Below are 55068 nucleotides of genomic sequence, written 5' to 3' on the forward strand. Positions count from 1 at the left end.
ATCGGCCACCGTCGAGTGCACCGCGCGCTCCAACGGGTCTCCGGCCAACTGCCAGGTGATCTCGGAAGAGCCCGCCGGCATGGGCTTCGGTCGCGCCGCTGTTCGCGTGGTTCAGCGTGGACAACTGTCCCCGCGGACCGTCGACGGCGCCGCGCAGGACGCGACCTTCCGCGTGCGGGTTCCGTTCAACCTCGGTTGAGCCAAAAAGCGATCAAGACGAAACGCCTCGGAGAGCGATCTCCGGGGCGTTTTCTTTTGGTCGGGAGTGGACGGAAATCTCCTGACGAAATCGCACGAAGTCGCTTGATCGCATCGGTCAGGCCCGGTAGAGAACGCGCCTCGCGATGAGCGGGCCGCCTTAGCTCAGTTGGTTAGAGCGCCGGTTTGTGGAACCGGAGGTCCTCAGTTCAAGCCTGAGAGGCGGTACCATTGCAAAGCGCGGTCAGGCTTGAAGCCGGCCGGTGCAGCAACCATCTCCTGACCATCGGCGCATTGGCCGATCCCCAACATCGTCAGGAGAGCGCGAATGAAGATGCGCAAGCTGGGCCCGAACGGACCCGAGGTTTCGGCCATCGGCCTGGGCTGTATGGGCATGAGCGCCTTTTATGGCGCCGCGGACGAAGCCCAGTCGGTGTCTGTCATTCATCGCGCTCTCGATCTGGGGATCACCCTTTTCGACACGGCCGAAATGTATGGGCCGCACACGAATGAGGTTCTGGTCGGTCAAGCCCTCAAGGGGCGTCGGGACCAGGCCTTCATCGCGACCAAGTTCGGCATCAACTACAACGAGGATCGCAGCCGCCTGATGACGGATGGCAGCCCAGCGAACGTCAGGCGCGCCATTGAAGGCAGCCTTCGGCGTCTGGGCGTCGATCACGTCGATCTCTACTATCTGCACCGCGTGGACCCGAACACGCCGATCGAAGAGACCGTCGGCGCGATGGCCGAGTTGGTCAGAGAGGGCAAGGTTCGTTTCCTGGGTCTCTCGGAGGCGGCGCCGGACACATTGCGCAAGGCCCACGCGACCCATCCGATCACGGCCCTCCAAACGGAATATTCGCTGTGGAGCCGTGAACCGGAGGACGAACTGTTCGCCGTGACCCGCGACCTGGGCATCGGCTTCGTGCCCTACAGCCCGCTGGGACGCGGTTTCCTGTCCGGAGACATCAAGTCTGTCGATGATCTGGACGCCGATGACTTCCGACGCAGCAATCCCCGCTTCATGGGCGAGAACTTCCAGAAGAACCTGGATCTGGTCGAGGCGGTCAAGGCCATCGCGGCCGATAGGGGTGTAACCGCCGCCCAACTGGCCCTGGCCTGGGTGTTGGCGCAGGGCGAAGATCTGGTCCCCATTCCCGGCACGCGCCGCATCGCGACGTTGGAGCAGAATGCGGGCGCCGTTGACCTCGTGCTGTCGCCGGAAGACCTGGCCCGCATCGACGCCGTCTTCCCCAAGGGCGCGGCCAGCGGGCATCGCTATGCCGAGGCGGCGCGGGCGGCCCTGAATCGTTGAGCGCCAGGCATCGGAAATGAAAAGGCCCGGTCGGATCGCTCCGGCCGGGCCTTTCGTCTGTCTGGAGACGAGACCTACTGAATGCGGGTCCAGGTCTGGGTCTTGCATAGCGGAGCGACGATGCAGCCGCGCAGGCGCAGGGTATTGTCGTTGGTCATGGTGATGGTGCCGCGATAGGTGCCGCCGTCGGCCGGATTATAGACCGAGCCATTGCGCCATTCCGTCGGCCCACCGGTGAAACCCGTCAACATGGGCAGGTTGCGCAGGGTGCGGTTCCGCTGAGCGGCGTCACGGTTGCGCTCATCGCGGGCGTTGCCGTCGGTGCGGATGTGATCAGACGTCACCAGCGTGCCGCAGAGGGCCTGACCGCACCGCGCGATGCGAACCTGCCCGCCATTGGTCGGGGTCTGCCACAAGCCCGTGGGGTCGCCGGCCAGGGCGGGCGTGGCGAGCGCGCCGGTCAGCGCGGCGGCGGCCATCAAAATCTTGATCTTCATCGTGTTTCCTTTGTTGCCCTGTCTTCGATCGATCGGCGTCGATCATTGAGCCGCAGGTTGATCCTGCTTTCGGTTCAAAACAAGGCTGAAAACGACGGGGATAACCAATGAAAACCGGACCTTAGGTCAAGTTAGGCTGAAGATGCGGCGAGTTCGCGCGCGGTCTCCGAAAAGGTCAGTCGATCATCGCCAGCCATTCGTCCTCGGTCAGCACCCGGACACTGTGCTTTTCGGCGTCCTTCAGCTTGGACCCTGCGCCTGGACCGGCGACGAGGTAGTCGGTCTTTTTGGATACAGAGCCTGAAACCTTGGCCCCCAGGCTTTCGGCGCGAGCCTTGGCCTCGTCGCGGGTGAAGCGCTCCAGCGCGCCGGTGAAGACCACGGTCTTGCCCGCCACGGCGGTGTCGGACTGGGGCCGTTCGGCGTCGACGATCTGGGTCAGTTCGTCCTCGAGGGCGGTGACGACCTCAAGATTGTGAGGCTCGTGAAAGAAATGGGCCAGGGCCTCGGCGGCGACGGGCCCGACGCCGGTGACGCCGGCGATTTGGTTCAGCATTTCGGAGGGGCCTTCCTGGCGGGCTACGCGGGCCAGTTCGACCAGGCCCGACCAGTCGTCGGTCAGTGTCGCCAACGCGCGTCGGGCCGGGGCGGCCATGCCGGGAAAGGCCTGGGCGATCTTCATGTCCAGGGTGGCTTCTGGCCAGGGATCGGCGGAGGGCGGCGTCGCCTCGGCCATCAGGGCCAGGACGCGCGGCGAGATGGCGTGGGCCCCGGCCAGCGCGCGCCAGGCCGGGGATGGAATGCCCGATGCGGCCTGAAGACAGGCGGCCTTCAGCGCCGACCAGCTTTCGAACGCGCGGGCCAGAACGATGGAGGTCTGTTCGCCGATGTCGCGCACGCCCATGCCGAACAAAAACCGGTCCAGCGAGATCACGCGCCGGGCCTCGATGCCGGCGACCAGGTTGCGGATGCTGGTCTCACCGTATCCGTCGTCCCGCTCCAGCTCGGCCAGCCGATCCGCGTCGCGCGCCAGGCGGAAGATGTCGGCGGGCTCCTTGATCCAGCCGCGCGCATGGAAGGCGACCAACTGCTTTTCGCCCAGCCCCTCGATGTCGAAGGCGCGGCGGCCGACGAAATGCTTCAACCGCTCCACGATCTGGGCGTCGCAGATCAGCCCGCCGGTGCAGCGCCGCTTGACCTCGTCTCCCTCCCGCACCGCTTCCGAACCGCAGACCGGGCAGTGATCGGGGAAGACATAGGGAACGGCGTCGGCCGGTCGCTGATCCAATTGGACGCCGAGAATCTGAGGGATCACGTCGCCGGCGCGTTGCAGGCGCACCGTGTCGCCAATGCGGACATCCAGACGCTGGATTTCATCCTCGTTGTGCAGGGTGGCGTTGCGCACGACCACGCCGCCCACGGTCACCGGGTGCAGCCGAGCGACGGGGGTCAGAGAGCCTGTGCGGCCCACCTGGATGTCTATGCCCTCCAGCACCGTGGTCGCCTGCTGGGCCGGGAACTTGTGGGCGATGGCCCAGCGGGGGCTGCGGGCGACGAAGCCCAGGCGGCGCTGCCAGTCCAGCCGGTCGACCTTGTACACCACGCCGTCGATGTCATAGCCCAGGGCGGCCCGGTCGCGCTCCAACTCCCGATAGACGGCGATCAGCCCCTCGGCGCCCTCGACCCGGCGCGAGCGGTCGTTGACGGGAAAGCCCCAGGCCCTGAGCTTTTGCAGGGCCTCCCACTGGGTCGCGGCGAAGTCGCTGGAGTGTTCGCCCCAGGCGTAGGCGAAAAAGGTCAGGGGGCGTTTGGCGGTGATCCGCGCATCCTTCTGTCGCAGCGATCCGGCCGCGAAGTTGCGGGGATTGGCGTAGGTGCGCCGTCCCTCGGCCTCGGCCGCCGCATTGAAGGCGTCGAAGGCGGCGTTGGGGGCGTAAACCTCGCCGCGCACCTCGATCCTGTCGGGCCAGCCGTCGCCGTCCAGGGTCTGGCGCACCGCCGCAATGGTCTTCAGATTGGCGGTGACGTCCTCGCCGGTGCGGCCGTCGCCGCGCGTGGCGCCGACGCTGAGCTTGCCGTCGACATAGAGCAGGTTGGCGGACAGGCCGTCGATCTTGGGTTCCGCCACGAAGGCGATGGGTTCGTCGGCCGGCAGTTTCAGGAAGCGGGCGATCCGGGCCACGAAATCGCGCACCTCGCCCTCGTCGAAGGCGTTGTCCAGCGACAGCATGGGTACGCCATGGCGCACCTCGGCGAACTGGCTGGAGGCGGCGGCGCCCACCTTGTTCGACGGCGAATCCGCGCGGATCAGATCGGGAAAGGCGGCCTCGATGGCGGCGTTGCGGGCGCGCAGGGCGTCATAGTCCGCATCGGAAATCTCGGGCGCAGCCTCGGCGTAGAGGGCGTCGTGACGCGCCATTTCCGCGGCCAGCCAGGCCAGTTCGTCCGCCGCCGCATCGGGCGTCAGGTCTTCAGGGGCGGGGAGCGAAGGATTCGTCGGGGCCATTCGTGTGCCTTATCATCTGTCGGCGGTCGCGTGCATCGTCGTGACTGCGAACGAACGGCTGACGCGGGGTTCGGCTGCCGCTAGGGTCGCGCGGCCTTCACGGAGTTCGCATGATCCGCCCGACCGCCTATTCCCTTCTATTGGCCGCTCTGCTGATCGGCGGCTGCACCCCGGTTCCGCCGGCAACCGTCGCCAGCGCGCCGCCGGCGCCCGTCGTCAACAGTCCCTTGCTGGAGGATGTGCGTATCCTGTCCGGCGACGACATGCAGGGGCGCGATACGGGCTCGGCGGGCGGAGAGCGGGCGCGGGCCTATATCGTGTCGCGGCTGGAGGCGATGGGGGTTCAGCCCGCATCCTTCGGTCGGCTTCAACCCTTCGAGGCGCCGGGCCGTACGCGCGAGGGCGTGAAGCGGTTCAGCGGCGTCAACATCGTCGGCCTGATCCCCGGAACGCGCGTGGCGGATCGCTATATCGTGGTGACGGCTCACTACGATCATGTCGGCATGAACGACGGCCAGATCTATCGCGGCGCGGACGACAATGCGTCGGGCGTGGCGACGATGCTGGAGTTGGCGCGGCGGCTGAAGGCCGATCCGCCGGAGCACAGCGTGCTGATCGTGGCCCTGGACGGAGAGGAGCGGGGGCTTCTGGGCGCGCGGGAGTTCGTTAAGGCGCCGCCCGTGCCGCTGTCGTCCGTCAGCCTGAACCTGAACTTCGACATGACGGCGCGTGCGGAGACCGATGGACATCTGTGGGTCACGGGCGGCTATCAGCACCCCGATCTGCGCCGCATACTGGAGCCGACCCCGGCGCAAGGGGCGGTGTCCTTCGCCTTCGGCAAGGACACGCCGCAGGACACGGGCGAGAACAACTGGGTCGAGGCGTCGGATCACGCCGCCTTCCACGCGGCGGGCGTGCCGTTCCTCTACATGGGCGTCGACTATCATCCCGATTACCACCGGCCCAGCGACACCTTCGAGCGGATCGATCCGGCGGTCTTCACCAATGCGACCGAACTGGCCATCGCGGGCTTTCACGCCCTGGACAAGGCGCTGGACCGATGAGGCGTCTGCTCGCAACTGTTGCTGTGCTGGCTCTGGTCGCTGTCGGCGCCTGTGAACGCCGCGAGGACCATCCTCGGCCGCAGGGCGGCGGGGACCCCGCCGTGTTTCGTCACGACCTCAGCGGCGATATGTCGGGCGAGTACCGGCCAACTGAAGCCGCTGGATCCGCCGTCGCCTCGCTGTTCATCGGCCAAGAGACGGCGTTCGCGGCCTGGGAGGCTGGGGATCGCAGCGCGCCGCCCCTGATCTTGATGCTGAACGGGCCTCAGGGCGAAATGCGGGTTCTGCCGGAGACCTATCGCATAACGGATGCCGCCGTGCGGATGACCGGCGTGACGCCACAGGGACAGGTCGAGATTGAAGCGCGCATTGATCAGGGCGCGCTGGCGACCGCACGCCGAAACCTGGGCGATCGGACCGTAGTCATTTCAGGAACCGTGCAGGCTGGCGGCCGACGATCACCTGTCGCTCTGACGGCCTGGAACGGCGACTGACTAAAGCAGGATGCCGACGATCAGATAAACGCCGCCCGCGATCAGCGCCCAGAGCAGGATGCTGAACCCCGCCAGTATCGCTACCGTCAAACGGCCCGACAAACGGGGTCCGACGGACTGGACGCGGGCGTGTCGCTGGCCCATCCAGGGCCTTTGATCGCCAGGGGCGGGTGACGGTTGCATTCGCAACCTATGGTGGTTTGACGCAAAGCCGTCAATGCATCTTGCTTCGTTCGCGGTGCCTTGAGTTGCATCAGGATCAACTCAAGGTGATGATCCGCTGAAGGAGGCCGTTCCGATGTCGAGTGTGGAGGCGATATCCGCGCCGCTGGCGGATGGCGGCACCGGAGCACCGGCGTTCCGATGGCGCAGCGCCAGCGTTGTTCGCATGCTGGATGTCGTTCTGGCGGGGGGCGCGCTGCTCCTCTTATCGCCCCCTGATGGTATCGACCGCCTTGGCGATCTGGACGCAATGCGGCGGTCCCGTGCTGTTCCGGCAGCAAAGGATCGGGCAGGGCGGGCGTTCGTTCGACTGTCTGAAGTTCCGCACTATGGCGCCAGATGCGGAGGCGCGGCTTCCTGGCCTGATTGACGCGGAATGGCGGGCGTCGCGCAAATTCCGCCACGACGTGCGCGTGACACGCCTAGGCGGATTCTTGCGACGCTCCAGCATCGACGAACTGCCCCAGTTGATGAACGTGCTGAGAGGCGAGATGTCGTTGGTCGGGCCACGGCCGATCGTGATGGACGAGGCGATGCTGTATGGGCGGCGGCTGGCCGACTACTGCGCGGCGCGCCCCGGATTGACGGGGCTTTGGCAGGTGTCCGGCCGCAACGACGTGCCCTACCGTCGCCGCGTGGCGATGGATGTCTGGCTGGTCCGGAACCTGACGCTTGGCGTCTATCTCGCCATCCTCGCGCGCACCGTCCCCGCCGTGTTGAGCCGACGCGGCGTCTATTAGGGCAGGCGTTCCTCGAAGCCGTCGTCGGTCCCAATGATGGCCAGATCGGCCAAATCCAGGAACAGGCCGTGTTCGACGACCCCGGTGATCAGCTTCAGGTCGTCGGCCAGCCGCACCGCATCGTTGATCGCCTTGCACGCCGCATCATAGATCAGATTGCCGCCATCGGTGCGGACCAGGCCGCGATCCGCCTGACGCACCCGGGCGGGCTGGTTGATGTCGTGGTCGATCAGGACGTCGGCGATGCGGTTTGCCGTGGTCTTGTGACCGAAGGCCACGACCTCGATCGGCAGGGGAAAGGCGCCCAGGACCGGCACCACCTTGGCCGCGTCGGCGATGACGATGCAGCGGCTGGATGCCTCCCACACCAGTTTCTCGCGCAGCAGGGCCGCGCCGCCGCCCTTGATCAAGGCCAGGCCCGGCCCCACCTCGTCGGCGCCGTCCACGGTCAGGTCGATGCGCGGCGTGTCCTCCAGCGTGGACAGCGTCAGGCCCAGTTCACGCGCCAGGTCGGCGGTCTTTTCCGAGGTCGGCACGCAGCGCAGACCGGACAGGTTGCGCGCCGCCAGCGCCTTGACGAACCAGGCGGCGGTGGAGCCGGTGCCCAGGCCCACGATCATCCCCGCCTCGACATGGGCGGCGGCCGCTTCGCCGGCGTTCTTCTTCTGGATGTCGCTCATTTGGACGGATCGCTCTTGGACTGGGCGGCCTTGGCCGCCGCCTTCTTGGCTTTGGCTGTCTCGCGGAACGCGGCGGCGGCGTCGGTCTTGATGGTTTGGCGCGCGCGGCCGAAGGCCAGGGCGTCGGCCGGCACGTCCTCGGTCACGACCGATCCCGAGGCGATCAGGGCGCCGTCGCCAATGTGGACCGGCGCCACCAGGCTGGAATTCGAGCCCACGAAGGCTCCGGCGCCGATCTCAGTTCGGGCTTTGTTGAAGCCGTCGTAGTTGCAGAAGATCGTCCCGGCGCCGATGTTCGCGCCCGCGCCCACGGTCCCGTCGCCCAGATACGATAGGTGGTTGGCCTTGGCGCCCTTGGCCATGCTTACGTTCTTCACCTCGACGAAATTGCCGATCTTGACCCCTTCGGCCAGATCGGCGCCCGGGCGCAGGCGGGCGTAGGGTCCGATCTCGGCGCCTGAACCGACGCGGGCGCCCTCGATATGGCTGAAGCTGCGGATGCGCGCGCCGCCATCGACCACGGCGCCGGGGCCGAACACCACAAAGGGTTCGATCACAGTTCCGCCGTCCACCTGAGTGTCCCAGGCGAAGTGGACGGTGTCGGGCGCGCTCATGGTGACGCCGGCGGCCAGGAAGGTCTCGCGCTGAACCTGTTGAAACAGGGCCTCGGCCTGGGACAGTTCGGCCTGGGAGTTTACGCCCATCACCGCGTCCTCGGCGGCGAAGACGGCGCGGGTCGGATGGCCGCCCTTGCGCGCCAGCTCGACCACATCGGTCAGATAGTATTCGCCCTTTGCGTTGTCGTTCGTCACATGCGCCAGCAACGAGAAGAGCAGGGCGGCCGGCGCGGCCATGACGCCGGAGTTGCAGGCGGTGACGGCTAGCACCTCGGCGGACGCCTCCTTGGCCTCGGTGATGGCGAGCAGAGCGTCGCCATCCAGGATCAGCCGGCCATAGGCGCCGGGATCGCGCGCCTCGAACCCGATGACAGTTACGCCCTCGGCATTGAACACAGGCTCGATGTCGCGGGCCTTCAGCAGCGGTACGTCGCCGTAGGTGACCACCACCTCGCCGTCGAACCCGTCCAAGGCCTGTTCGGCGGCGCGAACGGCGTGGCCGGTGCCAAGCGGCGGGTCCTGAACAGCGATGGCGGCTTCGCCCAGCCGTTTGACGACATGGGCGCGGACTTCCGGCGAGTGATTCCCGACCACGACCACGATCCGCTCGCAGCCCAATCCCTCGGCCGCGTCGATGGCGTGGTCCAGCATGGCGCGGTGAGCGACGGGATGCAGCACCTTGGGCAGGGGCGACTTCATGCGCGTTCCCTGGCCGGCGGCGAGAATGATGGCGGCGCGAGCGCGTGTCTGGCTGGTCATGAATCGTCCCGAAGGCTAGTCGTCTCGCGATCTAGCCCATTCGGCGGGCCAGCGGGAGATGTGGATGACCGATCGCGACCTGGAAGGCTGGACCATCGCCTTCGATCTGGATGGGACGCTGGTCGATTCTGCGCCGGATCTGATCGGGACCCTGAATCGGCTGCTGGTCGAAGAAGGTCTGCCGCCGGTGGCGATGGAGTCGGCCTCCACCCTGATCGGCTCGGGCGCGCGGGCGCTGCTGGTGCACGGGTTCGAAGCGGCGGGGGCGCCGGTCGAGCGCGCGCAATCGCAGGAGCTGTTCGAGCGCTTCCTGGTCGATTACGCCGCCCATATCGCGGACGGCTCCCAGCCGTTCGAAGGGGTGGTCGAGACGCTGGAGAGGCTGACGGCGCGTGGCGCCCTTCTGGTCGTGGCGACCAACAAGCGTTCGGACCTGTCCGAACTGCTTCTTCAAAAGTTGGACCTCGCCCCGCATTTCGCGGCCATCGTCGGCCCGGATCGGGTCAGCGCGCGCAAACCGTCGGGCGCCCACCTGAAGGAAGCGGTGGCGCTGGCCGGAGGCGATCCCGAGCGAGCGATCATGGTCGGCGACGCCGCGCCCGACGCAGGCGCGGCCAGGGACGCGGGTATGCCCTGCATATTGGTCACCTTCGGCTTCACGCCGGTTCCGGTAGAGACCCTTGGGGCGGACGTGCTGATCGACGATTTCGAGGATGTGGAAGAGGCCGTCGACGGCCTGTTGTCCGACTTCTACGTCTCGAAAGCGCTGAAATTCTGAACGCAGCCGTCAGCAAATCTCTCGAAGAATGATCGCCGACGCGGTTGCGGATCGCCCTGGCGATGGACAGATTGGCGCACCCCGTCGAAAGTGCCCCTCATGTTCGCTCGCTTCCTGAAAATCCCGCTCTGGCAGCGCACCGCCGCCGGTTTCATCCTGGGCATCGTCGCCGGGCTGATCCTGAGGGAGCGGGCCGAGGTCTGGTTGCAGCCGATCGGCGATGTCTATCTGAACTTGATCCGCATGGTGGTGGCGCCCCTGGTGCTGTTCACCATCGCCAGCTCCATCGCCAAGTTGGGCGAGGGGGCCGGCGCCGTCCGGCTGGGCGTACGCACCATCGTCTGGTTCGCCATCACCTCGCTGCTGGCCGTACTGGTCGGTTTCGCCTTCGGGCACATCATCAATCCGGGCGTCGGCCTGTCGAACCTGCCGCTGGGCGAGGTCAAGGAGCGCGTGATCCCCACGCCGCTTGAGGTGCTGATCGGCGTGGTGCCGACCAATCCGTTCGCCGCCCTGGCCGAGGGCAAGGTGCTGCAGATCATCTTCTTCTCGGCCCTGGTCGGCATGGCGTTGGTGGCGCTGGGAGACCGGGCGCAGGGCGCGCGGCGGCTGGTGGACGAGGGCGCGGCCATCATCTTCCGCATCACGCGCTGGGTGATCCAACTGACGCCCATCGGCGTGTTCGGCCTGATCGGCTCGGTGGTCGGCGGCTATGGCTGGGAGGCTCTGCTGCCGCTGTTGAAGTTTATCGCCGCCATCTACGCCGCCTGCCTGTTCCACATCCTGATCGTCTATTCGGGCCTCCTGAAGGTCCATGGGCTGAAGGTGACCAGCTTCTTCCGCGGCGCCTTTGCGGCCCAGCAGACGGCCTTTGCGACATCGTCGTCGCTGGGCACTCTGCCGATTACCTTGCGCCAGACGGTCGAACGTCTGGGCGTGCCTCAAGCCTACGCCGCCTTCGCCGTGCCGCTGGGCGCCAATGTGAAGATGGACGGTTGCGGCGCGATCTATCCGGCCATCGCCTCGATCTTCATCGCCCAGTATTTCAAGATCGACCTGACCCTGACCCAATATGTGCTGATCGGTCTGACGGCGGTGCTGGGGTCTTTAGGCACGGCGGGGGTGCCGGGAACCTCCATCGTCATGCTGACCCTGACCCTGTCGACCGCCGGCCTGCCGCTGGAAGGCATCGGCTATATCGTCGCCATCGACAGGGTCATCGACATGATGCGCACCGCGACGAACGTCACGGGCCAGATGCTGGTGCCGGTGCTGGTGGCCAAGGAAGAGGGCATACTGAACCAGGACATCTATGACGGTCACGTAGCCTGGCTGCCTGGCGACCCGGAAGCCGAGACGCCGGAAACCGTTCGCGCCGCTGGAATCTGAAACGGACGCTTGCGCGCGGCGGGCGACCGGGCTATGTCGCCGCCTCCGCAAGGCATGGATGCGTAGCTCAGCGGGAGAGCACCTCGTTCACACCGAGGGGGTCACAGGTTCAATCCCTGTCGCATCCACCATCTTCCCGACATGACCGAGCCTCCAGCCTGAGAGGCTGTTCACCACGGTGAACTCGCCGTCAGGCCGCGCGTTTCACGACCATGAACCTGATCATCCTGTTCTTCGGCGCGGTGATTCTGGCCGGCGCCTTGTTCGCTGTTTCCAGCGTGTTCGAAGGGCGACGGCGCATAAATTTCATCGATAATGACGCGGACGTCGAACCGGACGAACCGACTGGCCCCGCCAAAGATCTTTGACGGGGATCGGCTGCTAGATCATCCAGCCGGTCGGCCAATCGCCTGTCGCCTCGCGGTAAGCCAAGGCTAGCGCGCCATAAAGGCCTGCGGAAGCGCCGGCTGAGGGGGCGGCTATGTAGTCGTCCATAACAAGTTCGCGCACGCTGGCGTCGTAGCCGCCCAGTTGCTGGACCAGCGCGCGTCTGACCCTATCGTAGAGGTGCGGCTGCATAACGCCACCGCCGATAATGATGCGTTGGGGCCTGATCACATAGGTCAGGTTGGCGCACAGGCTTGCCACATAGTGGGCCGCCATCAGCCAGGCGGGATGGTCTATCGGCAAGGTTTCCGCAGGCGCCCCCCACCGCATCCGCATGGCCGGTCCGCTGGCCAAGCCCTCCAGACAGTCGCCGTGGAAGGGGCAGGCGCCGGCGAAGGCGGTGTCGCCGGCTGCGCGCGGCGTTCGGATATGCCCCGCCTCGGGATGGTTCGCCCCGCCGTGCGGCCGCCCGTCGATGATTACGCCCACCCCGACGCCCGTGCCTACGGTGACGTAGCAGAAACTGTCCAGCCCGCGTCCGCTGCCGAACAACCTTTCGCCGATGGCCGAGCCGTTGACGTCGGTGGTCAGGACCGTGGGCGTGTTCGCCGCGCGCCGCAGATGGCTCAGGAGGTTGGCGCCGCTCCAGCCTGGCTTCGGCGTTGTGGTGATCGCACCATAGTCGGGCGCATCCAGGCGGAGCGACAGCGGCCCGAAACTGCAGACGCCCAAGGCGGCCAGGTGGCCGTGGACCGCCGCCGCTCTGGCGAAGAAGGCGTCGACAGCGGCCAGGGTTTCGCTAGGAGTCGTCGTCGCAATGCGGACCTGCTCCAAAATTCGGCCATCGCCATCGGCGACGCCGCACACGAACTTGGTGCCGCCCGCCTCGACCCCGCCGAGCAATAGAGTTTGCGTCATCGGCTTTGCTTCGACCTGGGCGCCAGGTGTGAAAGTGGGCCAATACGGCGATATTCGCCCGCCGCCGCTGCGCGTATCAGGTGCGACCAAGGCTCGCGCTGGAGAACAGGTTCGGCGCCGCGGCGTTGTTGAATCATGACCCCGCTCGCTCGCCTTCTTATTATACTCGATTCCCTTACCAAGTTCGTGACGCGGCAGGAACGCCTGCTCTGACGTCAATCCGGCGACGGATGGATTTGGCGCATTGCGTCCACCGCGTGCTGTCGTCACCTTGTAGGCGACGCGATTTACGAAAGGATGCCTGATGGCCCGCAAGCCCAACTATAATTTCGAGCGCCAGGAGCGCGAGAAGGCTGCGGCGGCCAAGGCGGCGGAAAAGGCGGCGGCCAAGGCCGAGCGGCGGAACGAAGCTGCGGCCAAGAAAGCGCAGCCGGCCGACGATTAAGTCTCGACGCAAAAGCCATTCGTGTTTTCGTTGTTTGAGGGCGCTGAAAGCCCTATTCTTGCACGATGACACGCTGGACCCCCGAAAGCTGGAGAACCAAGACCGCCCTGCACATGCCGGCGGACTATCCCGATCCCAAGGCTCTTGCCGTGGTTGAGGACGAACTGCGCGCCCTGCCGCCGCTCGTCTTCGCCGGCGAAGCGCGCCGCCTGACGTCGAAACTGGCGCAGGTGGAGCAGGGGGACGCCTTCCTGCTTCAGGGCGGCGACTGCGCCGAGAGCTTCAAGGAGTTCTCGACCGACAACATCCGCGACACCTTCCGCCTGATCCTGCAGATGGCGGTGGTGCTGACCTTCGCCGGGCGCAAGCCGGTGGTGAAGGTCGGCCGCATCGCTGGTCAGTTCGCCAAGCCGCGCTCGTCGCCGCTGGAGGCAATCGACGGCGTCGAACTGCCCAGCTATCGCGGCGACATCATCAACGGCATGGGGTTCACGCCCGAAGAGCGCGCGCCCGATCCGCAGCGCCTGATCCGGGCCTATAACCAATCGGCGTCGACGCTGAACCTGCTGCGCGCCTTCGCGGGCGGCGGCTATGCCGATCTGTACAACATCCATCGCTGGACGCTGGGCTTCGCTGGGGACAATGCGGCAGGCGCCCAGTACCGCGAACTGGCCGATAAGATCACGGAAGCCCTGGCCTTCATGGAGGCGGTCGGCGTCACGCCCGAGACCCATCCCGACCTGAGCCGAGTCGAGGTCTTCACCAGCCACGAAGCCCTGCTGCTGAACGTCGAGAGCGCCCTTACGCGGCTGGACGGCGGTTCGGGCGACTGGTTCGACACCTCCGCCCATATGCTGTGGATCGGCGAACGCACCCGTCAGCTGGACGGCGCCCACGTCGAGTTCATGAAGGGGATCAAGAACCCCATCGGCGTGAAGTGCGGGCCGACCATGACGGCCGACGACCTGCTGCCGCTGATCGACGCGCTGAACCCGGACAATATCTCGGGCCGTCTGACGCTGATCGGACGCTTCGGTCACGAAAAGGTGGGCGAGCGTCTGCCCAAGCTGATGCGCGAAGTGAAGGCGTCGGGCCGCAAGGTGATCTGGTCCATCGACCCGATGCACGGCAATACGCTGAAGGCCGGCAACGGCTACAAGACGCGGCCCTTTGATCGCATCCTGGGCGAGGTGCGCACCTTCATCGACGTAGCGGAGGCCGAGGGCGTCCACCCCGGCGGCGTACACCTGGAGATGACGGGCCAGAACGTCACCGAATGCTTGGGCGGCGCCCAGGCGGTGACGGAGGACGATCTGTCCAACCGCTATCACACCCATTGCGATCCGCGTCTGAATGCCGATCAGGCATTGGAACTGGCCTTCCTGGTCGCGGAACGGCTGAAGTCGGGTCGTGTCAGCCGATCCGAGGCCGCCTGACCGAATGAAGCAGAGCGGGCGGCCGTCGCGATGGTCGCCCTTGCTCCACGTGGGTTTTGATGGCGCGCCCCGGCGATGTATTCCGCTTGTCGGGCAGGGAATGGCGCCGCAGATACGACCGGATGCGGTCACGGCGCGGACATGGAGCCGCTGTCTGTTCGACCGGCAACGACAAAGGGCTTTTCGGGTCGCTCCCGGAGAGTGACGGACATGGATACGCCTGCCCACCAAGACGAGAAACCCGGCCGTGTCGCCTATCAGGGCGCGCCGGGCGCCTTCAGTCACGAGGCGTGTCTGGCCCTGCGTCCGTGGGATGAGGCGGTGGCGTTCGAGACCTTCGAAGGCGCCCTTCAGGCCATGACGTCCGGCGACTGCGGCTGCGCCCTGATTCCTGTCGAGAACTCGACCATCGGCATGGTGGAGCCCGCAGCGACCCTGGTGCGCGCCTTGGGAATAGAGCCGGTCGCGGAGGTGTGGCGGCCGATCCGTCATGCGCTGATGGGACTGCCCGGCGCCCGCCTGTCCGACATCCGCACAGTCGAGAGCCACCCCATCGCCCTGGCCCAGTGCGAGCAGACGCTGAAGACAATGCACATGGCGGTGATTGAACATTTCGACACCGCCGGCGCCGCGCGCGATGTGGCCGAGGCCGGAGATCCGACCCGCGCCGCCATCGCGGCTGCTGGGGCCGCAGAGGTGTATGGTCTGTCGATCCTGCGCAACGATTTGCAGGATTCGAGCGATAATCGCACGCGCTTCGTCCTTCTGAGCGCTTCCGAGGGTTGACGGCGCACGGTCTTTGCGTGTCTTAAGCCTGCACGGATCGCAAAACGATCCGCTTAACCGGAACCGGACCATGTCCCGCCAGCGCGCCCTCTCTGTTTCGTTCGACCGTTCGCGCGCGGTGTCCGGCCTCTATTTCGGCTACGGCTTTTACGGCTTTCGATACGCCGGCTGAGGCGTCGGGCGCACTCCGTCCCTGACTGCTTCACCGGCGACCGCTCTGGATCAGAGCGGCTGTTCGCCCCTGCACATATCGAAATTCAGAATGCCGAAAGCCCTATCCCATGCCCAATTCCAACATTCAGCAAGTCTGGCCTGACATGGCCGACCTGACCCCCGAACAGCAGGCCCTGGCCGCCCTGCGCGCCGAGATCGACCGGATCGACGACCAGATCCTGGCGCTGTTCGAACAGCGTCTGGCCGTCGCCGCCACCGTGGGCCGCGCCAAGGACGCCCCGACCGGCCCCCACACCAAACTGCGCCCCGACCGCGAGCAGACGGTGCTGGCGCGTATGCTGTCAAAATGTCAGCCCGAGAACGCCGAGGCGGTCGAGCACCTGTGGCGCGAGATCGTGGGCTGGGGCCTGGCGCGCCAGGGGCGACTGCAGGTCCAGGTCTGGGCCCCGATCGAGCCGACGCGGGCGTTCGACGGCGCCCGCCTGCGGTTCGGCGCGGCGGCCGACATCAAGATGGTGCGCGATCCGCAAAAGGCGCTGGCCTTCGCAGCCGAGGGCCATGGGGTCGCCGTCCTGGCCATCAACACCGAAGACGCCTGGTGGATGGGCCTGCGTCGCGAATGGTCGATGCTCAGCGTCTTCGACGGGTACGGCGGAGAGACGCCGACTTCGCTGGCGGTCGGCAAGATCGATCCGCCGGCCCTGCCCAAGGGCCGTCGCGTCATCGTGACGGCGGGCGGGGACGCGGGCGACGGCGGGGGCGCCCGGCGCTGGGGCCTGAATACGCACCATGGCTGGACCATCGCCCTGACCGACGCTGAACTGGCGCCGGGAGACGCGGAAGGGTGCGTCGGCGCGATCGGCTGATATGTCGAAAAGGGCCGCATCCGGCGATGGATGCGGCCCGCTTCGTTTTTCAGACCGCCATATTGTCGATCAGTCGGGTCTTGCCGATCCAGGCGGCGGTCAGGATGCGCGCAGGGGCATCCACCACATCGTTGCGGAAGGCGCCGAGATCCTCGGCGCGGCGGATGGCGACATAGTCCACTCGCTCGAAACCGGCCTTTAGGATTGCGGCGTAGGCTTCACGCTCGATCCCGGGCAGAGGACGGCCGGAGGCGGCCTCCGCAGCAGCCTGGAACAGTATGCCGTTCAACTGCCGCGCCGAGGCCAGTTCGGGCTCGGACAGATAGGCGTTGCGCGACGACAGGGCCAAGCCCCAGCCGTCCCGTTCGGTCGGCGCGCCGACGATCTCGACCGGCAGATCCAGGTCGCGCACGAAGCGACGAATGACCATCAGCTGCTGATAATCCTTCTCGCCGAAAACGGCGACGTCCGGCTGGACCTGGTTGAACAGCTTGGTCACGACCAAGGCGACGCCGCCGAACATCTGCGGCCGGAAATCGCCCTCCAGGCCCAGGGCGGGACCGGCCATGGCGATACTGGTGGCGAAGCCTTCAGGATACATCTCCGCCGCCGCAGGCGCGAACATCAGGTGGCAGCCGGCGCCGGCCAGCAGACGTGCGTCCTCATCCTGTTGGCGGGGATATTTGTCCAGGTCCTCGTGGGCGGCGAACTGGGTCGGATTGACGAAGTTGGAGGCGACCACGCGATCGGCGCGCTGGGCCGCTTCTCGCACAAGGGTCAGGTGACCTTCGTGCAGGGCGCCCATGGTCGGAACCATGCCGACGCTGAGGCCTTGTCGTTTCCAGTCCCGAACGGTCGCGCGCAGGTCGGCCACGGTGCGGACGACGGGCAGGGGAGGAGCGTCCATCATGATGAAGCGATTAACCTTTCCGCTTAAGCCTGTTGATGCACCAGACCTCAAAGACTGGGCGCTAGGGTCGTGCTTATGACGCCCGCAGAAGCGACCCGTCCAGTTCTGATCGCCTCGGCGCTGATTGCGGTCGTGGTCGGCGCCGCCTCTCTGTCGGGGTGCGGCGCCGCGAACAGCGATCCCCATAGGTTCGGAGCCCTGGCGGATCAGGTCGCGGCGGTCGATGTGCCGCTGACGCCAGGCGGCGACCGGCTCGCTCCTCGGGCGCAATCGGCCGAGGCGGCTGGCCTGCGGCCGGTCAAGTTCAGCGCCATGAAGGTCGCGGTGATGGACCCCCACGCCATGTGGGACGCCCGCGACGATCAGGCCGGCGTTCGCCGCGTGGCCGATGACGCCAGCCTGCGCGACGCCGTGATTCGGGTGGTTCAGCCGGCGGTTCAGACCGCAACGGCTATTCCAATTCGTGAAGCCGGCGCAGCGAAGCCGCCCTCCTTGATGCATGACGCCGGCTTGCGCCGTCCGACGCCGATGGGCCGCACCATTCAACTGGGCGCCTATTCCAGCCCTGACGCGGCGCGCCAGGCCTGGGAGCGATTGAAGGCGTCCGCCGATTTCGCCGGCCTGGCGCCGGCGTTCGAGTCCGTGGAAGTTCAGGGTCGGACCTTGACGCGGTTGAAGGTCGGCCCGGTTCCGACCGAGGCCGCCGCTTCGGTTTGCCGCGCCGCCGCCGTCGCCGACGCCTGGTGCGCACGCAACAGCTGAACCCGCCTTCTTCGCCATCCACAGGTCTGCGTTAAGGTTCCGTTGACGTTTGGCGCGCGGCGGCCGACTCTAGGTCGAACTGGACCGCGCCTGAGTCGCGCCGGTCGGCACAGAGGATTCCCTCGAATGACGCAGCCGCATGTGATCGTTCTCGGCAACGAAAAGGGCGGGGCCGGCAAGTCCACCCTGGCCATCCACATCGTCGCGGGCCTGCTGCATGCGGGGCGGACGGTGGCGATCATCGACCTGGACCTGCGCCAGCGGTCGATGCAACGCTTCTTCCACAATCGCCTGGCCTGGCTGGCGGCGAACGAACAGGCCTTGCCGCAGCCCTTTATCCCGGACATGGGCGACGGCAAGGCCCTGGCCAAGACCGATGTCGCCGAACAGATCGCTGTCTTCGAACGCGCCTTCGACGAGGCTGTGGCCCAAGGCGTGGACTGCATCCTGATCGACACCCCGGGCGGGGATACGGCGGTGTCCAGCGCCGCCCACGCCCGCGCCGATCAGATCGTGACGCCAATGAACGACAGCTTCGTCGATTTCGATCTGCTGGGCGAGGTTGATCCGGTGTCGCTGGAGTTGCTGAAGCCGTCCATCTATTCGGAAAGCGTCTGGGAGGCGCGCAAGCAGCGGGCCATCTCTCAGGGGCGGCACGCGACCATCGACTGGCTGGTGGTGACCAATCGCCTGGCCGTCGCAGAGGCCCGCAACCGCAAGCGTCTGGAAGAGCGGATGACCAAACTGGCCAAACGGGTCGGTTTCCGCGTCGGGCCGGGCCTGCGCGACCGGGTCATCTATCGTGAACTGTTTCCCTTCGGCCTGACCGTGGCGGATCTGTCCAACGACATCCGGCCCGTGGCGGTGTCGCTGGCGCACGTCGCGGCGCGCCAGGAGCTTCGCAACCTGATGATGGCCATGGGGCTGGAGCAGGTGATCGCCCCTTTGGACGTGGCGGCCTGACGGTTTGACGACCCGATGGGTTTGATCGGGCTCGCCCTGGCGGCCATCGCCGTCTGGGCCCTGGTTCGGCTGGGTCGCCAGACCGAGCGGCGCGGCCGGGCGCATTGGCGCGTCACGGCTACCCTTTTGGGATCGGTCCTGCTGGCGGGCGGCGCTCTGGCCGCGTTTCGCGGCGCATGGCTGGCCGCGGCGGCGCTGGCCGGGGCTGGCCTCTATCTGGCTTGGTCGTCGCGAATACGATCCGTCGTTCGCTCCGAGCCGATTAGCGACGCCGACGCCCGCGCCGTGCTGGGCGTGCGAGCAGGGGCGAACGAGGCCGAAATCCGGGCTGCGTGGAAGCGCGCCATGGCCCGCGCCCATCCGGACCAGGGCGGCACCGAGGGGCTGGCGACGCGCGTCAACGCCGCGCGTGATCGCCTGCTGAAGCGGCGGGGGTCTTCCTAGCCGACACCAGACTCATTCGAAACAGTAGTTGTTGCGTATCAGTTTCATCTGGCCTAGATCATCTGAACCAACTTTCGGATGGAGCCGGAAATGAAGATCGCAACCCTCGCCGCCGTGTCCGCGCTGGCCCTGCTGGCCGCGTGCAACAAGCCGGGCGAAGCGCCTGCCGCCGCCCCGAACGCGTCGGCCGAAGCGCCGGTGTCGGTGAAGGCGCCGGCCGGCGTCTATGTGCTGGACCCGACCCATGCCACGCTGCAGTGGTCGCTGCTGCACAATACGATCTCGCACTACACCGCGCGGTTTGACAAATTCGAGGCCAGACTGACGCTCGACCCGGCGAACCTGGAAAACTCCAAGATCACCGCGACCATCGACCCCGCCTCGGTCAATGCGGCCTATCCCGCCGACTACAAGGCGTCGCACGCGGGTTCGGCCTATTCCGGCTGGAACGACGACATGGCGAACAATCCTACCTGGCTGAACGCCAAGGCCTTCCCCGCCATCACCTTCGTCTCGACGTCGGTGAAAAAGACGGGCGCACGTACGGCCCAGGTGACGGGCGACCTGACCTTCCTGGGTCAAACCCATCCGGTGACGTTGGACGCGACCTTCAACGGCGAGATCGACCGTCATCCGTTCGCCAACGTGCCCGCCGTCGGCTTCGCCGCCGAAGGGCGGTTCAAGCGCTCCGCGTTCGGCATGGCGGTTGGTCCCATCGGCGACGAGGTGACTATCCGCTTCGACGGCGAATTCATCCAGGAAGTCGCTCCGGCCGCGCCTGCGTCCTGAGACCCAGAGCGAGAGAGCGGCGATTTCGGTCGCCGCTCTTTTTACGTCGCACTCAAGTCCAAGTGTCCATGTCACAAGCCCGCACCCGCTATTCATCCGTCGCCATCGCCCTGCACTGGGCCATCGCGCTTCTGATCCTGTCGATGATCCCTATGGGTTTGTGGATGACATCGGCGATCGACAACACCGACAGTCAGGCCTTGGCCTATCGGGTATTTCAGATTCACAAGTCGATCGGCTTTCTGATCCTGGCGCTGACAGTGGTGCGGATCGTCTGGCGGCTGACGCATCGGCCGCCCGCCTTGCCCAGGACGATGAAGCGGTGGGAGGCCTTTGCGGCGGGCGCGACCCATGTGGCCTTCTACGCCCTGTTGCTGGCTCTGCCTCTGACAGGCTGGCTTTATGTGTCCGCAGGCTGGGCGGTGTCGCAGGATCGCGCGTTGGAGGTGGCGACCAGTTGGTTCGGCCTGTTCCCCATTCCGCACCTGCCAGGTGTGGCCGAACTGTCGATCCAGATGCGGCGGGCGCTGGCCTTTCAGGCTATGGGCGCCCATTCGCTGATGGCCTGGGGCGCGGTTGTGCTGATCGTGCTGCACGTCGGCGCCGCCCTGAAGCATCAGTTCGTCGATAGGGACGGCGTGCTGGGTCATATGGTTCCCGGTCTGAAGTCCGGTCATGCCGATGAATCTGTCGCTCCTCCACCGGCGCCAGTCTGGGCCGAGCGCGCGGCAGGCGTCGCCCTGGTTCTGGCCGTCGCCGTCGCTGGGGCCATCGCAGCCCGGCCCTATGCCTTGACGGAAAGCCAACTGGCCGAGATCGCGCCGGCGCCTGTCGTCGTCTCAACTCAGCCGAAGCCCGAGGCCCCCGTCACGCCAGGCACGGCGGCCGCATGGACCATCGACGCGGCCGTCTCCAGCATCCGCTTCACCGGAACGCACGCCGGGAAACGATTCGAAGGTCGATTCGACAAATGGGATGGCCAGGTGTGGTTCGACCCGGCCGATCTGGCGGGATCGAAGGCCGTTGTGCTTGTCCAAACCGCGTCCGCGCGGACGGGCGATCCAACGCAGGAAGGCTCTTTGCAGGGCGCGGAATGGTTCGATCCAGCGCAATATCCGGTCGCCCGTTTCGAGGCGACGCGCTTCCGATCCCTGGGCGGCGACCGCTATGAGGCGGCGGGCGACCTGCGCATCAAGACCACCACCATCCCCGTGGTTCTGCCGTTCCGGTTCAGCGAATCCGGCGGCGTGGCCAAGGTGGAAGGCGCGCTGGAGCTGGATCGGACGGCGCTCGATCTCGGCATGGCCTCGGACGCTGCGGCGGATTGGGTGTCCAAAATGGTCGGGGTTCGGATCGAGGTCTCTGCGCGTCGCGCGTCGTGAACCGGCGCTTGCCCTGACGGAAACGAGGGCTTACGGCTCCGCGCCTTGATGAACGATTCAGGGAGCGGTCGATGACCCTCGCACTTCTGTTTCCGGGCCAGGGCAGCCAGGCGGTCGGCATGGGCGCGCAACTGGCCGACGCCTTCGCCTCCGCTCGCGATGTCTTCGCCGAGGTGGACGAGGCCCTGGGCCAGAAGCTGTCGGTGCTGATGCGCGAAGGGCCAGAGGATCAGCTGACCCTGACCGAGAACGCCCAACCGGCCCTGATGGCCGTGTCGGTCGCCGCCATCCGCGCCCTGAAGGCCGAGTTCGGTTTCGACGTTTCGACGGCGGCCTATGTCGCCGGTCACTCGCTGGGCGAATACTCGGCGCTGGCGGCGGCGGGGGCGATCTCGCTGTCGGACACGGCGCGGCTCTTGAAGCTGCGCGGTCAGGCCATGCAGCGCGCCGTGCCGGTGGGGCAGGGGGCGATGGCCTCTCTGATCGGCCCAAAGACCGATCTGGCGCTGGCGGAGGCCGCTGCGGCGGCGGGTGCGGAACTGGGCGTCTGCGTGGTCGCCAACGATAATAACGCGGGCAACATCGTCATCTCCGGCGAGAAGGCGGCGGTCGACCGCGCCATCGAAAAGGCCAAGGAACTGGGCGCGCGGGCGATCCCGCTGAACGTCTCGGCGCCCTTCCACTGCCCGCTGATGCAGCCCGCCGCCGACGAGATGGCTCAGGCCCTGGCTTCGGCAACGATCCTGGCGCCCGTCGTGCCTGTGGTCGCCAATGTTCTGGCGCGCCCGGAAAGCGACCCCGAAGTCATCCGTCGCCTGCTGGTCGAGCAAGTCACCGGCCGCGTGCGTTGGCGCGAGAGCATGGAGTGGATGGCGACGTCGGATTCTCAAGGAGGGGGCGGCGTGACGCGCTTCGTCGAGATCGGCTCGGGCAAGGTTCTGACCGGCATGGCCAAGCGGATCGCGCCGGACGCTGAAGGCTTGGCGCTGAACAGCCCGGAATATCTGGAAGCCTTCGCCAAGGGCGTCTGACCATACCCAATGCCGTCATCCTCGGGCTTGACCCGAGGATCGGACCATCCGCACTTCGGCGCTAGTAGCGAGCGCTGACATAGATATCGGCGTCGCACGGCGCCTGATCCTCCGGTCAAGCCCGAGGATGACGGAAGAAGGAGAGGACGAATGTTCAATCTTGCAGGCAAGACCGCGCTGGTGACCGGCGCGACGGGCGGAATCGGAGGGGCGGTGGCGCGGGCGCTGCACGCCCAGGGCGCGACCGTGGTGCTGTCGGGCACGCGTGAGGCGGTTCTGGCCGATCTGGCCAAGGAACTGGGCGAACGCGCTCACTTCGCCACCGCCAACCTGTCGGACCCGGAATCAGTCGACAATCTGGTCGCTGCGGCGGAAACGGCGGCGGGCGCGCCGCTCGACATCCTGGTGGCCAACGCGGGCATCACCAAGGACGGCCTGCTGATGCGGATGAAGGACGAGGATTTCCAGTCGGTCATCCAGATCAATCTGGAAAGCTATTTCCGCCTGACCCGCGCGGCGGTGAAGGGGATGATGAAGCGCCGCTCGGGCCGAATCATCGGCGTGACATCGGTGGTCGGCGTGACCGGCAATCCGGGCCAGACCAACTATTCGGCGTCCAAGGCCGGCATGATCGGCTTTTCCAAGTCGCTGGCCCAGGAGGTCGGCTCGCGAGGGATCACGGTCAACTGCATCGCGCCGGGCTTCATCGCCTCGCCGATGACCGATGTGCTGAACGATCAGCAGCGCGAAGCCATCCTGACCAAGATTCCCGCCGGGCGCCTGGGCACGGGCGACGAGATCGCCGCCGCCGCCGTTTATCTGTCGTCGAACGAAGCCGCCTATGTCACGGGCCAGACCCTGCATGTGAACGGCGGCATGGCGATGATTTAAGGCTCGTCGCCGTCATCACGACGCGCAACAGACTATTTCCAGCCCGAAAGCCTGTGCTAAAGGGCTTGATGCAACGGCGGTTCGGGCTTTCGGGCTTGCGTCGCCTTCGCTGCCGTGAGACGGCGATTTCTGAGCTACCCCCGCCTCTACGGCGATTTCAAACAGGCAGAGAGACACTGATGTCCGACACCCTCGAGCGCGTTCGCAAGATCGTCATCGACCACCTGGACGCCGATCCGGACAAGGTCACGGAAAAGGCCAGCTTCATCGACGACCTGGGCGCCGACTCGCTCGATAACGTCGAGCTGGTGATGGCCTTCGAAGAAGAATTCGACATCGAGATCCCGGATGACGCCGCCGAGCACATCCAAACGGTCGGCGATGCGGTCAAGTTCATCGACGAAAAGTCGGCGGGCTGATCCCAGCCTCCGACGGGAAGCCGAAAGGCTGACGGTTCAAAGGGCCGCCCGGCGCTCCTAGCGGAGACGCCCGGCGGCCTTTACTGTTTCTGACCGCGACGAATCCCCATGTGATTCCGTCGGGGAAAGTTTGGAGCTGAAGGAGCACGCACCATGCGCCGCGTCGTCGTTACGGGCATCGGTCTGCTGACACCCCTGGGCTGGGGCGTCGAGAAGAGCTGGCAAGGCATCGTCGAGGGACGGTCGGGCATCGGCCCTATCACCGCCTTCGATACCGAAGGCTATGGCTGCACCATCGCTGGCGAAGTGCCGAGCGTTGATGGACGCGGCGGCGGTGGCGAAGGCGACTTCGACCCTGACCAGATCATGTCGCCCAAGGACCGGAAGCGCGTCGACGACTTCATCCTTTACGCCATCGCCGCCGCAGACGAGGCGCTGGCCGATGCGAATTGGAAACCGGAGACCGAGGCGGACCGCGAGGCCACGGGCGTCATGGTGGGGTCCGGCATCGGCGGCCTGGGGCCCATCGCGGAGACGGCCATCGTCCTGAAGGAACAGGGCGTGCGACGGGTCAGCCCCTTCTTCATTCCCTCGGCCTTGATCAACCTGGCGTCGGGCCAGATTTCGATCCGCCATGGGCTGAAGGGCCCCAACCATTCGGTCGTGACCGCCTGCGCCACCGGCGCCCACGCCATTGGCGACGCGGCGCGGATGATCGCCTTGGGAGACGCCGAGGTGATGGTGGCCGGTGGGGCGGAAAGCTCCATCGTGCCCATCGGCATCGCCGGTTTCCTGGCCTGCAAGGCGCTGTGCACGGCTTATAACGACACGCCCGAGACGGCTTCGCGGCCCTATGACCGGGGCCACGCCGGCTTCGTCATGGGCGAGGGCGCCGGGGTCATGGTGCTGGAGGAGTACGAGCACGCCAAGGCGCGTGGGGCCAAGATTTACGCCGAAGTCGTGGGCTATGGCATGAGCGGCGACGCCTATCACATCACCGCTCCGTCCGAAGACGGCGACGGCGGCCTGCGCGCCATGAAGATGGCGCTGAAACGAGCCGGAATGCAGCCGTCCGATCTGGATTACGTCAACGCCCACGGCACATCGACCATGGCCGACTGGATCGAGCTGAAGGCGGTCGAGCGGCTGGTGGGCGATCACGCGCCGAACGTGGCGGTATCCTCGACCAAATCGATGACGGGACACCTGCTGGGCGCGGCGGGCGCCATTGAGAGCATCTTCTCTGTCCTGGCCATTCGCGACCAGATCGCGCCGCCCACGATCAATCTGACCGATCCCGAAATGGAAACGCCCATCGACCTGGTGCCCAACCAGGCCAAACCGATGAAGATCGATGTCGCCATGTCTAACAGCTTCGGCTTTGGCGGCACCAACGCCTCGGTCATCTTCAAGAAGGTGGACTGAGGTGTTCGGACGGGGACGGGGCGAGAAGTCGAGCGGACGGTCGGGGTTCGCGGTCTCGCTGCTGACCGCATCGGCGACCTTCGGCCTGTTCCTGCTGGTCGCGTTGATCTCGGTCTGGGCGGTCTATTATGCGCCCGGTCCGTCGGCGCGGCAGGGCGACAAGACGGTCGTGACCTTGGCCAGCGGTTCCGGCGTCTCCGCCATCGCCGCCAAGATGAAGGCCGAGGGCGTCATCCGTTCGACCGACCTGTTCCGTGCGGCGGCGACCCTCACCGGGGCGGATCGTCGGCTGAGGGCCGGGGAATATGAAGTGCCCTCGGGCATGTCCTTGGCCGGGGTGTTGAATCTGCTGGTCGAAGGGCGGGTTGTCCGTCACTTCGTGACCCTGCCAGAGGGGTGGTCCTCGCTTCAGGCGGTGGACATTCTGAACAAGGAGCCGGTGTTGATCGGCACGGTCGCGGACACGCCTGAAGAAGGCAGTCTGTGGCCCGACACCTATGAGGTGGCGCGCGGCGATACGCGCCAGTCGGTGATCGACCGGATGCAGCGTGCGGCGAGCGAGAACCTGCGTTTGCTGTGGAGCCAGCGTTCGCCCGCGACCGTGGCGCGCACGCCGGAAGAGGCGGTCGTCCTGGCCTCCATCGTCGAAAAGGAAACCGCCTTGGCGGCCGAGCGGCCGCGCGTGGCGGCGGTCTTCTCCAACCGATTGCGCGCCGGAATGCGCCTGGAGAGCGACCCGACCATCGTTTACGGCATCACCAAGGGGCGGCCGCTGGGGCGCGGCATCCGGCGTTCCGAACTGCTGGCCGCGACGCCTTGGAACACCTACCAGATCAACGGCCTGCCCCCGACGCCGATCGCCAATCCGGGTGTGGAGGCGGTCAAGGCCGTGCTGAACCCACCGGCGGATCCCGCCCTGTTCTTTGTTGCGGATGGATCGGGCGGCCACGCCTTCGCCCTGACCTATGACGAGCATCAGCGCAACGTGGCCCGCTGGCGCCAGATCGAGCGTCAGAAGGCGGGCTTGCCGCCAGAGGAGCCCGCACCCCTAGTTCCTGGAACCAACCCGGCGCCGATGACGCCAGCGGCCGAACAATCCGCGACGGGGCAGGCGACCATCACCCTGCCGCCCGGCGCCAGTCAGGGGGCGAGATGACCGCGCTATCAGGCATGACGGGATTCGGTCGGGCGGACGGCGCCGGCGACGGCTGGACCTGGTCGGTCGAGGCCCGGTCCGTCAACGGCCGCAACCTGGAGGTCCGGTTTCGCGCACCGCATGGCTTCGACGCTGTCGAGCGAGCGGCCAAGGCGGCGGGACAGGCGCGGTTCGCACGCGGTCAGGTCAGCATTGGCCTGCAGGCCAAACGCACCGACTCCGGTGAAGCGTCGGTCGCCATCAACGCCGCCGTGCTGGCGCGTTATCTGACCTTGGCCAATGAACTGGCCGAGGATGGCGCGACGCCGCCGTCGGCGGACGGGTTGTTGGCGTTGAGGGGCGTGATCGAGACGCCCGAAGAGGTTGACGATCCCGAGGCGCGGGCGGTGCTGGAAGCCGCCATGGCCCAGACCGTCGAGAAGGCGCTTGACGCCTTGAAGGTGTCGCGTCAGCAGGAGGGTGCGCTTCTGGCTCCCGTGCTGGAGGATTTCATCACCAGGATCGAAACCCTCACGGCCGAGGCCGAAGGCGAAGCGGCGGCGCAGGTCGAAACGATCCGCGAACGGTTCACACGCCGCATCAGCGAACTGGCCCCCGATGCGCCAGGATTGGAAGACCGGGTCTTCCTGGAAGCGGCCGCTCTGGCCACCAAGGCGGACGTGCGCGAGGAGCTGGATCGGCTGACCGCTCATGTCGCGGCGGCGCGCCAGCTTGTGGCTTCGGCGCCCGCCGGGCGGAAACTCGACTTCCTGATGCAGGAATTCATGCGTGAGGCCAACACGCTGTGCTCGAAATCGGCTACGACCGCGCTCACCGGAATCGGCCTGGAGCTCAAGGCCGTCATCGAACAGTTGCGTGAGCAGGTCCAGAATGTCGAATGAACGCACGCCCCGCCGGGGCGTCCTCCTGATCGTCGCCAGCCCTTCGGGCGCGGGCAAGACGTCGCTTTGCCGCCGACTGATGGCGGATCACGGGGGGCTGGAGTTGTCCGTGTCCATGACCACGCGCGGCATACGGCCGGGCGAGGTGGACGGGCGCGACTACCACTTTGTCGGGCATGACCAGTTTCAGCGCCTGATCGACGAAGACGCCTTTCTGGAATGGGCCGATGTCCACGGAAATCGCTATGGCAGCCCGCGCGGGCCGGTCGACCGCGCTCTGGCCGAGGGTCGGGACGTCCTGTTCGATATCGACTGGCAGGGCGCCCGCGACGTGGCCGAGAAATGCCCCGAGGACGCCGTGCGCGTGTTCATACTGCCGCCCAGCCTGGAAGAGCTGCGCCGCCGTCTGGTGACCCGCTCCCAAGACGCCGAGGACGTGATCGAGCGCCGCGTCGCCAACGCCAAGGGCGAGATCGAACACTGCGACGCCTTCGACTATGTTCTGGTCAACGAGGACTTCGACCGATCCTACGCCGAACTGGCCCACATCTATCACGCCGAGCGTTCGCGCCGTTTCCGTAACCTGTGGGTCGGCGACTACAAGGCCGCCCTGCTGCGCGAGGCGGTCTGAGGAAAACGCCGCAGACCGGAGTCTGCGGCGTTGGCACTCAACGCTACGCTACTGACCGTGGTGTGCCACGCTGAAAGGCAGCGGAGAGTAAACGCGGTCATAGGGAAGAACCCTTAAGCCGCGACGATGATTTACGTCCTGTTCGCCCTCTGCCGTCTAAGGTCGGGACAGCGGGGGGCTCATGACATCTCTGGATTCCATAGGACCGATCCTGGCGGGCAGCGCCAAGGAGCGGGCCAAACAAGCGCCGGTGCGCCTATTGCTCGCCGTTGTGATGGCCTGGGCCATGTACGGCGGCGGCATGGCGTCATGGATTCCCGTCTGGTTGGCCGCGGCGTTGATCGTGCAGGGATTCGAGTTCTGCGCCATGGCTCCGTTCCGGCGGGATCCACCGTCGAACAACCGTCTGTCGGTCGGCTTGGCCTTGATGTCCACGACCCTGATGGCCACTCTTTTCGGGGGGATGGCTTTGATCATCTGGACGACCAACCACCCCGCGCTGGTGACCCTGGCGGCCCTGACCCTGGCCGGGGGATTGTTGACCAATGTCGCATCAGGCATCGGCTCGCGCCTTCTCTTCTTCATCGGCGGCGGTCCGTATCTGCTGTTCTTGGCCCTGATGCCGGTGATCAAGCTGGTCCAGGGCGATACGCGGGGCGTGGCCGTCATGACCCTATCGGCCGCCCTGTTCGCCGGCATGATGCTGAACATCTATTGGCGCGTGTATCATACACGGCAGGCCGAGGTTCAGTCGCGCGCAGAGGCTGAAACACGCCTGGAGCAGGCGCAGACCGCCATGGCCGACCGCGCCGCCATGGCCGCCATCGTCAGCCACGAACTGCGCACGCCGGTCAGCGCCATACTGGCGGGCGCCCATGTCATCCGAGATGGCAAGTTGCCAGAGAAGCGGGAAGAGACGGCCGAACTGATCATCGACGCCGGGCGTCTGATGACCGGCATGCTGAACGATCTGCTTGACCACTCCAAGATGGAGGCTGGGGCGATGATGATCGAGAGCCGGGATTTCGAGCTTGGAGAATTGGTGCGTGACACCGCCCGGTTCTGGAGCGCGCCGGCAAGCGAAAAGGGCTTGGTTCTGGAGTTGGCGCTGGATCACGGCGAAGCCGTCTGGCTGCGTGGCGATCCCTATCGCCTGCGTCAGATCGTCAACAATCTGATCTCCAACGCCATCAAGTTCACGCCTGCAGGGGCGATCCGACTGGAGGCTGCCGCGCCGCACGGCAGCGATCATCATTGCCTGACGCTGACCGTCGTCGATCAGGGGGCGGGCATCACGCCTGAAGCCATGAACCGGCTCTTCTCGCCCTTCGAGCAAGGGTCCGCCGAGGTGGCGCGCACCTATGGCGGGACAGGGCTGGGCCTGACCGTCAGCCGTGAGCTGGCGCGGCTGATGGGCGGCGACCTGACGGTGCGGAGCGCGCCGGGCGAGGGGGCGGCCTTCACACTGTGCGTCGATCTGCCAGCGGGCCAGCCCACGGAGGCGAACGACGGCTTTGAGGACGCGGCCCCGGCTCTGGCGCGTCGCATCCGCGTGCTGGCCGTCGATGATCACGAGATCAACCGCCGAACCATCGCCTTGGTGTTGCAGCCGCTGGAGGTCGATCTGGCGACCGCCTCGGACGGTAATCTGGCGTTGTCGCTGCTAGCGGAACGTGCGTTCGACGTGGTGCTGATGGACGTCAACATGCCGGGCATCGACGGTAATGAGACGACGCGGCGCCTAAGGGCCTCCAACGGTCCGAACGCGGGCGTGCCTGTGATCGGCTTCAGCGCCGGCACCGAGGCGGAACAGGTCGAGGCCTGCTATGCCGCCGGCATGACCGACTGGCTGCCCAAGCCCTTGGAGCCCAAGCGCCTGTACGACGCGCTTCACCGCGCGACGTCGGCAGACTTAAGCTCTGCCCCGCGCAGCGAACCAAGGACGCAGGCGGCTTAACGCGTCCTCGATCTCGGGCGTCGAGACCGCGAAGCTGAAACGAATGAAGCGGCGACCATCGACGGGATCGAAATCTACCCCGGGCGCCGTCGCGACGCCGGTATCGCGCAGAATCTGCTCGCAAAAGGCCACGCTGTCGTCCGTCAGATGGCCGATGTCCGCCCAGATGTAGAAGGCGCCGTCCGGCGGGGCGATCCTTTGCAAGCCGAGGGAAGGCAGGGCCTGAAGCATCAGATCGCGATTGCGGGCGTAGGTCTGGATGTGGCCTTCCAGCTCCTCGACGGCATCCATGGCGACCAGCCCGGCGTGCTGGCTCAGCGACGGCGGGGTCAGGAACATATTGCCGATATAGGCCCGAGCAGCGTCCACCTGCGCCTGTGGGACCAGCAGCCAGCCCAGGCGCCAGCCGGCCATGCTCCAGTATTTGGAGAAGCTGTTGATCACCACGGTGTCCGGCGCGAACTGCAGCATGGAGGAGGTCGGGCCGACGTAGCTGAGGCCGTGATAGATTTCATCGGAGACAACGGCGATCCCGCGCTGGCGGCACACGTCGGCGATGGCGGCCAGTTCGGCGTCGGGGATGATGGTGCCGGTCGGATTGGCCGGGCTGGCGATGATGACGCCGGCGGGGGCCGGATCGAGCGCTTCGAGCTGGGCGGCGGTGAGCTGGAACCGGGTCTCGGGGCCGCAGGCGATCTCGACCGGCTCGAGATGCAGGGCGCGCAGCGTGTTTCGATAGGCGACATAGCCGGGGCGGGCCAGGGCGATGCGGTCGCCGGGCTTGAACAGTGTGCTGAGCGCCAGAACCAGGGCCGGCGAAGCGCCGCAGGTCAGCAGAATGCGGTCGGAGTTGACCGTGACACCGTAGCGGTCGTCATACAGGCGCGCGATGCGGGCGCGCAGGTCCGGGCTTTCCCAATAGCCCATGGCGTCCTGATCCAGCACCTGATGAGCGCGGGCGATGGCGGCGGCGGGCGCACCCGTCGACGGCTGGCCGAACTCCATGTGAATGATCGAGCGGCCTTCGGATTTCAACTGATGCGCCAGACGGCTGACGGAGATCGCGCGGAAGGGTTCGACGGTCATGTCAAAGACTCAGGATAGCGCGTCAGCCAGGCGAAGGAAGCCCGCCACGTCGATGGTTTCGGCCCGGGCGTCCGGCTCAATCCCGGCCGCTTCGCACAGGGCGCCGCCGCCCAGTTGCTTCAGGCTGGAACGCAGCATCTTGCGGCGCTGGCCGAAGGCGGCGGCTGTGACGCGCTCCAGCTTCTTCAGGCGTTCTGGAGAGGGGCGTTCGTCCAGCGGGACCAGATGCACCACGGCCGAGGCCACCTTGGGCGGCGGGGTGAAGGCGGCGGCTGGCAGGTGCATGACGACGCGCGCGGTGCAGACGGCCTGAGAAATGACGGCCAGACGGCCGTAGGCGTCTTCGCCCGGCGCTGCGGCGACACGCTCGGCGACCTCTCTCTGGAACATCAGGGTCAGGCTGTGCGGCAGCCAGGGGCCTGTCAGCCATTTGATCAGCAGGGCCGTGCCGACGTTGTAGGGCAGGTTGGAGACCAGGTGCGCGGGGCCGGGGACCAGATCGGCCTCCTTCACCTTCAACGCGTCCGCCTCGACAATGGTCAGGCGGCCGGAGCCGTCGTCCAGTTCAGACAACAGGGGAATGAAGCGGGGATCCTTCTCGACCAACAGCACCGGACCGGCGTCGGATTCCAGCAGGGCGCGGGTCAGGCCGCCGGGGCCGGGGCCGACCTCGATCACGGCGCGGCCTTCGAACGGACCGGCCAGCCGCACGATCTTGCGGGTGACGTTCAGGTCCAGCAGGAAATGCTGGCCGAAGCTCTTCTTGGCCGAGAGGCCGTGGGCGTCGAGGGTTTCGCGGAGGGATGGTTGGTCGGTCACGACGGTCTGTTAGCGCGCGGCGCGCGCCACCGCCATCTCCGAAGCCAGACGGATGGCGGCGATCAGGCTGTCGGGGCGGGCCAGGCCTTTGCCTGCAATGTCGAACCCGGTGCCGTGGTCGGGCGAGGTGCGGATGATGGGCAGGCCCAGGGAGACGTTGACCCCGCCCCAGAAGTCCAGGGTCTTGACCGGGATCAGGGCCTGATCGTGATACATGCAGATGGCCGCGTCATAGGTGGCGCGCGCCGCGTCGTGGAACAGGGTGTCGGCGGACTTGGGATCGGTGATGTCGATACCCTCGGCACGCAGTTGTCGAGCGACCGGGATCAGGATGTCCATCTCCTGAAGGCCCAGTGCGCCGCCTTCGCCCGCGTGGGGGTTCAGGGCGGCCATGGCCAGCTGGGGACGGGCGATGGCGAAGTCCCGCTTCAGGCTTTCATGGACGACTCGGGCGGTGCGGGCCACGCGCTCGGCGGTCACCAGTTCCGGCACCTGGTCCAAGGCGACATGGATGGTCACCAGACAGGCCCGCAGGTCCCGCGCCGTCAGCATCATCACCGGGCCGCGCGTTCCGGGATAGGGCGCATCGGCGGTCAGTTCGGCGATGAACTCCGTATGGCCCGGAAAGCGAAAGCCCGCTGCGTACATCGGCGCCTTGGCGATGGGGGCGGTGACGACGCCCGACGCCTCGCCGGACAGGGCGAATCCGACCGCCTCCTCGATGCCGTCCGCGACAGCCAGGGCGTTGGCGGGATCCGGGCGACCGACCTCGACCGGGGTGGGCAGGGGACGGTGAATGACGGGTAGGGCGCGGGCGAAGCGGTCGGCGGCGTCGCCGGGCGCGCCGACCTCGACCACCGGCACGTTTTGGGCGCGCATCAGGTCGGCGTCGCCGATGACCGCAAAGGCCAGCGGTTCGTGTCTTAGGGCGGTCCAGGCGGCGGCGACGATCTCCGGCCCGACGCCGGCGGGCTCGCCCAGCGTCAGGACCAGAGGCGCGACCGATCCGGTCACTTGAACTCGATCAGGGCGTCGCTGCGCAAGTCGCGCAGATAGCGTCGCTCCAGAACCTGAAGGTTCTGCGCCCGCAGGCGGTTTTCGACCTGCTGGCGGTTGGGGGCCTCGGGGCCACCGACGCGACGGCCGCAGACGGCGACCAGGTGCAGACCCAGCGGCGTGCGGATGGGGGTGGAGACGGCGCCAAGCTCGCCGGTGCGGGCGAACTGTTGGAATTGGGGCGCCAGATTGGCCACGTCGGATTCGCCCAGGTCAGCGCCGATCACGCCTTCGGTTGCGCGAGCTTGCGACAGAATGTTGTCGCAGGTCAGGCCCGCGCGCATGGCCTGGAGCTTCTGCGTGGCGGCGGCGACGTCGGCTTCGGACGCAGTCTCGGGCAGTTCGACCATGACCTGACGCAGCGAGACCAGACTGGTCGAGGCGCCGTCGCGCTTGTCGCGAAGATAAAGGATATAGACCCCGCCATCGACGACGATGGGGTTGGACAACTGGCCGGGCTGGAGTTGATCGACCACGGTCTGGACGGCCGGCTGCAGCGAATCACGCACGACCCAGCCCGCGTCGCCCGGCACCCGCGCGTTGGCGGACGGCGCCGAGGAGAATTGCTGGGCCACGGCCTGGAAGGGCGCGCCCTGAATGATCTGCTGCACCAGTTGGCGCGCGCCGTTCAGCGCGGCCTGCGGCCCGCCCACGCGGGCGGCGTCGATATAGATTTCGCCCAGCAGGAATTGAGGCTTGGAGGCGGCTTCGTTCAGGCGACGCAGTTCCTGATCGACCTGCAGGCTGCTGGCGCGGGCGCGGCTGTTGAAACGGCCGGGCACCAATTGGCTCCAGCCAATCTGGGTGCGCAGGTTCTCGCGGAAGGCGGCGGGCTGGATGCCGCCCTGCTGCAGGAACTGCAGATAGTTGGCCGGGGTCGTGCCCGCGGCGCGGGCCATTTCAGCGATTTCCTGATCCACCTCTTCGTCGGTGACCTTCAGGCTCTCGAACTTGGCCATCTCCTGAATCTTCAGGCGATCCTCGATCAGGGCGTTCAGCGCCGCCTGCTGGATGGCGGGCAGATTCTGCTCGGTCGGTTGCACCTGAGACGAGGCGATCAGCATCAGCATCCGCTGACGCAGGTCATAGCCGGTGATGATCTTGTCGTTGACGGTGGCGACGATGCCGTCGGCCATTTCGAACTGAGGCTCGGCGCGCGCCGTCGTGGGCGCTTCCTCGGCCGCCGGATTGGGCGCGCCGGCGGCGACGCCTTGGCCGGACGTCTGAGCCGGAGCTTGGGCGGCCCCCTGCGGGCGGGCCTGGGCCGCCTGGCCATGGGCCGAACCGGCGAGCAGGACCGCCGCGAGCGCAGCCCCCGTCGAATAACGCATCAAACCCATTGCTCGTCCTGATTCCTCACAGCGGTCCGCCAGCCAGACGGGCAGGCGGTCGCGCCCCGTAAAGCGTCATGCTCAACGCATGTCGCCCTGTCCATAACCTGAACCTCCGAAAGTGGCGAGGTTTAGGCGCACATAGATGCCTTCTGACGGTCCGCCGGGCCGCGCGCGGGTATTGTCGCGGCGATAGCCCAGTTCGAACCGGAAGCAGTCGTCGTCGAACAGCATGCCCACTTCGGACCGGGTGATCTCGTTCTCGTCCAGATCGGCGATGCCGGCGACGGCGAAGCCCCAGTTGCGATAGAGGAACTGCTGGCCCGCCAGCTGAACGAACTCGTAGTTTCGGTTCAACGGGCCATCGACTGGGTTGGACTGGTCCAGAATATAGCTGACGATAGCCTGATTGCGCCGCCCCCAGCGACCGTCCAACGCCGCTTCGGCCCGCCGAACCTCGCCCGAACCGTCTACGGTGGCGTGGAACCAGCTGCGGATCCGATCCGATGGTGAGAAGTCGCCCTGAACCACCCAGTCGGAGGTTTCGGACGCCAGGCCGGTGGGATCATAAAGGCGCGCCGGCGCGTCGGGGATGGAGGTCTTGAAGTCGTCCTGCTGATGGAAGCGATAGCTGCGCCCGATGAACAGGCTGGCCTTGCGTCCCTCGGACCAGCGAATCGTGGCGCGCCCACCGGCGGTCAGACGCGCGCCGCCTTCCAGCAGGTCGTAGCCGGAAAAGCGGTCCATGCGGAACAGTGAGGATTCGTCCAGTTCGAGAACCTGTGCGTCTTCGATCGGGATTCGCGGGTCTAGATTGACCTTGTTGGATACCGAGAACTGGCCGACCGGCTCCAGGATGATGTCGGCGTCTCCGGCGCGCTTGATCAGCGGATAGGTCACGTCCACTCCGGCGCTGAGGCGCGAGCGGCTGATCGTGGCGTCGCTGTCGATCCCCATCATAGGCGGCAGGTCGGACATGGAATACAGGTCGACGCGAGTGTCCACGAACGGCTCGACCCGCACGCCGATCGGCAGGATGACGGTGCGCCGCCATTCCAGCTGGCCGGTGACGCGGCGGCTGTCCACGCCGGTGAGGCCCTCCGTGACCGGCGGCACGATCTCGGGGTTCAGGATCGGCGCGCCGACGAAACGGTCGCGATAGAGCGACACCGCCGAACCCTTCAGCCGCAGCCTTCCGCCCATGACCAGTTCATGCGGTTCCCACCGCGCGTCGATCAGGGGCGCGACCAGGGGCAGGGTGTGATCGTCCTCGAACACCTTGAAGCCGTTGGCGTCGCGGAAGTCGGTGGCCGCGAAGGCTGGGTCCAGGCGCAGGCTCTGGATCGAGAAGGCGGCGACCGACACATAGGAACGGTCGGTCTGATGCTCGGCGTAGATCTGGCTGATCAGGCGGCGCCGATCCCCGTAATAGAGACCGTTGTCCTGATAGGGGGAGCGCACGTCATAGCGGTCGAACAGCGTCTTGTCCGAGGTCCGCTCGGCCGTGAAGCCGAATCGCCAGGGCCCGTCGGGATCAAACTCGCCATGCGACAGCAGATAGCTGCGGTTCTCGCGGTCGCCGAAGCGGACGTTGCTCTCCAGCCGACCGTCGCCATCGATGTCGAAGTCGCCGAAGTTCCGCTCGTTGGTATAGCCGCCGCGCGCCACGATCATGCCGTTGGCGAACCGACGCCGCCATTGCAGGTTTAGGAGCGGCGCGACCTTGGTGTTGATCTGGGGACTGATCAACCAGTCCTCGGACGGCGAGACGACGTGGAGGTAAGGGATTTCCACCGACACGCCCCGACCCTCGTCAAAGTTCACGATGGGCACCAGCACGCCGGACGCCCGCTCGACCGAGGGGTCGGGGTGGGCGAAGAAGGGCGTGTAGAAGACCGGCAAGGGGCCGATGTAAAAGACGGCGTTTCGGTACAGGATGGCGCGAAGCTGCTCGTCCTGAACCACGCGCTCGGCCTGGATCGAGATGGTGGGACGACGCGGCCCATTGTCGTCGCAGATGGGGCAGGGGGTGAACCGTGCGTAGTTCAGCTCGTTGACATTCTCGCTCCGGCGCACCGCGGTCGCGGCCATCAGGCTGGCGCCGTTCGGCAGCCGGGTGGCGAAATCCACGGCGACGCCCGTGGTCAGGTTCTGGTCCAGCTCCAGATGACTGGCGTAGACGACCGTGCCGTTAGGGGCGATGGCCTCGACATCGCCCTGGCCCGTCGCTGAGCCTGCGTTCAGATCGTAGGACAGGCTTTCGCCGCGCAGCACATGGCCGCGCGTGCGGACGTAGGCCCGGTTCTCGGGCGTGCCGTTGACCACGATGGCGTCGCCGACACGCTGGGCGTTGTCGGCGTCCACATAGACGGCGTTCGGCCCCAGACCATCGGACGGCGCGGAGATCTGCACCGCAGGCGGAGTGGCGCGCGCATCGGCCTGGGCGAAGACCGGCGTGGCCAGGGGCGCGCAGGCGACCAAGGCGGCGCCGGCGAGAAGCCTTGCTCTGAAAGCGTTGCGGCGCCGATCGTGGCGATCACCCTGCATAGGCCATCCGTATTCTGAGAAGCGAGCGCCCGATTAGCCGTCTTCGGTATAGAACAGCAAGGTAAAGGCTGCGAGCGCCGTCAGAACGGGCGGCAGCCACGCGGCGACGAACGGCGCCACGACCTCGGCCGATCCCATGGCCGACGAAAACTGGTTCAGGAAGAAGAAGGCGAAGCCCAGCACCACGGCTGCCCCGCTCATACGCGCCAGATCGCCTAGCCGCATCAAGCGCAACGAGAAGGCCGCCGCCAAAATCGACATGGCGGCGAACACCAGCGGCGTAGCCAGAAGCTGCTGGAATCGCAATCGATAGGCGGTGGAGGTGAAACCGGCGTTTTCGATCCGGCTGATCTGGTTCGGCAGGGACCAGAAGGGGGTCGACTGCGGTCGGGCGAACCGTTCGAACGCCTCCTCGTCGGCCAAGCTGGAGACCAGGGTCAGGCTGGAATAGCTGACGGCGCGCTGGCCGATCTGGGCTCCGACCGCATCGGTCAGCCGCCAGCTTCCGGCGTTCAGCGAGGCGGACTTGGCGTCGATCCGTTCCGAGAATGTCCGACCGCCGCCGGGAGCGGTGGTGTAGATAAAGAAGCTGACGTCCAGCAGGCGGGCGTTGGCGCGATCCTGGCGGCCGGCGCGAATGATCATTTGGCGCTGGTCGTCGCCTTCGCGCAGCCAGATCGCCGCGTTCGGATCGCCGCCGGGCGCCGTTCCCGAGATGCGGGCGCGTTCGCGCTGCCAAAGGCCGTCCCCGGCCGAGGCCAGCGGTCCCAGGACTGTCACCGTCGCCACGCCCAGGACGAAGGCCATGCCGGCCGCCGGCAGCACGAACCGCCACGCAGAAACGCCTGCTGCACGCATGGCGATCAACTCGCTTCGCCGGTTCAGGCCAATGAAGGCCGACAGTGTGCCGAACAGGAAGACGAACGGCATGAGTTGCAGGATCACCGAGGGCGATTTCAGCAGCACCAGGCCGAAGATGCGTACAGCCGACAGGTCCTGATCCGACCCCAGCCCACGCGACACTTCGACAAAGTCGATCAGCATGACCAAGGCGGCGATCACCGCCAGCGCTACGGCCAGCGACTTCGATTGTTGCACCAGCACATAGCGTTCGATGACGCCCAGGCGGGGGATGTGCGGCGAACGGCGGACCGTCGCGGTCAAACGCGGGGTGACGGCGGTCATGCGAACCTCGCCTTCAGATCGCGCAGGACGAGGGCGCTACGGCTGCGACGCGGCTTCAGGGCGCGGAACAGGACCCGCAGGGATATGGCGACCGCGACGATGGGCACGACATATTGCAGCACGTTCAAACTGGCGTTCCAGGCGCTGCCGGCGACCAGTCCGTAGCCGATGACCCGCAGCAGCAGGAACAGCGCGGCCGCCTTGGCGATCCGCAGCGTATAGCCGGTGCGGCTGAACGATCCGCCCAGAACGGCCGACAGCGCAAGCGCCATTGCGACCAGGGCGTAGAGGGGCGAGGAAAGACGCGAATGGGCCTCGGCCAACAGCTCGCCACGTGTGCCTGCGACCTCCACGATCTTGGCCGTAGGGTTCAGCAACTGCCGCAGATAGAGGTCGGTGGGCTTGAAGCGCAGGGTGTCGGTCACGCCGACGAACGGGGCAAGCGAGAAGTCGTAGCGGCCGAACGACAGCGTCTCCAGAACCCCGCCCGACGAATAGCGCTGGGCCGAGCCGTCGATCATGGTCAGGACCGGCGTGCCGGCGGCGTCACGGCTGAACCGCGCCTCTGCGGCGTTCCAGGTCGTAACCTTGTCCTTGTCATCCAGATAGACGAACAGATTCTTCAGCAGGCCGTTCTGTTCGATCTGCTGCACATAGACGGTAAGGCCGTCAGGCCCCTGAACGAACTGTCCCTCTTCGACCAGAAGGGCGGCCAGGTCGGTTCGGATGTCGAACGCCTGTCGTCGCGCCTCCTGCTGGGCCCAGGGCAGCAGGAAGACATTGACCAGCAGGGTGACAAGCGCGACCAGAACAGCGATGCGCGCGGCGGGAGAGATCACCTGCCACCGGGTCATGCCGCCGGCGAAGCTGGCCGTCAGCTCCTGCTCCCGCTGCAGCCGCGTCAAGGCGATCAGGGCGCCGACGAACAGGCCGATGGGCAGAATCACCGCCAGCAGCTGCGGCAGGGCCAGCAGCGTCAGCTTGACCATGATCCACACGCTCTGGCCCCGCTCGACGATGACCTGGAGTTGGTCCAGGCTCTGGCTCAGAATTCCGATTCCCGCCAGCGCCGCGCAGGCGGCGACCACCGGGAAGAGGATCTGGCGGAAAAGGTATCTTTGAATCAGGGTCATGGGCGGATGGACTTCGCCCGGTTGCAGGCGGCGACATTGAGGCGCATCTAGTAGCACATCACGGCGCGTCGGCGACAAGCGGACGCGCCATTGTCTTTTAGTCTTTGCAGACGCCGGGTGGGGCCTGGCTGGAGTTGGTTGAATGAAGATCGAATTCGTCGCCGCCGTGGACGCCGCCGAAATTGTCGCGGTTCCCGTGTTCGAAGACCGCGCCCTGACGGCGGCCGGTTCGGCGCTGGACGGCAAGGCGGGCGGCGCCCTGACCAAGGCGATGACGAAGGGCCGCTTCACCGGCAAGGCGGGCCAAAGCCTGCTGATCGCCGCCCCGTCGGGCGTGGACGCGGATTCGGTCCTGCTGATCGGCGCGGGCGACAAGGCCAAGCTGGACGATCTGGCGGTCGAGGCCTTCGGCGGTTCGGCCTATGCGGCGGTCAAGCTGTCGGGCGCCGAGGTGCTGACCATCGACGCATCGGACCTGACGCCCGAGCAGGCGGCGCGGGCGGGCTTCGCGGCGCGTCTGGCGGCCTACCGCTTCGACAAATACCGCACCACGCAAAAGGCCGACAAGATTCCGTCGATCACGGCGGTTCGCGTCGTCACCGCCGACCTGCGCGCGGCTGAGGCGGCGCTGGAGCCGCTGTCGGCCGTGGCGGACGGTGTGATCTTCGCCCGCGACCTGGTGTCGGAACCCGCAAACGTCCTCTATCCGGCCGAGTTCGCCAAGCGCGTCAAGGCGCTGGAAAGCCTGGGCCTGGAGGTCGAAATCCTGGGCGAGGCCGAGATGGAGAAGCTGGGCATGCGCACCCTGCTGGGCGTCGGCCAGGGCAGCCGTCGCGAAAGCCAGTTGGCCGTGATCCAGTGGAAGGGCGGCGAGGCGGGCGGTCAGCCCATCGCCTTCGTCGGCAAGGGCGTCTGCTTCGACACCGGCGGCATCTCCATCAAGCCGGCCGACGGCATGGAGGAGATGAAGTGGGACATGGGCGGCGCGGCCGCCGTGACTGGAACCATGATCGCCCTGGCCGGCCGCAAGGCCAAGGTCAACGCCGTGGGCGTTCTGGGCTTGGTCGAGAACATGCCGGACGGCAACGCCCAGCGTCCGGGCGACGTGGTGGTGTCCATGTCGGGCCAGACGGTCGAGGTCATCAACACCGACGCGGAAGGCCGCCTCGTCCTGGCCGACGCGCTCTGGTACACGCAGGAGCGTTTCAAGCCCAAGTTCATGATCGACCTGGCCACCCTGACGGGCGCCATGATCGTGGCCCTGGGCCTGGATTACGCCGGCGTCTTCTCCAACTCCGACGACGTGGCCGATCCGATCCTGGCGGCGGCCAAGAAGGTGGGCGAGAACTTCTGGCGGATGCCGATCCCGGCCATCTATGAGCAGCACATCGATTCCAAGATCGCCGACGTGAAGAACACCGGAAACGGACGCGCGGGCGGCTCGATCACCGCCGCTCTGTTCCTGCAACGCTTCACCAACGGCGTGCCATGGGCGCACCTGGATATCGCCCCGACCGCCTGGGCCAACAAGAGCCCCAACCCAACCGTGCCCGAGGGCGGCGTTGGCTTCGCCGTGCGCACCCTGGATCGCATGGTGGCCGACACCTACGAAGCCTGATCGTCGGATCGGTAGGGCCGGATGAACGGCGAGCCCGAAATCTGGTTCTACCACCTGGAGCGGTCCACGCTGGATCAGGTGCTGCCGACCCTGCTCGAGAAGACGCTTGAGCGGGGCTGGCGCGCCATGGTGAAGTCGTCGCATTCCCATCGTCTGGACGATGTGGACGAACTGCTCTGGACGTTTCGCGAAGACAGCTTTCTGCCGCACGGCCGGGCCGATCAGCCCCATGCCGACCGTCAGCCCGTGCTGTTGAGCGAGACAGGGGAGAACCTGAACGGCGCTCAGGCGCTGTTCATTTTCGACGATGCAGACATGGGCGCAACGGAAGGGTTCGAACGATGCTTCATAATTTTCGACGGGCGGGACGAACCGGCGTTGCAGCACGCCCGCAGCCGCTGGAAGACGCTGAAGGATCAGGGCGCCAATCTGGCCTATTGGAAACAGTCGGACGAAGGGCGCTGGGAAAAGGCGGCCTGATCGCGCTGGGCCTGCTGGCGGCCTGTTCGACGCCGGTGTCCGAGGCGCCCGCCCCACGCGCGGTCGAGCAGGCGCAGTTGAACCCGCCTGTCGGCAGCCGGATGCCGACCGGGCAGACGCAAGACTTCTGTAAGGCTGGCGAGATGCAATATCTGGTCGGCAAGTCGCGCACCGAGATTCCCGTGCCCGTCGAGGTGGTCAATCGCCGCGTGACCTGTACGACCTGCCCGGTGCAACAGGACTTTTCGGCCTATCGCCTGAACATCTTCTACAATGCGCAGACCGGCATCATCGAACAGGTTCGCTGCGGCTGAGCCGACATGGAAGGGACGGATCATGAAACTCATCGCTAGCACGCTGTTCGCAGCCGGCGCCTTTGCGCTTTCGGCCTGCGCCCCGACTCAGACCGCGACGCCGCCGACGAACGGATCGGAACCCGCCTTCAAGGCGTGCAAGGTCGAGGACTATCAAAGCTACGTCGGGCGTAATCGCTCTACCATTCCGACCGCGCCGAGCGGCCAGACCTTCCGCGTCCTGTGCACCACCTGCGCGGCGACGATGGACTATCGCGAGAACCGGGTGAACTTCGTGTTCGATGAGGCCACCAACATCGTCAAGCAGGTGAAGTGCGGCTGACGCCTTATCGGCCGACCGTATCGCCTGGCCACAGCGGCTTGCTGAACCGGTCGGCTAGATAGTCCATAAGGGCCGTGACCCGCGCGGGTCTCGGGCCGCTGTTGGGCGCGACCAGGTGAAGGGCGATGGGCGGCAGGCTCCAGTCGGTCATGACCGTCTCCAGATGGCCGCCCGCGACATCCCTCCAGTAGATGAAGTCCGGTTGGGGGAAGATGCCCAGCCCCGCCCACAGCGACGCCGTGAGGGCGTCCGAGTTGTTGGCTCGCAACGGTCCCTGCGGCCGCACCAAGACCTCTTCACCCGCCGCGTTGCTGAACCGCCAGATGTCGGGCGTCGGCATATAGGCGTAGCAGAGACAGGCGTGGCGGTTCAGATCGTTCGGGTGGCTAGGCCTTCCCCGCTGCGCCAGATAGGTGGGCGAGGCGACCAGAGCGCGTTTAACCGGCCTCAGCTTGCGCGCCGTCAGCGAGGAATCGGGCAGGGCGGCGATCCGCAGGGCGCAGTCGAAGCCGCCTCCGACAAGATCAATCACCTCGTCCGCCAGATGCAGGTCGATCGAGATGTCTGGGTTGGTCGCCAGGAACTCGGGCAGGGCGGGGGCCACATAGGCCATGCCGAAGGACATGGGCGCGGCCAGTCGCACCAGTCCGCGGGGCGTCACCGACATGTCCAGCGCCTCCGACACCGCCCCTTCCGCCTCGGCCAGCATATGGGCCGCGCGTCCCGCCAGGGTCCGGCCTGTGTCCGTCAGGGCGAACCGGCGCGAGGTCCGGTGAAGAAGGGTGGTCTGAAGCTGCTGCTCCAGCCGAGTCACCGCCTTGGACACAGTGGCCTTGGACAGGGACAGGCTTTCAGCCGCGCCTGAGAAGGACTGGGTTTCCGCCACCTTGGCGAAGATAGCCAGGGCTTCCAGATCGGGCAGTCGTGACATGCTGCGGCCTATGCGAAGGGAAACAATGAGTTTCGTTGGTTTCTATTTCTGTTCGGTCGCCGATCTCTATCTTGTCGTCAAGCAAAGGCGTCGGACGGTTCCGACGCGAAAGGACCCCACCGATGATCGAGCGCAGACCGTTTGAATCCCTTGGCGGCGCCAACCACGGCTGGCTGAACGCCAAACACCATTTCTCCTTCGCCAACTACTACGATCCGAACCGTATGAGCTGGGGCAATCTGCGTGTCTGGAACGACGACGAGATCGCCTCCGGCACCGGTTTTCCCCCCCATCCCCATGCCGACATGGAGATCATCACCTATGTCCGCGACGGCGCCATCAGCCACGAGGACAGCCTGGGCAACAAGGGCCGCACGGTTGCGGGCGATGTCCAGGTGATGAGCGCCGGCACCGGCATCCGCCATGCGGAGTACAATGCCGAGCCTGAGCTGACGCGAATCTTCCAGATCTGGATCGAACCGACGCGGCGCGGTGATGCGCCCAGCTGGGGCGCCAAGCCCTTCCCGAAAGGTGAGCGGGCCGGGCAGTTCGTAGTCCTGGCGTCCGGCTTCGACGGCGATGACGACGCCCTTCCGATCCGCACCGATGCGCGGATCGTGGCGGCGACCCTGAATGCGGGCGACAGCGCCAACTATCCGCTAGGCGCGGCGCGTCGCGCCTATCTGGTGCCGGCCAAGGGCGAGGTCGAGGTCAATGGCGTTCGCCTGAATGCGCGCGACGGCGCCGCCATCGCCCAGGAAGACGTCATCACGGTCAAGGCCCTGTCGGATGCCGAGATCGTGTTGGTGGACGCGGCCTGATTTTCGGATCAAGCTTCACGGTCGGACCTCGGTCCGGCCGTGAAATCCGCATCGCGCCAACGCATGCAAACGGGAGGAAAGACAATGTTCAGCCAAGCAAGCGCATGGTCGGCGAGAGCCTTGGCGGCGCTACGGATCGTCGCCGGTCTGCTGTTTCTCGCCCACGGCCTGGTCAAGCTGTTCGGCTTCCCGGCGGGCGCCGAACCCGGCCAGCAGGACCTGCTTTCCCTGTTCGGCATCGGCGGAGCCATCGAGCTGGTGACGGGCGTGCTTCTGGTGCTGGGTCTGTTCACCCGACCTGCGGCCTTCATCGCCTCGGGTCAGATGGCGGTGGCCTATTGGATGTTCCACTTCCCCCGGGACCCGATGCCGGCGGTGAATGGCGGCGATGCGGCCATCCTGTTCTGCCTTGTCTTCCTCTACGTCTTCACCGCCGGGCCGGGCGCCTGGAGCCTGGACGAGCGCGGCTCCAGACGGTTTTGATCCCGCAAGCGAAAGGGCCGCCCCGTGATCGACGGGGCGGCCCTGGTTCTCTGACCTGAGATCGGCTTCAGGCGGTCGCGGCCCAGTCGGTGGCGCGCACCAGGCTGTCGACGATGCCCGGCTCGGACGATGCGTGACCGGCGTCATCGACGATATTCAGATGCGCCTCGGGCCAGGCGCGGTGCAGGGCCCAGGCGCCGGAAATCGGCGTGACCACGTCGAACCGACCCTGGGCGATCCAGCACGGAATATGCCGCATCCGGTCCACATTCTTCAGGATCCAGCCGTCCTCCTCGAAGAAGCCGGCGTTGGTGAAGAACCAATTCTCGATCCGTGCGAAGGCCACGGCGAACTCCGGCTCGGCGAACTTCTCGGGCCGGGCGTTGGGGCCTTCCACGCTGACGGTCTCGCCCTCCCAGCTTGACCAGGCGACGGCGCACCGCTCGCGTTCCGCCACGTCGTCGCCGATCAGTCGTTTGTAATAGGCCGCCATCAGGTCGCCGCGCTCGGCCTCGGGGATCGGCTCCAGGAACCTTTCCCAAGCGTCGGGGAACATCATCGAGGCGCCGTCCTGATAGAACCAGTGCAACTCCTTCTTCGTCAGCAGGAAGATGCCGCGCAGGACCAGCGCCCTGACCCGCTCGGGGTGGGTGATGGCGTAGGCCATCGACAGCGTCGAACCCCACGATCCGCCAAACACCACCCATTTCTCGACGCCGCACAGAATTCGCAGCCGTTCGATGTCCGCGATCAGGGTCCAAGTGGTGTTGTCCTCCAGCGAGGCGTGGGGGCGCGACAGGCCGCAACCGCGCTGATCGAACATGATGATGCGATAGACGGCCGGATCGAAGAACCGGCGCATTCCCGGATTGACGGCGCCGCCTGGGCCGCCATGCAGCACGATGACCGGCACGCCGTGCGGATTGCCGGATTCCTCATAGTAGATTTCGTGCACGCCCTCGGTCCTCATCCAGCCGGAGGCATAGGCCTCAACCTCGGGATAGAGGATGCGACGCGGATCAGCGGGCGCGGGGAAGGCCATGCAGGGGTCTTTCTACTCGGACGAAACGGTCAGGAACGAAGGGCGGCGAAGGCGAGGCACAGCCATCCGGCGATCATCAGCGCCCCGCCGATGGGGGCGATCACGCCGAAGGCCGGCACGCCGAGGAAGGCGATCAGCAGCAGGGACAAACAGAAGACCAGACCCCCGACGGACGCGAGCCAGCCGGCCACGGACGTCAACCGCCCGCCCGCTTGCCATTGAACGGCGGCGACCGCCAGAACCGCATGGATCAACTGATACTGGGCGCCGGTGGTCAGCAGGGTCTTGATCTGCGGCCCCGCGCCATGCGCGGCGAAGGCCCCGACGGCGACCGCCATGGCGCCGTTCAGGGCGGCGAAGAGGATCAGTTTGCGACTCACGATCATCTGGCCAACCTAGACCGTAGATCGACCCCTGTCTTTCGCTCGTTCACCCGGCGCGGGGCAGGGGCGTCAGGTGGCTGGCCATGGCCGAGGCGGCGGCCTTGACGCCCTTGCGCACGGCGGCCTCATTGGCGGGGGCAGGTGCGCGCAGCAGGCCGATGGAGGGCGTCAAGGGCCCATCCGGCAGATCGGCCAGCACCCGGTAGAGCAGATAGGAACCGGCGTCCTCTTCCGCCTCGGACGAAGCGTCGGCTTCAAGACCCGCAGCGGTCAGGGCGCGCACGATGTCGGCGACCGGCGCCGTGGCGCGGGCGACGCCGGGGCCGGTGCTGGACAGGCGATGCTTGTGATCCAGCGTCCGGTTTTCGGCCCGCATCTGGACCCGGAAGCCTTGACCCTTGTGCGTGCGGCCCACCAGCAGGACGGCGCGGCAGTCGCCGCTGCCCAGATGCGCCGCCAGGGTCGAGGCCAGGGCGTCGGGATCGTTGCCGACGATGGGCACGGCGCGTGCGCCCGCCGGGCTCCAGATTTCGCCGGAAAGGTCCTCGACCAAATCCCAGCCCGTGTCCTCGCCCTCATAGGCGCAGATGATGATGCCGGGGCGGCGGTCGCCGTTTCGGGTGTCGGCGTCCGCCGCCCTGTCCATTTCACTCATCGTGCCGGCCATCGCCATGCCCATGACAGTTCGGTGACCCGCAAGTGGCGGCAACTGGAGGGCATCGTCAAGTCCCGTCGCTCCCTAGCCCAGATCGCCGACAGCGGCGTCCAGCAGCATGAAGGCGCGTCCGGCGTCCGACGCCAGGGCGGTCTGAACCGCCGCCGCATCGCCCGCGCGGGCCGAAGCAGCCAGGCCGCCCGCGAAATGGCGCACATAGCGTTCGGCGTCGGCGCGCAGTTCGGCGTCGCTGAGCACCCGGCGCGACACGCTGCGAACGGCGGCCGGCGCCACGCGGCGCACGATCTGGCGGCCGCCGTCCGGGTCGCCCTTGCCGATGGCGCGCGCCGCTTCCTCGACACGGGAGCGCGGGAGAAGGGCGTTGGGATCGACGCCCATACGGCGAATGGCGGCCATCACCCGCTCGGACAGGGCCTCGGCCTCTGCCGGCGTGGGGCCGGCCGCCGCAGCGGGAGTGTCCAGGTTCAGGGGCGGCTCGTCACCGTCATCCTGGGCGACCAGGTCGCTCCAGTCCAGGCGTTCGTCGGCCACGGGACGCGGGGTTTCGGTCGGCTCAAGCCGCAAGCGGCTGCGTAGACCGAACTTGCGCTCTTCGACAGGCTGCGGAACCGGCGTCCGAGCAGCACGCGGTTCGACGCGTTCGGGTTCGGGGGGCGCCTCGCGACGACGGGCAGGGGAGGCGTCGCCGGACACGACGCCCATGAGCCGAACGGCCTCGGTCAGCATGTCGTAGTTGCGGCGCACCCGCTCCTGGAAGCCCAGATCCAGGGCCTCGGTGTCCTCGGCGGCCTTGCGCGAGGCGGCGGACAGCGACGCCAGGCCGTCCTCGACCGTCGCGCGCACGGCCTCGGCGCGAACACGGGCTTCCTGGGGCAGGCGGGCGGCGCGCTCGTCGATGTCCGCGACGGCGGTGTCGATCTCGGACAGGGCCTCGTTCAGGCGGCCGACCAGGGTCTCCAGGCGATTGACCATCCGCTCGCCGGCCTCCTCGACCATGCCGGACGTTTCGCTCACGATGCGGCGCGCGTCCTCGATACGGGCGTCGGCGGCGTTATCGGCCTTCTGCGCCGCATCGAACAGGGTTTCGCCCAGGCGGTCGGCGCGCAGACGGGCCTGTTCGGCGGCGTCGGCGGCGGCGGCGCGGGAGTCCTCAGCGGTGGCGCGCATCTGCTCCAGGGCGCGGCGCGTCTCCTCCATCAGAGCGTCGCGGGCCTCAGCGGCCAAGGCCTCGAAGCGGTCCAGCGCGACCTTGGTGGCGGAATCGAAACCGTCAGCCTCGCGCTGAGACATGTCCACCAAGGCGCGGAACTGGTCGGCGGCGGCCTCGACCAGATCGCGCAGGGCGTCGACCGAGGTCTGGGCCGTGCGGTCCAGGTCGCCGGCGGCGCTGCGGGTCGCGGACAGATGTTCGATCAACTGGGCGCGCTGGCTCTCGACCTGGGCGGAGAAATCCTCCTGATCGGTGCGCAGCGCATAGGCGGCGGTGACCAGCGAGGCGCGTTGTTGGCCCAGGCCCTCTTCGACCGACTGAATCTGTTCGGCCACGCCAGAGCCGGCGTTCTCCAGCCGGATCGTCTGGCGGGCCAGATCGTCCGCCGCGACGCGAGCGGCGTCCTGGGCCTCGCCGGCGGCGGCCGCCAGATCGGCGGCGCGGGCGGCGAGCGCGGCCTCGGCCTCGCGCAACTGGGCCTGGGCCAGGTCCGAGGCGTCGGCGACCATGCGCGACTGGCGTTCGACCGCGTCGATCACCCCGGTCGCCTGAGTGTCCAAGTGAAGGCCAAGCGTCTGCATATGATCGCGTTCGCGACCCAGGTTCTCAGCCAGGCGACGAGCGGTGCGGCCGGCGTTGTCAGCCGCCTCGTTAAGGCGCGCCGTCTCCTCGGCCAAGGCTTCGCGCAGCAGGGCCATGTCGGCGCGCGCCCGCTCGGCCGCCAGGGCGGCGTGGTCGATGTCGGATCGCAGGGATTGAAGCACGTCGCCGGTCTGCTGGGCGGCCAGCGCCGTCGGGGCCACCAGCGCCTCGGCCAGTTGCCGCGCGCGACGGGTCTCGGCCGCCAGTCCCGCACCTTGCCGCACGGCATGGGCCAGCATGATGGCCAAGCCTGCCGGGGCCAAGGCGATCAGGGCGTAGATGGCGATCCGCAACGGGTCCAACTCGGCCCCGCCGGCCCCGAACTCATAGGCGGCCCAGGAGGCGACCCCGCCGATCCAAAGGGCTGAGGCGATGCCGGCGATCAGATAGGCGTGGCGGCCGGACGGCTCGCTGGCGCGCTTGGTTGCGAGCGGCTTCACGGCTGGAGGCGACGACAGTTCGAACGGGGCCGGGGGCTTGCCGGTCGCGACGGCCAACTCGACCTCGGCGGTCAGTTCGGGCGATGGCGCGTGCTGGGCCTTAGCGGCGCGTTCTTCGGCCAGACGCTGTTCTTCCAGCAGGCGACGACGACGCCGTTCGGACATCGGTCTTTCGAACGTGGGCTGCACGATTTCCAGATCTGCGTCGGTCAACGGTTCTGGTTCGAAAGAAGCGTCGGCGACGGGCGTCTCCTCGATGGACGGCGCATCGACGGGCGCGACCACGTCCTCGTCGGTCAGCTTCAGCGGCGGCCGTTTGGGAGACTTCATCAGTTCAAAAACTCGATCTCTACGCAGGCGTCCGACAGCGCCGTCCAGACCCTAGAACAGGAATGAGGCAGACGGAACCTGCTGGCGCGCGTAAGCTGTCGATCACCGACGAACAGGCCGCTATGTCAGCAGCCGCGACTGCTCTCGACCATGACCGTGGACGAAGCGGCGCCGTCGCGACACTCGGCCACGCGATGGACCTCGCGGTCGGAATGGTTGGTGGTGTGCGTGTCCACGCCGAACTGCGACAGGACGGCTGCGGCCAGCAAAGCGATGAAGCCGGCGATCAGTTCGACCAGCGCCTGCATTCCACCCTCCCTCGCGGCCTGAATGGCCATGCGCCTTATGCCTCAGATCGGCGAACGTCACAATCCCGCCTTAAGGCCTGCGTTCTGAAAGATTGACCCGACGCCAAGCGCATGAAACGGAGAACCTAGGCGCTCCGACACCGTGTCACGCGAATCAGGCAGAGGGGTTGCATGGGGCAAGGCGGCGATAGTTACGACGGCAGTTTGCTGGAGCCGGGGCCGGGTCTGTGGACCTCGGCCGTCGCCCATCGGTTCTCCGTGCTTATGGAGAACGAGGCCTATTTCGACGCCCTATCCTCGGCCATCCAGAAGGCGGAACGGTCCATCGTCCTTCTGGGCTGGCAGTTCGATCCGCGCACCCATCTGGATCCCGAAACGCGGCCGGGCGACAAGAGCGCCGAGATCGGACGCCAGCTTAGACTGCTGGTCAAGAAGAAGCCCGATCTGGACGTGCGGCTGCTGATCTGGAAATCGCCCCTGCTGATCGCGGCGTCGCAGGGCTTCTATCCCCATCGCGCTCAGCGCTGGTTCCGCAAGCGGATGGTGGAGTTCCGTCTGGATTCGCCCGGCCCCATCGGCGCCTGCCACCATCAGAAGGTGGTGGTGATCGACGACAAGCTGGCCTTTTGCGGCGGGGGCGACATCTCGACCGACCGCTGGGACTCCGACGAACATCTGGACGGTGATCCGCGCCGCGCCCTGCCCAGCGGCGTCATCTGCAAGGCGCGGCACGAAGTGATGTCGGTTATGGACGGTCCGGCGGCGCGGGCGCTGGCCGATCTGGCGCGCGAACGCTGGTTCAAGGCGACGTGGGAACGCACCATTCCCGATCAGGTCGACGGCGATCCGTGGCCCGACGACGTTCCGGTCCAGATGACGGACGTGCCGGTCGGCATCGCCCGCACCGAGCCGAAATGGGCCGGTCGGCACGAGGTGCGCGAGAGCGAGGCCCTGCATCTGGAGTCCATTCGGCGCGCCAAACGGCTGATCTATCTGGAGAACCAGTATTTCACATCGCCGGTGATCGCCGCCGCTCTGGCGCAGCGTCTGGCCGAGCCGGACGGGCCGCAGATCATCGTCGTCTCAACCGCCAAGAGCCCCAGCTGGTTCGACAGCCTGACGATGGATACGGCCCGCGCTGAGGTGCTTTACCGGCTGGAGCAGGCGGACAAGTTCAACCGTTTCTTCGCCTTCGCCCCCCTGACCGAGGACGGCGACCGCATCATCGTCCACGCTAAGATGTCGATCATCGACGACCGGCTGATAAGGATCGGGTCCACCAATCTGAACAACCGTTCGATGGGCTTGGATACCGAATGCGACATCGCCGCCGAACCGACAGACGCGGCGGGGCGCGCGGCGATCACCGCCCACCGCCATCGCACCATCGCCCACTGGCTGGGCGTCGCGACCGAGGATTATGCGGCGGTGGAAGCGGTGTTCGGCTCGGTCGGCCAGGCGATCTGCAGCTTCGAGACGGATCGACTGAAGCCGCTGGGTTCGGAGCCGCCTACCCGCATCCAGCGGATGTTCGCGGAATGGCAGCTGGGCGATCCTACATCCTCCACCGACGCCTGGCGGCCCTGGAAGCGGCTGAACCGCTCGCACCGGACGCGACCGATCTCCGAAGGCGGTCAGGCGCCCGGCTGAACCACGTCGAAATCGACGATCAGCGGCAGATGATCCGACGCCACCCGCGCCAGCGGCGAAAAGGCCGAGCGCACTGCGCGTATCCGAATGTGCGGGCTGACGAAGCAGTGGTCGATACGGATGGCCGGAAAGGCCGAGGGGAAGGTCTTGACGCTGGGCTTGACGCCCAGTTGACGCTGGCAGTCTTCAAGAGTGCGGCACAGGGTCTGATAGGGACGGGTGATCGAGGTGGCGTTGAAGTCCCCCGCCAACAGGATCGGTCCGGCGCAGCCGCCCAGCCAGCCCGGCCCGATCAGGGCCGCCGCCTGCAGGCGCTGTTCGCGCGGGACCAGACCCAGATGGGTGTTGAAGACGTTCAGGGCCACACCGTCGATCTCGATCTCGGACCAGATGGCGCCGCGCGGCTCAAGCCCGGGAATGCCTGTGACGGTCGGCAGGGCGTCGGCGCGGATCAGCCGTTCAGGATGGGCGGTCAGGATGGCGTCGCCATACAGTTCCGCCTCGACCCGCATCGCCGGGTGAAAGCGCGAGGTCATGGCCAGACCATCGGCGATGGCGCGCGCCTGATCCACGCCATTGGTCCGCGACCGGCCTACATCCAGCTCTTGCAGGCAGACGATGTCCGGCTCGTATTCGCCGATGACGGCGACGATACGGTCGACATCGAGACGACGGTCTGTGCCGACGCAGCGGTGAACATTGTAGGTGAGAAGGCGGGGCATGGGGGGGCTATGGCGTCTGGCTTCGACGTGGGCCTAGGCCTTCTGGCCCCGGAATGCGACCCCGATACGACGATTCACAACAGGATCAGATGATCCGGCAACTCATTGGGATTGTCCGGTCGCGGCGGGAAGTGCCTGGCCAGCACCTGGCCGCACAGGGCGACGGCGGCTGAAAAGCCCTCGACCAGCCGGTCTTCGCGCAGTTCGCGGGTCAGGGCGTCCACCGCCTGAGCCCAGTCGGCTTCTTCCACCTCGGCGTGAATGGCTTCGTCAGCGATCAACTCGACCTGATGTTCGTCCAGGGCGGCGAAGATCAGGACGCCGGTGCGTTCGCGCGTGACATGGACGCCGTGGGCCAGGAACTGCTGCAGGGCCGCTTCTCGCACCCGTCCGCGTCGCACGCCGGCCGGCGTGGACAGGCGGCGCAGGGCGGGAATGCGGGTCAGCAGGAAGACGCTCACGAACACCACCGCCTGCGACAGGGCGTATATGGCCAGGGTCTGTCCGGTGCTCGCCGCCTCGGCCGCCCGATGCGCGGCCTCCCAGCCGCCGCCGGGCCAACGCAGGTCCAGAACGAAGGGGACGAAGACGATGGGAGCGATCAGGGCCGCGCCCGCCGCCCACGCCAGGCTGACGTCCAGATAGGACGAGACGCGCCGCGATACGACGCAGAAGATTTCGCCCGAGGTCTGGGCCTCGGCGCCGGCGATGGCCGCTGCGATGCGGGCGCGGTCGTTGTCCGTGATCTGCATCACCATCCTCCTGACGCGCCGCCGCCGCCGAAGCCGCCGCCGCCTCCGCCAAATCCACCCCCGCCGCCGAAGCCGCCGCCTCCGCCGCCCCAACCCCCGCCGCCGCGTCCTGAATCGCGCAGCGCCTCGGACGCCGCCCACAGCAGGACGGAGCCGACGCCGCTGCGCCGTCCGCGACCGGATCGCGCGGCGGCCAAGAACATGAACAGGAAGATGATCGCGACGATCACCAGAGGCGCGATGGAGCCGCCCTTGTCCTTGGCCTGTTCGTCCGCGACGGCCTGGGCGCGGGCCTGGGCTTCGGCGGGATCGAGCGACAGTTGCGCGATCAGCGCATCCACGCCCTTGACCACGCCGGTCTTGTAGTCGCCGTCGCGGAAGGACGGCAGGATGTCGTTGCGGATGACCTGGGAAGAGAAGGCGTCGGTCAGGATCGGCTCCAACCCATAGCCCACCTCGACCCGGACCTTGCGCTCATTGGGCGCGACGATCAGCATGGCGCCGTTGTCCTTTTCCTTCTGACCGATGCCCCAGGCGCGACCCAGCTGATAGCCGTAGTCCTCGATCTCCTGATCCTGGAGGCTGCTGACGGTCACGACGACAAGCTGGTCGGTGGTCGCGGCTTCCAGCGTCTGCAGCTTCTCGGTCAGGGCCTGTTCGGTCGCGGGATCGAGCAAACCAGCCTGATCAACCACGCGGCCGCTCAGGGGCGGAAAGTCGATCTTGGACTGCGCCATCGCCGGAACGGCGAACAGCAGCAGGACCGCCAGGCCGATCAGCCAGCCGGCGACGTCGGTCGGACGTCGCCCCGGCGTGAGCAGGCGTGTCACTGGGCCGGCGGGGTGGAACCGGGCGCGACGGCGGGCGCGCCGCCGCCGGGTGCGGAGGCGTTGGACGGCGGGGCGTTCAGGTTGAAGTTGACCTGCGGCGCCGACTGGGCGGCGGCGGTCGCGGTGAACAGCTGCATCGGCTTGGACCCGCCATGCAGGGTCTTGGCCCAGATCACCTGCGGGAAGGTGCGCAGGGTGGTGTTGTAGTCGCGAACGGCCTCGTTGTAGTCGCGGCGCGCGATCTGGATGCGGTTTTCGGTGCCTTCCAGTTGCGATTGCAGGGTCAGGAAGTTCTGGTTGGCCTGAAGCTGAGGATAGGCCTCGACCGTGACCAGCAGGCGCGACAGCGCGCCCGACAGCTGGCCTTGCGCTTCCTGGTACTGCTGGAAGGCCTGCGGATTATCCAGATCGTCGGCCGAGACATTGACCGATGTGGCGCGGGCGCGGGCGTTGATCACGTCCGTCAGCGTCGTGCGTTCCTGGATCGCCGCGCCTTGGACCGTGGCGACCAGGTTCGGCACCAGGTCCGCACGCCGTTGATACTGGCTCTGCACATCGGCCCAGGCGGCCTCGGCGCGTTCCTGCTTGGTCGGAATGGTGTTGTAGCCGCATCCCGCTGCGGCCGGGGTGATCAACAGGGCGGCCGTTAAGGCCAGCGCACGCGCGTTAAGGCGAACCATGACATCTCCCTATCGGCGCAGATCGCCGTCGGGTCGAATATTGACCCGCCGCAGGAATGCATCAAGCGTCCAATGGCTCCGGTTGGAGATTGTTGATGCGGCAGGCGGCCGAATAGGTATTGGCCAGCAGGCAGGCGATGGTCATGGGGCCTACGCCGCCAGGAACCGGGGTGATGCGACCGGCGACCCCCGCAGCCGTCCTGGCCACGTCGCCGACGACACGGGTCTTGCCCTCCGCCGCCTTGGCCGGATCGGCGGACGGCACGCGGTTGATGCCCACGTCGATGACCGTGGCGCCGGGCTTGATCCAATCGTTCTGGATCATCTCGGGCCGTCCGACCGCCGCCACCAGAATATCGGCTTCGCGGCAAACCGCGGGCAGATCGTGGGTGCGCGAATGGGCGATGGTGACGGTGCAGCTTTCACCCAACAAAAGTTGCGCCATCGGCTTGCCGACGATGTTGGAGCGGCCCACCACCACGGCGTTCAGTCCCGACAGATCGCCCAACTGATCCTTCAGCAGCATCAGACAGCCCAGCGGCGTGCACGGAACCAGCCCCGGCAGGCCGACGGCCAGACGGCCCGCGTTCACGACATGAAACCCGTCCACGTCCTTGTCCGGGTCGATCGCGTCCAGCACCACGGTCGCGTCGATGTGGGCGGGCAGGGGCAACTGCACCAGAATGCCGTGAATGCCCGCATCGGCGTTCAACTGGGCGATCAGGGCCAGAAGCTCGTCCTGGCTGGTCGTTTCGGCCAGGCGGTGGGTGTCGGATCGCATCCCGGCGCGCAGGGTCGTCTCGCCCTTGTTGCGGACGTAGATCTGGCTGGCCGGATCCTCGCCGACGATGACGACCGCCAGGCCAGGCTTGACGCCGTGTTCGGCCCCCAGCCGCTCGACGGCGGCTGCCACCCGCTGGACCAGCGTCGCCGAAAAGGCCTTGCCGTCGATCAGGGTCGCGGGCGTGGATTCGGCTGACATGGCAGCTCCGTTTGGCGGGGAAATCAAGATGGTGGCGATTTACAGCCGCGCCGGTTCGGCGTCTATGATCCCGGTCCAAAGCTGGAGAAATTCATGAGCCGTCCCTCTCTCGCCGCCGCCGTCAGCCTGATCGCGTTGATCGGCGCCGCAAGTCACGCCCTGGCCCAGGAGGCCCAGCCGCTGCGGATCGGCGCCAGCGTCAGCGGAGCACTGACGGACGGCGACGCCAAGGCGGCGGACGACGAATATCGCTACGATGACTACCGTTTCCAGGCGCGCGCCGGCCAGCGACTAGAGGCCGTGCTGCGCTCCGACGCCTTCGACGCCTATCTGGCGATCTACGCCGATGGCGCGATGGACGAGGCGTTGGCCGAGGACGACGA

Annotated in this window: 58 protein-coding genes and 2 tRNA genes (2 of these 60 only partly in view); 35 read left to right on the top strand and 25 right to left on the bottom strand. The window is 66.9% G+C overall.

The features are described 5' to 3' along the window. From ACYX4P_RS09670 to ACYX4P_RS09680, 3 genes are all read left to right on the top strand, one after another. Window positions 1–199, top strand: partial view of an energy transducer TonB gene (locus ACYX4P_RS09670; RefSeq protein WP_282438737.1) — the 3' portion only. It extends 521 nt beyond the left edge of the window; 199 of the gene's 720 nt are visible here — the last part of the coding sequence; the start codon falls outside the window, past its left edge; the stop codon is at window positions 197–199. A gap of 153 nt (window positions 200–352) precedes the next feature. After that, window positions 353–429 (top strand) — tRNA-His (locus tag ACYX4P_RS09675). Window positions 430–526: 97 nt separating this feature from the next. Then, window positions 527–1513, top strand: a complete 987-nt coding sequence (locus ACYX4P_RS09680) for an aldo/keto reductase (protein WP_292047687.1) — start codon at window positions 527–529, stop codon at window positions 1511–1513. A 74-nt stretch (window positions 1514–1587) separates the two neighbouring features. Here the strand turns inward: ACYX4P_RS09680 and ACYX4P_RS09685 are convergent, their stop codons facing one another. Both ACYX4P_RS09685 and ligA read right to left on the bottom strand, forming a co-directional pair. Next, the gene (locus ACYX4P_RS09685) at window positions 1588–2010 is read right to left on the bottom strand and encodes a DUF2147 domain-containing protein (protein ID WP_248115997.1); all 423 of its coding nucleotides are present in this window, start codon (window positions 2008–2010) and stop codon (window positions 1588–1590) included. A gap of 175 nt (window positions 2011–2185) precedes the next feature. Continuing rightward, entirely contained in the window at window positions 2186–4516 is a 2331-nt protein-coding gene (gene ligA / locus ACYX4P_RS09690; RefSeq protein ID WP_248115999.1) for an NAD-dependent DNA ligase LigA, read from the bottom strand. A gap of 110 nt (window positions 4517–4626) precedes the next feature. Here ligA and ACYX4P_RS09695 point away from each other — a divergent pair, with 110 nt between their 5' ends. Further along, on the top strand, window positions 4627–5580 hold the full coding sequence (locus tag ACYX4P_RS09695; protein WP_248116001.1) for a M20/M25/M40 family metallo-hydrolase: 954 nt from the start codon (window positions 4627–4629) through the stop codon (window positions 5578–5580). Then, window positions 5577–6074 (top strand): hypothetical protein, encoded by a 498-nt coding sequence (locus tag ACYX4P_RS09700; RefSeq protein WP_248116003.1) that lies wholly within the window; start codon window positions 5577–5579, stop codon window positions 6072–6074. Before ACYX4P_RS09695 ends, ACYX4P_RS09700 begins: the two co-directional genes overlap by 4 nt. Here the strand turns inward: ACYX4P_RS09700 and ACYX4P_RS09705 are convergent, their stop codons facing one another. After that, window positions 6075–6218 (bottom strand): hypothetical protein, encoded by a 144-nt coding sequence (locus tag ACYX4P_RS09705; RefSeq protein ID WP_248116005.1) that lies wholly within the window; start codon window positions 6216–6218, stop codon window positions 6075–6077. It abuts the gene before it with no gap. A 296-nt stretch (window positions 6219–6514) separates the two neighbouring features. On the opposite strand from ACYX4P_RS09705, the gene ACYX4P_RS09710 reads away from it, so the two are divergent. Next, on the top strand, window positions 6515–7036 hold the full coding sequence (locus ACYX4P_RS09710; protein WP_476069374.1) for a sugar transferase: 522 nt from the start codon (window positions 6515–6517) through the stop codon (window positions 7034–7036). On the opposite strand, the gene rpiA is transcribed toward ACYX4P_RS09710, so the two are convergent. Both rpiA and glmU read right to left on the bottom strand, forming a co-directional pair. Beyond that, complete coding sequence (gene rpiA / locus ACYX4P_RS09715) at window positions 7033–7716, bottom strand: ribose-5-phosphate isomerase RpiA (protein ID WP_248116009.1); 684 nt, start codon at window positions 7714–7716, stop codon at window positions 7033–7035. The two genes, ACYX4P_RS09710 and rpiA, sit on opposite strands and share 4 nt — an antisense overlap. Beyond that, entirely contained in the window at window positions 7713–9092 is a 1380-nt protein-coding gene (gene glmU, locus ACYX4P_RS09720) for a bifunctional UDP-N-acetylglucosamine diphosphorylase/glucosamine-1-phosphate N-acetyltransferase GlmU (protein WP_248116011.1), read from the bottom strand. Before glmU ends, rpiA begins: the two co-directional genes overlap by 4 nt. 58 nt (window positions 9093–9150) lie before the next feature. On the opposite strand from glmU, the gene ACYX4P_RS09725 reads away from it, so the two are divergent. From ACYX4P_RS09725 to ACYX4P_RS09740, 4 genes are all read left to right on the top strand, one after another. Beyond that, window positions 9151–9870 (top strand): HAD-IA family hydrolase, encoded by a 720-nt coding sequence (locus ACYX4P_RS09725; protein ID WP_248116013.1) that lies wholly within the window; start codon window positions 9151–9153, stop codon window positions 9868–9870. A gap of 99 nt (window positions 9871–9969) precedes the next feature. Beyond that, the gene (locus tag ACYX4P_RS09730) at window positions 9970–11259 is read left to right on the top strand and encodes a dicarboxylate/amino acid:cation symporter (RefSeq protein WP_248116015.1); all 1290 of its coding nucleotides are present in this window, start codon (window positions 9970–9972) and stop codon (window positions 11257–11259) included. Between the two features lie 56 nt (window positions 11260–11315). Then, window positions 11316–11390: transfer RNA gene (locus ACYX4P_RS09735), tRNA-Val, on the top strand. 81 nt (window positions 11391–11471) lie between these two features. After that, a complete protein-coding gene (locus tag ACYX4P_RS09740; RefSeq protein ID WP_248116017.1) occupies window positions 11472–11627 on the top strand; it encodes a hypothetical protein in 156 nt (51 codons plus the stop codon). Window positions 11628–11640: 13 nt separating this feature from the next. Here the strand turns inward: ACYX4P_RS09740 and ACYX4P_RS09745 are convergent, their stop codons facing one another. Next, window positions 11641–12564, bottom strand: coding sequence for an ROK family protein (locus ACYX4P_RS09745; protein WP_248116019.1), 924 nt, complete (start codon window positions 12562–12564; stop codon window positions 11641–11643). Between the two features lie 304 nt (window positions 12565–12868). Between ACYX4P_RS09745 and ACYX4P_RS09750 the strand changes: the two genes are divergently transcribed. The 4 genes from ACYX4P_RS09750 to ACYX4P_RS09765 all read left to right on the top strand — a co-directional run bounded on the left by ACYX4P_RS09750 (window position 12869) and on the right by ACYX4P_RS09765 (window position 16271). After that, complete coding sequence (locus tag ACYX4P_RS09750; RefSeq protein WP_248116021.1) at window positions 12869–13009, top strand: hypothetical protein; 141 nt, start codon at window positions 12869–12871, stop codon at window positions 13007–13009. A gap of 65 nt (window positions 13010–13074) precedes the next feature. Further along, window positions 13075–14445, top strand: coding sequence for a class II 3-deoxy-7-phosphoheptulonate synthase (locus ACYX4P_RS09755; protein ID WP_248116022.1), 1371 nt, complete (start codon window positions 13075–13077; stop codon window positions 14443–14445). A gap of 210 nt (window positions 14446–14655) precedes the next feature. Beyond that, entirely contained in the window at window positions 14656–15231 is a 576-nt protein-coding gene (locus ACYX4P_RS09760; protein WP_248116024.1) for a prephenate dehydratase domain-containing protein, read from the top strand. Between the two features lie 317 nt (window positions 15232–15548). Beyond that, the gene (locus ACYX4P_RS09765) at window positions 15549–16271 is read left to right on the top strand and encodes a chorismate mutase (protein WP_312571673.1); all 723 of its coding nucleotides are present in this window, start codon (window positions 15549–15551) and stop codon (window positions 16269–16271) included. 49 nt (window positions 16272–16320) lie between these two features. Here the strand turns inward: ACYX4P_RS09765 and panC are convergent, their stop codons facing one another. Then, entirely contained in the window at window positions 16321–17178 is an 858-nt protein-coding gene (gene panC, locus ACYX4P_RS09770; protein WP_248117230.1) for a pantoate--beta-alanine ligase, read from the bottom strand. Window positions 17179–17256: 78 nt separating this feature from the next. On the opposite strand from panC, the gene ACYX4P_RS09775 reads away from it, so the two are divergent. The 13 genes from ACYX4P_RS09775 (at window position 17257) to ACYX4P_RS09835 (ending at window position 29912) form a co-directional block, all read left to right on the top strand. Continuing rightward, window positions 17257–17943, top strand: a complete 687-nt coding sequence (locus tag ACYX4P_RS09775) for an SPOR domain-containing protein (RefSeq protein WP_248116028.1) — start codon at window positions 17257–17259, stop codon at window positions 17941–17943. Between the two features lie 126 nt (window positions 17944–18069). Next, window positions 18070–18906: a division plane positioning ATPase MipZ gene (locus tag ACYX4P_RS09780; protein ID WP_248116030.1), complete on the top strand. Its 837-nt coding sequence runs from the start codon at window positions 18070–18072 to the stop codon at window positions 18904–18906. 15 nt (window positions 18907–18921) lie between these two features. Further along, window positions 18922–19350 (top strand): J domain-containing protein, encoded by a 429-nt coding sequence (locus tag ACYX4P_RS09785; protein WP_248116032.1) that lies wholly within the window; start codon window positions 18922–18924, stop codon window positions 19348–19350. 90 nt (window positions 19351–19440) lie between these two features. Beyond that, window positions 19441–20139 carry a YceI family protein gene (locus ACYX4P_RS09790; RefSeq protein ID WP_248116034.1) on the top strand — a complete coding sequence of 233 codons (699 nt, stop codon included), beginning with the start codon at window positions 19441–19443 and terminating at the stop codon, window positions 20137–20139. A 68-nt stretch (window positions 20140–20207) separates the two neighbouring features. Further along, window positions 20208–21521: a cytochrome b/b6 domain-containing protein gene (locus ACYX4P_RS09795; RefSeq protein WP_248116037.1), complete on the top strand. Its 1314-nt coding sequence runs from the start codon at window positions 20208–20210 to the stop codon at window positions 21519–21521. Window positions 21522–21592: 71 nt separating this feature from the next. Next, entirely contained in the window at window positions 21593–22552 is a 960-nt protein-coding gene (gene fabD / locus ACYX4P_RS09800; RefSeq protein ID WP_248116039.1) for an ACP S-malonyltransferase, read from the top strand. A gap of 150 nt (window positions 22553–22702) precedes the next feature. Beyond that, complete coding sequence (gene fabG / locus ACYX4P_RS09805; RefSeq protein WP_248116041.1) at window positions 22703–23443, top strand: 3-oxoacyl-[acyl-carrier-protein] reductase; 741 nt, start codon at window positions 22703–22705, stop codon at window positions 23441–23443. Window positions 23444–23622: 179 nt separating this feature from the next. Then, window positions 23623–23862: an acyl carrier protein gene (locus ACYX4P_RS09810; protein WP_008264317.1), complete on the top strand. Its 240-nt coding sequence runs from the start codon at window positions 23623–23625 to the stop codon at window positions 23860–23862. 153 nt (window positions 23863–24015) lie between these two features. Then, a complete protein-coding gene (fabF, locus tag ACYX4P_RS09815; RefSeq protein WP_248116044.1) occupies window positions 24016–25287 on the top strand; it encodes a beta-ketoacyl-ACP synthase II in 1272 nt (423 codons plus the stop codon). Between the two features lies 1 nt (window position 25288). Continuing rightward, a complete protein-coding gene (gene mltG, locus ACYX4P_RS09820; protein ID WP_248116045.1) occupies window positions 25289–26443 on the top strand; it encodes an endolytic transglycosylase MltG in 1155 nt (384 codons plus the stop codon). Beyond that, entirely contained in the window at window positions 26440–27324 is an 885-nt protein-coding gene (locus ACYX4P_RS09825; RefSeq protein WP_248116047.1) for a YicC/YloC family endoribonuclease, read from the top strand. Before mltG ends, ACYX4P_RS09825 begins: the two co-directional genes overlap by 4 nt. Further along, a complete protein-coding gene (gene gmk / locus ACYX4P_RS09830) occupies window positions 27314–27955 on the top strand; it encodes a guanylate kinase (protein ID WP_248116050.1) in 642 nt (213 codons plus the stop codon). Before ACYX4P_RS09825 ends, gmk begins: the two co-directional genes overlap by 11 nt. 181 nt (window positions 27956–28136) lie before the next feature. Continuing rightward, the gene (locus ACYX4P_RS09835; protein WP_248116052.1) at window positions 28137–29912 is read left to right on the top strand and encodes an ATP-binding protein; all 1776 of its coding nucleotides are present in this window, start codon (window positions 28137–28139) and stop codon (window positions 29910–29912) included. Here the strand turns inward: ACYX4P_RS09835 and ACYX4P_RS09840 are convergent. From ACYX4P_RS09840 to ACYX4P_RS09870, 7 genes are all read right to left on the bottom strand, one after another. Next, the gene (locus ACYX4P_RS09840; RefSeq protein ID WP_248116054.1) at window positions 29868–30998 is read right to left on the bottom strand and encodes a pyridoxal phosphate-dependent aminotransferase; all 1131 of its coding nucleotides are present in this window, start codon (window positions 30996–30998) and stop codon (window positions 29868–29870) included. The two genes, ACYX4P_RS09835 and ACYX4P_RS09840, sit on opposite strands and share 45 nt — an antisense overlap. Window positions 30999–31007: 9 nt before the next feature. Further along, complete coding sequence (rsmA, locus tag ACYX4P_RS09845) at window positions 31008–31817, bottom strand: 16S rRNA (adenine(1518)-N(6)/adenine(1519)-N(6))-dimethyltransferase RsmA (RefSeq protein WP_248116055.1); 810 nt, start codon at window positions 31815–31817, stop codon at window positions 31008–31010. 9 nt (window positions 31818–31826) lie between these two features. Beyond that, window positions 31827–32831 (bottom strand): 4-hydroxythreonine-4-phosphate dehydrogenase PdxA, encoded by a 1005-nt coding sequence (pdxA, locus tag ACYX4P_RS09850; RefSeq protein ID WP_248116057.1) that lies wholly within the window; start codon window positions 32829–32831, stop codon window positions 31827–31829. Then, on the bottom strand, window positions 32828–34213 hold the full coding sequence (locus ACYX4P_RS09855; RefSeq protein WP_248116059.1) for a peptidylprolyl isomerase: 1386 nt from the start codon (window positions 34211–34213) through the stop codon (window positions 32828–32830). The genes pdxA and ACYX4P_RS09855 overlap by 4 nt, the downstream gene beginning before the upstream one ends. A 72-nt stretch (window positions 34214–34285) precedes the next feature. After that, window positions 34286–36751 carry an LPS-assembly protein LptD gene (locus ACYX4P_RS09860; RefSeq protein ID WP_248116061.1) on the bottom strand — a complete coding sequence of 822 codons (2466 nt, stop codon included), beginning with the start codon at window positions 36749–36751 and terminating at the stop codon, window positions 34286–34288. Between the two features lie 33 nt (window positions 36752–36784). Then, a complete protein-coding gene (gene lptG, locus ACYX4P_RS09865; RefSeq protein ID WP_248116063.1) occupies window positions 36785–37936 on the bottom strand; it encodes an LPS export ABC transporter permease LptG in 1152 nt (383 codons plus the stop codon). Further along, a complete protein-coding gene (locus tag ACYX4P_RS09870; RefSeq protein ID WP_292047660.1) occupies window positions 37933–39069 on the bottom strand; it encodes an LptF/LptG family permease in 1137 nt (378 codons plus the stop codon). Before ACYX4P_RS09870 ends, lptG begins: the two co-directional genes overlap by 4 nt. 142 nt (window positions 39070–39211) lie before the next feature. Between ACYX4P_RS09870 and ACYX4P_RS09875 the strand changes: the two genes are divergently transcribed. Genes ACYX4P_RS09875 through ACYX4P_RS09890 form a run of 4 tightly spaced genes read left to right on the top strand, consistent with a single transcriptional unit; the run spans window position 39212 to window position 41803 of the window. Continuing rightward, the gene (locus ACYX4P_RS09875) at window positions 39212–40687 is read left to right on the top strand and encodes a leucyl aminopeptidase (RefSeq protein ID WP_248116067.1); all 1476 of its coding nucleotides are present in this window, start codon (window positions 39212–39214) and stop codon (window positions 40685–40687) included. Window positions 40688–40708: 21 nt separating this feature from the next. Then, window positions 40709–41167, top strand: a complete 459-nt coding sequence (locus ACYX4P_RS09880) for a DNA polymerase III subunit chi (RefSeq protein ID WP_248116069.1) — start codon at window positions 40709–40711, stop codon at window positions 41165–41167. Beyond that, the gene (locus tag ACYX4P_RS09885) at window positions 41125–41481 is read left to right on the top strand and encodes a DUF1996 domain-containing protein (protein ID WP_248116071.1); all 357 of its coding nucleotides are present in this window, start codon (window positions 41125–41127) and stop codon (window positions 41479–41481) included. Before ACYX4P_RS09880 ends, ACYX4P_RS09885 begins: the two co-directional genes overlap by 43 nt. A 22-nt stretch (window positions 41482–41503) precedes the next feature. After that, a complete protein-coding gene (locus ACYX4P_RS09890; RefSeq protein ID WP_248116073.1) occupies window positions 41504–41803 on the top strand; it encodes a hemolysin in 300 nt (99 codons plus the stop codon). Between the two features lie 4 nt (window positions 41804–41807). Here ACYX4P_RS09890 and ACYX4P_RS09895 read toward each other — a convergent pair whose 3' ends face one another. Beyond that, the gene (locus ACYX4P_RS09895; RefSeq protein ID WP_248116075.1) at window positions 41808–42734 is read right to left on the bottom strand and encodes a LysR family transcriptional regulator; all 927 of its coding nucleotides are present in this window, start codon (window positions 42732–42734) and stop codon (window positions 41808–41810) included. Between the two features lie 122 nt (window positions 42735–42856). Here ACYX4P_RS09895 and ACYX4P_RS09900 point away from each other — a divergent pair, with 122 nt between their 5' ends. Both ACYX4P_RS09900 and ACYX4P_RS09905 read left to right on the top strand, forming a co-directional pair. Continuing rightward, complete coding sequence (locus ACYX4P_RS09900; protein ID WP_292047658.1) at window positions 42857–43555, top strand: pirin family protein; 699 nt, start codon at window positions 42857–42859, stop codon at window positions 43553–43555. 84 nt (window positions 43556–43639) lie between these two features. Further along, entirely contained in the window at window positions 43640–44038 is a 399-nt protein-coding gene (locus tag ACYX4P_RS09905) for a DoxX family protein (protein WP_248116077.1), read from the top strand. A 67-nt stretch (window positions 44039–44105) separates the two neighbouring features. Here the strand turns inward: ACYX4P_RS09905 and pip are convergent, their stop codons facing one another. The 5 genes from pip to ACYX4P_RS09930 all read right to left on the bottom strand — a co-directional run bounded on the left by pip (window position 44106) and on the right by ACYX4P_RS09930 (window position 49099). Further along, the gene (pip, locus tag ACYX4P_RS09910) at window positions 44106–45080 is read right to left on the bottom strand and encodes a prolyl aminopeptidase (protein ID WP_248116079.1); all 975 of its coding nucleotides are present in this window, start codon (window positions 45078–45080) and stop codon (window positions 44106–44108) included. A gap of 29 nt (window positions 45081–45109) precedes the next feature. After that, window positions 45110–45466, bottom strand: a complete 357-nt coding sequence (locus ACYX4P_RS09915) for a DUF423 domain-containing protein (protein ID WP_248116081.1) — start codon at window positions 45464–45466, stop codon at window positions 45110–45112. A gap of 43 nt (window positions 45467–45509) precedes the next feature. Further along, window positions 45510–46130, bottom strand: a complete 621-nt coding sequence (locus ACYX4P_RS09920; protein ID WP_292074601.1) for a C15 family peptidase — start codon at window positions 46128–46130, stop codon at window positions 45510–45512. Window positions 46131–46202: 72 nt separating this feature from the next. Then, window positions 46203–48761: a coiled-coil domain-containing protein gene (locus ACYX4P_RS09925; protein ID WP_248116085.1), complete on the bottom strand. Its 2559-nt coding sequence runs from the start codon at window positions 48759–48761 to the stop codon at window positions 46203–46205. 125 nt (window positions 48762–48886) lie between these two features. Continuing rightward, window positions 48887–49099 (bottom strand): hypothetical protein, encoded by a 213-nt coding sequence (locus tag ACYX4P_RS09930; protein ID WP_248116087.1) that lies wholly within the window; start codon window positions 49097–49099, stop codon window positions 48887–48889. 141 nt (window positions 49100–49240) lie between these two features. Here ACYX4P_RS09930 and ACYX4P_RS09935 point away from each other — a divergent pair, with 141 nt between their 5' ends. Continuing rightward, complete coding sequence (locus ACYX4P_RS09935; protein ID WP_248116089.1) at window positions 49241–50719, top strand: phospholipase D-like domain-containing protein; 1479 nt, start codon at window positions 49241–49243, stop codon at window positions 50717–50719. Here the strand turns inward: ACYX4P_RS09935 and ACYX4P_RS09940 are convergent. The 5 genes from ACYX4P_RS09940 to folD all read right to left on the bottom strand — a co-directional run bounded on the left by ACYX4P_RS09940 (window position 50704) and on the right by folD (window position 54685). After that, window positions 50704–51441, bottom strand: a complete 738-nt coding sequence (locus tag ACYX4P_RS09940; protein ID WP_248116091.1) for an endonuclease/exonuclease/phosphatase family protein — start codon at window positions 51439–51441, stop codon at window positions 50704–50706. The two genes, ACYX4P_RS09935 and ACYX4P_RS09940, sit on opposite strands and share 16 nt — an antisense overlap. Before the next feature lie 74 nt (window positions 51442–51515). Beyond that, window positions 51516–52193 carry a TPM domain-containing protein gene (locus ACYX4P_RS09945; RefSeq protein WP_248116093.1) on the bottom strand — a complete coding sequence of 226 codons (678 nt, stop codon included), beginning with the start codon at window positions 52191–52193 and terminating at the stop codon, window positions 51516–51518. Then, on the bottom strand, window positions 52193–53023 hold the full coding sequence (locus ACYX4P_RS09950) for a TPM domain-containing protein (protein ID WP_374322904.1): 831 nt from the start codon (window positions 53021–53023) through the stop codon (window positions 52193–52195). The genes ACYX4P_RS09945 and ACYX4P_RS09950 overlap by 1 nt, the downstream gene beginning before the upstream one ends. Continuing rightward, a complete protein-coding gene (locus tag ACYX4P_RS09955; protein WP_248116096.1) occupies window positions 53020–53703 on the bottom strand; it encodes a LemA family protein in 684 nt (227 codons plus the stop codon). The genes ACYX4P_RS09950 and ACYX4P_RS09955 overlap by 4 nt, the downstream gene beginning before the upstream one ends. Window positions 53704–53764: 61 nt before the next feature. Further along, window positions 53765–54685 (bottom strand): bifunctional methylenetetrahydrofolate dehydrogenase/methenyltetrahydrofolate cyclohydrolase FolD, encoded by a 921-nt coding sequence (gene folD / locus ACYX4P_RS09960; RefSeq protein ID WP_248116098.1) that lies wholly within the window; start codon window positions 54683–54685, stop codon window positions 53765–53767. 93 nt (window positions 54686–54778) lie between these two features. Here folD and ACYX4P_RS09965 point away from each other — a divergent pair, with 93 nt between their 5' ends. Continuing rightward, window positions 54779–55068: the start of a PPC domain-containing protein gene (locus ACYX4P_RS09965; RefSeq protein WP_248116099.1), read on the top strand. It continues 1594 nt past the right edge of the window; 290 of the gene's 1884 nt are visible here — the first part of the coding sequence; the start codon lies at window positions 54779–54781; its stop codon lies beyond the right edge, outside the window.

Source organism: Brevundimonas sp. ABV4_179 (assembly GCF_056311945.1).

Coding starts and splice junctions, on each gene's coding strand:
- ACYX4P_RS09760 (WP_248116024.1), top strand. CDS start 14,656: ATGGATACGCCTGCCCACCAAGACGAGAAACCCGGCCGTGTCGCCTAT.
- gmk (WP_248116050.1), top strand. CDS start 27,314: ATGTCGAATGAACGCACGCCCCGCCGGGGCGTCCTCCTGATCGTCGCC.
- ACYX4P_RS09705 (WP_248116005.1), bottom strand. CDS start 6,218: ATGGGCCAGCGACACGCCCGCGTCCAGTCCGTCGGACCCCGTTTGTCG.
- ACYX4P_RS09945 (WP_248116093.1), bottom strand. CDS start 52,193: ATGCAGATCACGGACAACGACCGCGCCCGCATCGCAGCGGCCATCGCC.
- ligA (WP_248115999.1), bottom strand. CDS start 4,516: ATGGCCCCGACGAATCCTTCGCTCCCCGCCCCTGAAGACCTGACGCCC.
- ACYX4P_RS09730 (WP_248116015.1), top strand. CDS start 9,970: ATGTTCGCTCGCTTCCTGAAAATCCCGCTCTGGCAGCGCACCGCCGCC.
- ACYX4P_RS09825 (WP_248116047.1), top strand. CDS start 26,440: ATGACCGCGCTATCAGGCATGACGGGATTCGGTCGGGCGGACGGCGCC.
- ACYX4P_RS09895 (WP_248116075.1), bottom strand. CDS start 42,734: ATGTCACGACTGCCCGATCTGGAAGCCCTGGCTATCTTCGCCAAGGTG.
- ACYX4P_RS09870 (WP_292047660.1), bottom strand. CDS start 39,069: ATGACCCTGATTCAAAGATACCTTTTCCGCCAGATCCTCTTCCCGGTG.
- ACYX4P_RS09920 (WP_292074601.1), bottom strand. CDS start 46,130: ATGGCCGGCACGATGAGTGAAATGGACAGGGCGGCGGACGCCGACACC.
- fabG (WP_248116041.1), top strand. CDS start 22,703: ATGTTCAATCTTGCAGGCAAGACCGCGCTGGTGACCGGCGCGACGGGC.
- ACYX4P_RS09835 (WP_248116052.1), top strand. CDS start 28,137: ATGACATCTCTGGATTCCATAGGACCGATCCTGGCGGGCAGCGCCAAG.
- ACYX4P_RS09905 (WP_248116077.1), top strand. CDS start 43,640: ATGTTCAGCCAAGCAAGCGCATGGTCGGCGAGAGCCTTGGCGGCGCTA.
- ACYX4P_RS09740 (WP_248116017.1), top strand. CDS start 11,472: ATGAACCTGATCATCCTGTTCTTCGGCGCGGTGATTCTGGCCGGCGCC.
- ACYX4P_RS09745 (WP_248116019.1), bottom strand. CDS start 12,564: ATGACGCAAACTCTATTGCTCGGCGGGGTCGAGGCGGGCGGCACCAAG.
- folD (WP_248116098.1), bottom strand. CDS start 54,685: ATGTCAGCCGAATCCACGCCCGCGACCCTGATCGACGGCAAGGCCTTT.
- ACYX4P_RS09900 (WP_292047658.1), top strand. CDS start 42,857: ATGATCGAGCGCAGACCGTTTGAATCCCTTGGCGGCGCCAACCACGGC.
- lptG (WP_248116063.1), bottom strand. CDS start 37,936: ATGACCGCCGTCACCCCGCGTTTGACCGCGACGGTCCGCCGTTCGCCG.
- ACYX4P_RS09680 (WP_292047687.1), top strand. CDS start 527: ATGAAGATGCGCAAGCTGGGCCCGAACGGACCCGAGGTTTCGGCCATC.
- panC (WP_248117230.1), bottom strand. CDS start 17,178: ATGGACGCTCCTCCCCTGCCCGTCGTCCGCACCGTGGCCGACCTGCGC.
- ACYX4P_RS09695 (WP_248116001.1), top strand. CDS start 4,627: ATGATCCGCCCGACCGCCTATTCCCTTCTATTGGCCGCTCTGCTGATC.
- glmU (WP_248116011.1), bottom strand. CDS start 9,092: ATGACCAGCCAGACACGCGCTCGCGCCGCCATCATTCTCGCCGCCGGC.
- ACYX4P_RS09840 (WP_248116054.1), bottom strand. CDS start 30,998: ATGACCGTCGAACCCTTCCGCGCGATCTCCGTCAGCCGTCTGGCGCAT.
- ACYX4P_RS09930 (WP_248116087.1), bottom strand. CDS start 49,099: ATGGCCATTCAGGCCGCGAGGGAGGGTGGAATGCAGGCGCTGGTCGAA.
- ACYX4P_RS09935 (WP_248116089.1), top strand. CDS start 49,241: ATGGGGCAAGGCGGCGATAGTTACGACGGCAGTTTGCTGGAGCCGGGG.
- ACYX4P_RS09785 (WP_248116032.1), top strand. CDS start 18,922: ATGGGTTTGATCGGGCTCGCCCTGGCGGCCATCGCCGTCTGGGCCCTG.
- ACYX4P_RS09875 (WP_248116067.1), top strand. CDS start 39,212: ATGAAGATCGAATTCGTCGCCGCCGTGGACGCCGCCGAAATTGTCGCG.
- ACYX4P_RS09710 (WP_476069374.1), top strand. CDS start 6,515: ATGGTATCGACCGCCTTGGCGATCTGGACGCAATGCGGCGGTCCCGTG.
- ACYX4P_RS09810 (WP_008264317.1), top strand. CDS start 23,623: ATGTCCGACACCCTCGAGCGCGTTCGCAAGATCGTCATCGACCACCTG.
- ACYX4P_RS09940 (WP_248116091.1), bottom strand. CDS start 51,441: ATGCCCCGCCTTCTCACCTACAATGTTCACCGCTGCGTCGGCACAGAC.
- ACYX4P_RS09860 (WP_248116061.1), bottom strand. CDS start 36,751: ATGCAGGGTGATCGCCACGATCGGCGCCGCAACGCTTTCAGAGCAAGG.
- ACYX4P_RS09880 (WP_248116069.1), top strand. CDS start 40,709: ATGAACGGCGAGCCCGAAATCTGGTTCTACCACCTGGAGCGGTCCACG.
- fabF (WP_248116044.1), top strand. CDS start 24,016: ATGCGCCGCGTCGTCGTTACGGGCATCGGTCTGCTGACACCCCTGGGC.
- ACYX4P_RS09725 (WP_248116013.1), top strand. CDS start 9,151: ATGTGGATGACCGATCGCGACCTGGAAGGCTGGACCATCGCCTTCGAT.
- ACYX4P_RS09780 (WP_248116030.1), top strand. CDS start 18,070: ATGACGCAGCCGCATGTGATCGTTCTCGGCAACGAAAAGGGCGGGGCC.
- ACYX4P_RS09755 (WP_248116022.1), top strand. CDS start 13,075: ATGACACGCTGGACCCCCGAAAGCTGGAGAACCAAGACCGCCCTGCAC.
- ACYX4P_RS09700 (WP_248116003.1), top strand. CDS start 5,577: ATGAGGCGTCTGCTCGCAACTGTTGCTGTGCTGGCTCTGGTCGCTGTC.
- pip (WP_248116079.1), bottom strand. CDS start 45,080: ATGGCCTTCCCCGCGCCCGCTGATCCGCGTCGCATCCTCTATCCCGAG.
- ACYX4P_RS09775 (WP_248116028.1), top strand. CDS start 17,257: ATGACGCCCGCAGAAGCGACCCGTCCAGTTCTGATCGCCTCGGCGCTG.
- ACYX4P_RS09855 (WP_248116059.1), bottom strand. CDS start 34,213: ATGGGTTTGATGCGTTATTCGACGGGGGCTGCGCTCGCGGCGGTCCTG.
- ACYX4P_RS09795 (WP_248116037.1), top strand. CDS start 20,208: ATGTCACAAGCCCGCACCCGCTATTCATCCGTCGCCATCGCCCTGCAC.
- rpiA (WP_248116009.1), bottom strand. CDS start 7,716: ATGAGCGACATCCAGAAGAAGAACGCCGGCGAAGCGGCCGCCGCCCAT.
- ACYX4P_RS09955 (WP_248116096.1), bottom strand. CDS start 53,703: ATGGTTCGCCTTAACGCGCGTGCGCTGGCCTTAACGGCCGCCCTGTTG.
- ACYX4P_RS09915 (WP_248116081.1), bottom strand. CDS start 45,466: ATGATCGTGAGTCGCAAACTGATCCTCTTCGCCGCCCTGAACGGCGCC.
- ACYX4P_RS09750 (WP_248116021.1), top strand. CDS start 12,869: ATGGCCCGCAAGCCCAACTATAATTTCGAGCGCCAGGAGCGCGAGAAG.
- ACYX4P_RS09790 (WP_248116034.1), top strand. CDS start 19,441: ATGAAGATCGCAACCCTCGCCGCCGTGTCCGCGCTGGCCCTGCTGGCC.
- ACYX4P_RS09685 (WP_248115997.1), bottom strand. CDS start 2,010: ATGAAGATCAAGATTTTGATGGCCGCCGCCGCGCTGACCGGCGCGCTC.
- ACYX4P_RS09890 (WP_248116073.1), top strand. CDS start 41,504: ATGAAACTCATCGCTAGCACGCTGTTCGCAGCCGGCGCCTTTGCGCTT.
- ACYX4P_RS09925 (WP_248116085.1), bottom strand. CDS start 48,761: ATGAAGTCTCCCAAACGGCCGCCGCTGAAGCTGACCGACGAGGACGTG.
- ACYX4P_RS09765 (WP_312571673.1), top strand. CDS start 15,549: ATGGCCGACCTGACCCCCGAACAGCAGGCCCTGGCCGCCCTGCGCGCC.
- fabD (WP_248116039.1), top strand. CDS start 21,593: ATGACCCTCGCACTTCTGTTTCCGGGCCAGGGCAGCCAGGCGGTCGGC.